This is a genomic window from Nocardia sp. NPDC055002 (assembly GCF_053608825.1).
On the sequence record NZ_JBSGWE010000004.1, the window covers coordinates 114,635 to 170,501 of the forward strand.

Sequence of the window (55,867 nt, forward strand, 5' to 3'; positions counted from 1 at the left end):
CCGCGTCGGAGACGTCGACCACGGTGGTCACCCCGCTCGTCGACATGGCGGCCAGTTCCGCCTCGACCGGCAGACGCCAGCCCGCGGGCAGCGCGCCGGGCAGTTCATCGACCGTGCGGCGAGCCAGCGCGGCGGTGTGCTGGCGCAGCAGGTCGCCGTCGGTGACGGTCCAGTAGAACTTGGGGACGTCCCAGCCCTGATCGGCAGCGGCCGCGACCGCCGCGGTGGTGATCTCGTGCGCGCGGATGTGGTCGGGATGGCCGTAGCCGCCGCGCGGGTCGTAGGTGACGACGACCCGGGGCCGCAGTTCGAGGATCACCGCCACGAGCGCGTCGACGGCGGCGTCACCGGAATTCACGAAGGCCCGTGGGTTCGCCGCCGACGGCGTGCCTGCCATGCCGGAATCGCGCCACCGGCCGGGGCCGCCGAGGAACCACGGCTCGCCCGCATCGAGGGCCGACAGCGCGGCGGTGAGTTCGCCGATGCGGTATCCGCCGAGCTGGTCGGCTTCGGCGGCGATCAGGCGCGACCACCGTTCACCGATGACCTCACCCTCCTCACCGAGCGTGCAGGTCACCACGGTCACCGGGACACCACGGCGGCGGTAGTGCGCGATAGTGCCGCCCGTGGTGAGGGTTTCGTCATCGGGGTGGGCGTGGACCAGGAGCAGGCCGCCGGTCTCGGTCATGGGATCCTCCGCCACTGTGCTGTATCACCGAAGATGCCGACCTGGATGGCGCCCGACAGCGACACACCGTCGACGCGCGGACCGGCCGCCGCGACGACGTTGTCCTGCACGATCGGCAACACGGTCGCCAGTTCCCACAACCGTGGCTCGGATTCGGCCAGGATCCGCGGCACCTCGAACCCCCGCAGCGCTTCGTCGATCGAGGGTTGCAGGGTCGGATCACACACACCGCCGATATTGCTGGGCGCCTTGCGATACGCCTCGGCCGCGGCCAACGCGGGACCTTCGGCGCCGGCCGGCTCGACGGGCGGGCAGCCGTAGCGTGAGGCGAGCGCGGTGGCGGGGTCGCCGCCCGCGAGCTCCCAGCCGACGATGGCGTCGATCGAGGATTCGGTGAGGTCCTTGCCGTACAGCTCATCGGCGGCCAGGCCGCGAACGGTGGCATCGATACCGGCACTGCGCAATTGGTCGGCGGCGGTGTTGGCGACGGCCAGCGCCGACGCGTCCTCGGTGACGGCGCCGATCCGCACCGACAGCCCCTTGCCGTTGCGCGCCACCGAGCGCGGGCGCGGCGCGGGCGAGGTGGGCGAACCGGTCTGCTGCGCCTCCGGTGCGCGGCCGAAGCCCGCCTCCGCCAGCAGCGCGAACGCTTCGTCGGCGGTCATCCGCGGCGGCGCGGTGGGCACATAGCCGGGACTCGACGGCGAAAGCACTTGGGCGCGTGCGGGTTCCACCCAACCGCCGGTCTGCGCGCCGACGGTCGCCAGCAGGGCGGGGTCGAGCAGCGCGAGCACCGCTTTGCGGACCCGCACATCGGCGAGATCGCCGGAACGGCCGTTGAGCGCGAGTTGCAGTTCGCGGGCCTGCGGCATGATCGTGGTCCGCACCGACGGGATCGCGGCCAGTTGCGCCTGGGTCGCCACGCCGCCGTGCACGAGCGCCATCTGCGCGTCGCCGGTGCGCAACGATTCGGCCAGCTGCGAGGGTGTGCCGCCGCGACGGAACTGGATCTGATCCGGGGAGGCCGGGGTGCCCCAGAAGCGGTCGTTGCGTTCGAGCAGGATCTCGTCGCGTCCGCGATCGACCGATTTGATGGTGAAATTGCCGCCCGAGACCGGGATCTTGTCGACCAGCCCGCTGGTGAACCCACCCGGCGAGTCCTTCACCAGGTGCGAGGGCAGCAGATTCGAGAACAGTTCACGCCAGGCCGGATAGGGCTGGGTCATGGTGACCGTCACCGTCTTGCCGCCCCCCGAGGACGCCACATCGGAGATGAGCCGGTAGCCGGCCGGGTCCACCACGCCGGGCTGGCTGATCATCTGCTGCCAGAGGAACCGGAAGTCCTCGGCGGCGATCGGAGCGCCATCGGACCAATTGGCCTGATTACGCAGGGTGTAGGTGATGGTGAACGGCTCCTGGGCCGTCACATCGGCCGACACGATCAGCGAGGTGTCGGGCACCCAGTCGACCAGACCGGGATGCACGGGGCTCGGCGCGGCGCGGAACGGGCTCGGCAGCACCATCGAACTCACCGCGCTGGTCACCGGCGACTGATCCGAGCGCAGATGCGGGTTGAACCCGATCCCGATGTCGTCGATCGCGACGACGACGGTGTTCTTGCCCGGCTTGGCCTGGGTGGTCTTGGGAGAGTCGGAGGACTCGATCGGCGGTGGCGGATTCGCCGTGCAACCGGCCACGACCGCCGTCGAGGCAATCATCGCCAGCACCATCGCACGCCACCCTGCGCGCCGCCCCAGACTCACCTTGCGCACTCTACCCAACCCCTCCATCCACTGCCGTCCGGCCGATATCAGGCCAACGAAAAGGCGTCGGCCGGGTCCGTTTCCGGTACCCGGCCGACGCCGTTCGACACTACTGCCGACTAGTTCGCGGCGGCCTTGTCGCGAGCCTTGCGACGCGACAGGTCGCGGGCCCGCTCGTTGGCGCCCAGCACCAGCTTGCGCACGCGGACCACCTCGGGGGTGACCTCCACGCACTCGTCCTCGGTGCAGAACTCCATCGCCAGCTCGAGGTCGAGCTGCAACGGCTTGGCCATGGTCTCGAAGGTGTCCGCGTTGGCGCTGCGCATGTTGGTCAGCTTCTTCTCGCGGGTCACGTTGATATCGAGATCCTCGGCACGCGGGTTGATGCCCACGACCATGCCCTCGTAGGTGTCAGCACCCGGCTCGACGAAGAACTGACCACGGTCGGCCAGCTGGATCATCGCGAACGGGGTGACGGTGCCCGCGCGGTCGGACACCAGCGAACCGGTGTGGCGAGCGCGGATCTCACCGGCCCACGGGGCGTAACCGTGGGCGACGGCGTTGGCGATGCCGGTGCCGCGGGTCTCGGTGAGGAACACGGTGCGGAAGCCGATCAGGCCACGCGAGGGGACGATGAACTCCATGCGCACCCAGCCGGCGGCGTGGTTGCTCATCTGCACCATCTTGCCCTTGCGGGCGGCCAGCAGCTGAGTGATCGCGCCCAGGTACTCGTCGGGGCAGTCGATGGTCAGCTCTTCGAACGGCTCGTGGGTCTTGCCGTCGACCTGCTTGGTGACCACCTGCGGCTTACCGACGGTGAGCTCGAAGCCCTCACGGCGCATCTGCTCGACCAGGATGGCCAGCGCCAGCTCACCACGACCCTGCACCTCCCAGGCGTCGGGACGGCCGATGTCGAGCACGCGCAGCGAGACGTTACCGATGAGCTCGGAATCCAGGCGCGACTTGAGCATGCGGGCGGTGAGCTTGTGGCCCTGCACCCGGCCGACCAGCGGCGAGGTGTTGGTGCCGATGACCACCGAGATGGCGGGCTCGTCGACGGTGATGCGCGGCAGCGCGACCGGGTTCTCCGGATCGGCGAGGGTGTCGCCGATCATGATGTCGGGGATACCGGCGATGGCGACGATGTCACCGGCCTCGGCGACCTCGCCGGGCTGACGCTCGACACCGATCGTCTGGAGCAGCTCGGTGATCTTGACCGTCTTGGCGCCGTCGGCGTTGATCCAGGTGACGTTCTGACCCTTGCGCAGCTCGCCCGCGTAGATGCGGACCAGGGCAAGACGGCCGAGGAACGCCGACGCGTCGAGGTTGGTGACGTGAGCCTGCAGCGGCGCGTCCTTGTTGCTCTTCGGCGCCGGGATGTAGTCCATCAGCACCTCGAACAGGGCGTCGAGGTTCTCGGCGTCGGGTGCGGAACCGTTTTCCGGCTCGACCTTCGACGCCTTGCCCTCACGGCCGGAGGCGTAGAGCACCGGCAGATCCAGCGCGAGCTCGGCGGCTTCGGCGGCCTCGTCGTCGAGGTCGGAGGCCAGGTCGAGCAGCAAGTCGTGCGACTCGGAGACGACCTCGGCGATGCGGGCGTCCGGGCGGTCGGTCTTGTTGACGACCAGGATCACCGGCAGCTTCGCCGCCAGCGCCTTGCGCAGCACGAAACGGGTCTGGGGCAGCGGGCCCTCGGACGCGTCGACGAGCAGCACGACGCCGTCGACCATGGACAGGCCGCGCTCGACCTCGCCACCGAAGTCGGCGTGGCCGGGGGTGTCGATCACGTTGATGACGGTGAGAGAACCGTCGGGGTTATGGCGATGGACGGCGGTGTTCTTCGCGAGAATGGTGATGCCCTTCTCGCGCTCGAGATCGCCGGAGTCCATGACTCGGTCGACCAGTTCGGCTCGCTCAGCGAACGCGCCCGACTGACGAAGCATGGCGTCCACCAGCGTCGTCTTGCCGTGGTCGACGTGGGCCACGATGGCGACGTTGCGAAAATCGCGTGAAGACGACACGCCTCAATCCTCCTGCTGTTGATGTATTTGGCGCGCATTCATCTGGCATCGCGGCCTGTTACACCCTACCGGTACCTTCGCCGCGACCTCGTGTCAGGCTTTGTACTTAGGTTACGCTAACTCCCATGGGCAAGGTGAAGGCGAAGAAGGTCTCGAGCCTGAAGCCGAAGAAAAAGTGCTGCAGGAAGAAGACGCGCTGCTTCAAATGCCCCGTCGTCATCATGCGGATGAAGAAGGCCGAGGCCGCCGGAACATGCGGTAAAGATCTCAAAAAGGCGTTGAAGCTGGCGCGCGCCAAGTAGGCGGAGGGGTACAACCGAAGTATGGGTACTCCGTTGCTCTCCGCCCCCGAACTCACCATCGCACTGGCCACTCTTCCGGAGTGGTCACGCGACGGTGACGCGATCACCCGCACCGTGCAGGCACCGAGTTTCCTCGCCGGCATCGAGACGGTCCGCAAGGTCGCCACCGCGGCCGAGGCTGCCGATCATCATCCCGATATCGATATCCGTTGGCGCACACTGCGTTTCACGCTGAGTACGCATTCGGCGGGTGGGCTCACCGCGCTCGATACGGCGATGGCGCACACCATCGACGACCTCGTCGGCTGAGCGTCAGCTCGCGGGCACCTCGGCCGTGCGACGGCCGGGGAGTTGAGCGCGCAAGGTCTCGCGACCGCGCCAGATCAGCCAGCCGAGCAGTACGAACACGCCGATCACGTCGACCGCGCCGAGCCAGGCCAGCGGCCACGGGCGCGGGATAGTCCAGATCGTCGGCTGCGCGAACGAGAGCACCCACGGCACGCCCACCAACATCGTCAGCACCCAGAACCCGGCGATGATCCGCGCCACCCGCTCGTCTCGCAGCGGCCCATAGAGCAGCCACAGCGCGGTCGGGATCAGCCAGACCCAGTGGTGCGACCAGGAGATCGGCGAGATCATCAGCCCGAACAGCTGCACCAGCACCAGGGTGCCGAGCCGGTCGTCGGGGCCGAGGGTGCGCCACGCGCAGAACGCCAGCACCGCCGTGACCGCTACCGCGGCCAGCCACCACGGCCCGGACTGCACGTCGTAACCCAGGATGCGGCTCAGCGCGCCGCGCAGCGACTGGTTCCACACCGAGCCGACGGGGCCGATCCGGTCCGCATCGCCGAGCAAGGTGCCGAAATAACGCTTCGCCTCGTGGGCATTGATGAGAAAGCTCACAGCGACGGTCAGCCCGAAGGCCCCCGCCGACCACAGCACCGTCGCCCAGCGCCGCTGCGCCACGAAGTACAGACCGGTGATGGCCGGGGTCAGCTTGATGCCGGCGATCACGCCGACGAGGGTGCCCGAGATCCACCACCGCGCACTGCGCACGGCCAGCATCGCGCCGAGCACCAGGAACACATTGACCTGGCCGTAGTCGATCGTGGTCCGCACCGGCTCCAGCCAGACGCCGAGCGCGGTCCAGCCGACGGCCGCGGTGATCCACGGCGTCTGCTTCGCCTTCGCCGCACCGAGGAGCAGTTCGAAGCTGATCCGGATCACGCCGTAGAGCGCGGCCACCGTGGCCAGCATCCAGCCGACCGCCACCAGCGTGAACGGCAGATAGTGCAGCGGGAAGAACACCAGCGCCGCGAACGGTGGATAGGTGAACGGCAGCGGGAAGTCCGGCGTCACCTCGGAGTAGGTGAAGTCGTAGAGCCGATCGGTGAGCAGCGAGGCCGAGCCGTCGACGTACACGTGCAGATCGACGACATTGAGCCCGTTCGGGGCGAAGAGCATCCAGGCCAGCCTGGCGAGCACGGACAGTCCGAGCAGCGCGAGAGCCCATCGGAGGTGTCGGTTCAAGGCCAGGCTTTCGGTCGGATGGGTGGCGTCGCGCGCCATTTCGCGGTGCTCCGCTACTTTAACCAGGCGGCCGCGAGCCACCGGCGGCCACCGGCCACCCCGACACCATGGATAACATTTGCATCAACATCCCCAGGTGTAACACCGGTCAGGGCTAGCGTCGATGAACATGGTTTCGGCCGGTGATCCGCTCAGGGCCCGGCGGCTGTACAACACGGCAGCGTTGTCCTTAGAGTGACCCCCGACATGTTGGGGTCGACAACCCTCGCCCATCGCAAAACCGAGGTAAGGACGGCTAGACAAGTGCTTCGTAGCCGAGGATCGCGGATCGCAACGACCGCTCTCGCCATCGCGGCAGGCGCCATGCTCGCCGCGCCTGCATCTATCGCCGCGCCCGCGCCAGCCCCACAGGCGGCGCCGATCAGCGTCCCGATGGTGCCGGAAGGCGTCCCTGTCGACGCGCTAGCCGCCTTCGCCCCCGCCGTGGCGGGCCTGGTCGCAGGCCCCGCCGACGTCGCCAGCCCGCAGACCGCCCTGCTCGATCAGGCGCGCGTACTGCTGGCCACGCTGAACCTGCCGCCCGCCATCAAGGCCACCCTCGAGCGGATCATCACCTTCCTCGACGGCAGCGGCGGCGGCGGTCCCGAGCTCCCGCAGGACGGCCCGGCCATCGCGCAGTTCCTGTACCCGACGATCGGCAAGGGCTGCATCGGTGACGGCGCCGATTCGGTCGGCACCGCGCTCGCGGTCGCCGGTCCGGCACAGCTGCCCCCGCCCGGCCCCGCCGCCGGACAGGCCGGTTTCGTATTCACCGCGCTCGGCACCAAGGCCCCGACCGGCGAGCAGAACCCGCCGATGACGGTGCAGTGGCTCAACCTCGACACCCGTCAGTCCGCGATCCAGACGCTGACCGACGAGGCCAAGATCAACCCCGGCGGTCCGGCCACCCTGTCGGCGATCGCGAACACCGGCCACGGCCGCGTGGTCGCGGTGATCTCGGGTTCGCTCACCACCGCCGCCGAGGGCGCCGCACCGCGCACCTGCACGTTCATGCCCACCCTCGGCTTCTTCACCGTCTAGGTGCTCCCCCGCCTCCCCGCGACTTCAGGCCAGACCTGAGCTGCGGGGAGGTTTGCGTTGGCGGCCAGACCATGGTTGTGGCTCGGTGAGCCCGTACCCGGTGATTTACCCATGTGCTTACGTTGCTCTGTGCTCGCGCAGGGTTCCCGCTGGATGAGCGGTGTGGTAGACCGAGACGATGGCGACCACGCATGGTTCTTCCCGGAATGTTCGGTCGAGCCGGAGCAGCCGCTCGATTCTCTCGTATCGATCCGAGGGGTCGATCCTGTCGATCGGATCGGCCTATTCGGTGTTGTCGATCGGCAGTGTCGGATCGGTGCTGTCCATCGGCTCGATCGGGTCGTTCGGGTCCGCGATCTCCTCGCTGTCGTTCGCCAGCGTCGGGTCGGCGCTGTCGGGTCTGTCGCGGTGGTCGCTGATGTCGTGGCTCGGGAACCATTCCGCACCCGACACCAGGGCGCCGCTGTGCGTGATGCCCGACGATGAGCCCGACCTGCGTCACGGGTCGACGTGCCACTGCCAGACTTAACTCACCACTGGCCGTAGTCCTCGGCCAGCACCCGGTTCAGATCGACACCGATGCCGTCGATCGCGCGCTTGTCGATCTCGAATTGGTGCAGATGCGCGGAGTCGTGCACGAATCCGCGCTCGGTGCCCCAATTGTGCTGCCAGAACCAGGAACCCAGGCCCGCGTCGAGTGCGCGGTCGATGGTCGGCGCGTTGGCGTAGATGCCGACGAGTTCTGGTCCGAGCACCGACTGCCAGCCCTCGATATAGGGCGCGATCATCTCCTCGAACTCCTCGTCGGAGGGGTTGTCGTCGATGGAGGCGTAGATCGGCGCGGTATCGGGTCCGCCCGCGGCGGTGTGGATGGCCCAGCCGCGTTCGGCGTGTTCCTTGCCCGCTTCGAGGCCACCGCGCCAGTCGGCCGTCGGGCCCTTGCCGAACTGGTAGTTCGACACGATCGACAGGCCGTGCGTCCACAGATCCTCGACCTCGGCGGCGAGCAGCGGTTTCCCTTCCATCCACTCCGCGCCGGGCCTGCGCTCGGAGACGTAGCGGATGACGCCGATATGTCCTTCGGCCGCGATCGACGCGGCGGAGGGAACCCCCGCGGCGTAGTCGACCATGGTGCCGAAGGATTGGGCGCGGGCAGGTGCGGCGGCGAGGCCGGCACCGATCGTGGCCGCGGCGGCGGCCAGCCCGAAGAACTTCCGCCGGGTCACCGGAACAGAACGCATCGCAGGACTCCTTCGCGCAACCCGACCTTCAACCGGTAAGCGAACCCGGCGCGCCTTCCCCGAATCTCGCGCGCCGGGAGTCTAGAACGTGCGACTCATTGCACCACAACCCCAGGGGAACCGCCAGAACCAATGGCAACATTCGCCCCACGAGTCACACGAGTCAGGTCGCGCCGTCGATCGCCGCGCCCACATCGATGGTGCGCGCGGTCGGATCGGCCAGTTCGGTGCTGACCACCGCGACGACCTGCGCCATGACCTGCTTCTTGATCCCGGCCAGTCGGCCGAGGGTGGCCGCCCGCAGGCCCTTCGCGGTGAATTCCATCGAGATGTCCTCGAGCGCGGGCGGCGGCACCTCGATCACGATCTGGAGCGGCTCGGCGGCCCTTGCCGTGAGCACGAGCGGAATCTCCAGGTCGGCACGGTAGTGGTTGGCCTTGAGCACGTCGACGGTGATGTCGAGCCCCACCGGCAGCGTCATATCGAAGACTCGCAGGTCACCCGGCTCACCGAGGCCACGGTCGATCACCCGTGGCTGCTCGATCGCCCCGCGCACGGTCACCGTGGCCGCGCCGCGCGGACCCTCGGACAGGGGTCCCACCTCGATCTCGCCGCCCGCCATCTGGCCGACCACGCCGTGCACGCGATCCCTGGTGACGATGGTGGTGAAGAAGCGCAGACCGAACTCGCGGTAGTCGATCCAGTCGAAGACGGTGTCGTTGCGATGCGGTGAGCGGTAGCCGTCCAGGATCGCCTCGATGTCGAACACGCGCTCCGAACGGACCTTCGGATCGCCCACGATGGCGTTGACCCGGTTGGCGACCTCGCGCTGCACCAGGCCCGCGATCGGGTCGAGCAGCATCTCCCACGCACCGTCGATGGCCTCGGCGCGCAACGTGAAGCTGACATCCTTGGCCGTCACCGGGGCGACATCGATCAAGACCAGCAGCGGAGCGGCGGTGCGGGCGTGCAGCGTGAGCCCGATCTCCACCACGGCGGCCAAGCGCAGTTTGCGTCCGCCGAGAACCAGGTTCACGGCCAGGGTCAGCGGGATCCGCACGCCGAAGCTCAGCGCGTCACCGGGCGTGCGGGTGACCACGGGGGTGCCCAGCGTGCCCTCGGCGACGAAACCGGCCAATCCCGCGGGCCCGAGCGAGAACGGTCCGATCTTCACGCCACGCCCGGTCATTCCCGACACAGCGGCGGCGATGCGCTCCTCGGTCACCGCGTAGGTGACGAACCGTTCGCCGAAATCGGCGTACTCGATCCACATCGGGTCACGACGTGGCTCTCCGTCCACCTTCACACGCACATCGAACACGGTACGTGACGTCGGCGAACCCGCTGCTGGTGGCACAACTCCCCCGTCCTGCCGATGAGGGGGAAGCAGGACGGAGGAGCCGGCAACGGCGCTGCCGGGCGCCGCGAGTTCCATGGTACGGGCATCAGCGTGGTACCGCCGTCCAGGATCATCGCAGTTGTCTTGAGCGCCAATCGATTTCAGAATCGCCCGTAACCGACCAGATCGGCGGTTTCGGCCGGGGTGATGGTGCGTACCCGAACCCCGCCCAGCTCGTTGCCACCGATGGTGGTGATCGTGTCCCCCTCCGCCTTCAGCACGATGTTGGTGTGCTGACCGAGCGGGCTGTCGGGACCGTAGAGCACCACGTCGCCGGTGCGCGGGCGATAGCCGACGTCGGGGCGGGTGAATCGGCCGACCTGCTGGTAGTACTCCTGCAGCGTGTACACGCCGGGGATGCGCCAGGAACCGGAGTTCGGGTTCGCCAGCGGCCTGCCCGCCTCGCGCATCGTCCAGCTCACGAAGTCGGCGCACCAGGCCTCCTGGACGCCCTCGGCGTACTTCGGGCCGTCGCCGGGCTGCTCGTATTCACGGCGCAACACATCCACGAGCACGATCTGCTGCTCGTCGAGACGTTCGCTGTCGAGCGCGGGGAACTGATCACCCCAATCGTGCTGCCACCACACCAGTCCGACAGCGACGACCGTCGCCGCCGCCAGCATCCCGGAGATGCCGACGATCCAGGACGTGCGCCGTCCAGGTCGTTCGGTTCGAATCTGCGTCATCGCCCCCCGCTCTCGTTCATCCTTCTGACCTATTGGACGAATCACGAGCGCTTTCGGTTCCCGCTCACGTGTGTTTTCCGAAGCGGACGGGCGACCACCGGATGGACCCCTGCGCCACCCGGGTATCAGCCCGGCAATCGCTCTCGGCGCGCACCAGGAGCGCGCGCCGTCCCCTCCGGCGACAATCGTCCGCGCAGGGGTGGTGTCGAACACTTCCGCTCCGGAACACACTGGCCCGACCAGCACAAAGGCCGAAAATCGTCTTGGGCGCGGCGACCGGGCAGCCAGGCGGTCTCCCACTCGGCTGACATGAGTTTTTCGAAACCTTTACCCTCGGTCAAGCTAGACGACTGTCCCAATTTGTACCGGCGACCGAAACAGGAGTGCATTGTGGAAGACCCGAACGCGTCGATATCGCGGTACCTGCGCGAACGCCGCGAATCGTCGGGCCTGACCAGGGCGGCGCTCGGCGAGGCGGCGGGCATCTCGCCCGCTCTCATCCAGAAGATCGAACAGAGTACCCGCACACCGACATTGGAGGCGCTCACCGCGCTGTTCGACGCACTCGACGTGCCCGAGGTGTTTCGCGACCATCTGGTCTCGCTGTCGGTGGCACATCGCTACGACTCGCCGCCGTCGCTGGTCCGCCCGGCCGACCAGGTGCTGATCGACGGGATCACCCACCCGGCCAGCCTGCAACTGCATCCGGTCTACGAGGTCCTGGCCACCAATGCCGCGTGGCGGCTCGTCTTCCCCGGCCTGGAAACGGGCGCGTCGATGCTCGAATGGATGCTCCTCGATCCGCGCGCCAGAACGGCCATGGTCGACTGGGAGCAGCAAGTACACATGTGCGTCTACGGGTTTCGCGTGATGGGGCCGGGACTGGCGGCGCGGGCACGGATCGCCGAGATCGTCGACACGTGCGCGCAGGCTCCCGAATGGGAGAAGTTCTGGACCACCGAGCCCCCGGTCGCGCTCGGGCCCGACGGCCCGGTGGTGCAGCTGCGCGATCCGCGCACCGGCGCGCCGATGTCGATGGCGGTGCACTCCCTCGGCGCGGCCCTGGTGCCGCGCCGGGACTGGTCGCTGGTGGTGTACTCGCCGATCGCGGTCTGACTCAGTCGGCCTTCTTCTTGCCCATCGGGATGCACGTGGTCAGGGCGATCGCCGCGACCGCACCCGCCATCGCGATGAAGAACGCGGTGTGGAACGCCGACCGGGTCGGCACCATGTGCGGGCCCAGCTGCATGGTCATGTGGGCGAGCACGACACCCATCACCGCCGCCGAGGTCGAGGTGCCGATGGAACGCATCAGCGAGTTGAGGCCGTTGGCGGCGCCGGTCTCGTTCAGCGGCACCGCACCCATGATCAGCGCGGGCATGGCCGCGTAGGCCAGGCCGACGCCGCCCGCGACGATGACCGCCGACAGCATGATCTGCCACACGGCGTCCATCATCACGACCGCGCACAGGTAGCCGATACCGATCACCGCCGAGCCGAGTGCCAGCGTGAACTTCGGGCCCTTCTTCGCCGACAGCCGCGCCGAGACCGGCGAGAGCAGCATCATCACCAGACCGGTCGGCGCCATCGCCAGGCCCGCGACCACCATCGACAGACCGAAACCGTAGCCGGTCTGCTCGGGAGCCATCAGCAGCTGCGGGAACGTCAGTGACATGCCGTAGAGCGAGAAGCCGACCGCGATCGAGGCCATATTGGTGAACAGCACCCGTGGGCGGGCCGATACCCGCAGGTCGACGAGCGGCGCGGTGCGGCGCAGTTCATAGGCGCCCCAGCCCAGGAAACTCACCAGCGACAGACCGAACAGCGCGAGGATCGAGCCGCTGGCCCAGCCCCAGTCGGCGCCCTTGGTGATGCCGATCAGCAACGTGAGCAGGGCGATCGACAGCCCGATCGCGCCGCCGAAGTCGAAGCGTGAGGGCGTGCGTACCGGCGATTCCGGCACGAACACGAAAACCAGCACCGCGCACACCACACCGAGTCCGGCCGCGGTCCAGAACAGCATGTGCCAGTTCGCGTTCTGCGCGATCAGCGCCGAGAACGGCATGCCGACGGCACCGCCCACACCGAGGGTCGCACTCATCACGGCCATCGCGCCGCCGACCTTCTCGGGCGCGAGTTCGTCGCGCATGATGCTGATCCCCAGCGGGATCGCGCCCACCGCGATGCCCTGCAGGGACCGGCCGATCACCTCGGGCAGCAGCGAGCTCGCGGTCGCGCAGACCACCGAGCCGACGATCATGAACCCGAGATTGGTGACGAGAATGCGGCGCTTACCGAACATGTCGCCGAGTCGCCCGGCGATCGGCGTCGACACCGCGCCGGCCAGCAGGGTGGCGGTGACCACCCAGGAGGCATTGGACGCCGACGTGTTCAGCAGGGTCGGCAGCGACGGAATGATCGGGATGACCAGCGTCTGCATGAGCGAGACGACGATGCCGACCGTACTGAGCACCGCGATCAGCACGGCCGGGGCCGGACGTCGGGTTTCGGGGACGGCCGGTGCGGCCTCGGCGGTTACAGACACAAAATTGCACAGTACACAGCATGTGCATAGTACACAATTTGGTGCCGCGGTGACCCACACGACATAGTTGGCACATGTCCGATTCCGGCCCCGCCGACGACACCCCGTTCACCCGCCTGGTGTTCGAGCTGAACCTGATCTCGCGGCACTTCCCCACCACCACCCGCAGACGCCCCGGTTTCCTGCTGGACCGATCGGCGTTCCTCATCCTGACCCGGCTCGATCTCGGCGAGCCGCTGAGCCTGCGCGAGTTGTCGGAGGCCTTCCAGCTCGACATCTCCACCATCAACCGCCAGGTCGGCGCGATGCTGAAGCAGGAGCTGGTGCAACGGGTTCCCGATCCCGACGGCGGTGTCGCCCGCAAGATCAAGATGACGGCCGACGGCAAGGCCGCGCTCGAAGCCGACCGACGGCACCGCAGCAGCGATATCGGCAAGGTCGTCGCCGGCTGGGACGCCGACGATGTCACCGAGCTCAGCAGGCTGATGCGCAAGTTCAACCGGTCGGTCGAACAGCTGGAGGAAAACCCGTGGCCCAGACCGCCGCACAGCGACAGCTGAGCGCGCTAGGCTGCGCGGCGTGGTCACTCACCGGTCTACCCGCCCGAGCTGGCTTTCCTGGGACAACTACTTCGTCGGCGTCGGCGGCCTGGTCCTCGGCCTGTGCTTCGGCATCTGCGCCGCGCTGATCGCCGGGCCGGGACACAATCTCGCGGCGATCGTCCTCGTCGCGCTCGCCGTGCTCTGCGTCCTGCCCGCGCTGCTGCGCGCCCTCGGCGAACTCAGCGTGTGGGTGCGCCTGGCGATCCTGCTGATCGGCTTCGCGCTGCTGCTGCCCGCGATTCTGCTCAGCGGCGAGGTACGCGACTGGGCAGCGGAGCGCTGGGAAAGGACCTGGAACTAGCTGTTGCGCAGCGGGACCGAGAGCAGCATGCGCAGGGTGTTGTGGATGAACTGCGTCGACTGCCAGGTGAGATAGGAAGCGACCGCCGGATCGACCGCACCCGACCCGGACGCCGAACCCGAGGCCAAGTCCGCGGAACCGCTGGCCGAACCGGATGCCGAGCCCGAAACCGGAAGCGCCGCGGCGGTTCCCGCCGAACCGAGCAGTCCGATCAGCACCGCCGCTCCCACCACTGCGACTCGAACGGCATACGGCTTGGACGTTTCACGACCGGACAACATCAGATGGATCCCACTCTGTCGAAAAGCATTGCGAATGCCCAGTATTCACACCAGAACTCACCGCCAAACCTAATTCGCCGGGATTGCCCCGATGTCAGGTTCGCGCGGTGAGTTCGTCGGTATGCCCGACCCCGGATTTATGGTGCGCCACAGCAGGTAGGAGCGCCAGACCACGATTATCGGGGCATCACGGACAGACCGGTCGGATCGGCCACGTCATCGTGGGCCCGGCCTGCCTCCGAGATTCGGGGGCTATCGCCTCGACCACCGGCGGGTGGGAGCAGCGATCTCCTCACGCTCCCGCGCCGCCGCGGCCAATTCCGAACCGCGTTCGCGGGCCGTATCGACCAGATACGTGCCGCGTTCGCGCGCGGCTTCGGCCAGCTCGGGGCCCTTCTCCTTGGCGACGTCGGCAATCTGGGCACCGCGGGTGCGCGCGGCCTCGGCCACCTCGGGACCGCGGTCCTTGGCCACCTCGACCAGGTGCGCGCCACGGCTGCGCACCGCCTCGGCCACCTCGGGGCCACGATCCTTGGCCACCTCGACCAGATGGGCACTGCGGCTGCGCACCGCGTCGGCCAGCTGCGGCCCACGTTCGCGGGCGATCTCGGCCAGCGCGGTGCCCCGCTCGTTCGCGACCTCCGCCAGATGCGCGCCCTGCTCATGGGCGACATCGGCGAGGTGCGCGCCACGAGCCTTGGCCGCGGCGGCGATGGCGGCGCCTTCGGCCGCGATGCGGGGCTCCTCACGCGAGAACGCGCGCCGGGCCCGCCAGCCCAGCGACGGCTTGCCCTCGGTGTCGGCCGCCGCGATCATCAGCCCGCCGAGCAACCCGAGGTCCTTCAAGAACCCCACCCGCTTGACCGCCCTGCGGTCCGGGTCGTTCTCGGCCCAGAAGTCCTGCTCGGTGACGGTTCCCGGCACCACGGTCGCGGCGAGTACAAGAGCCGCGGGCCGCGGCGCGCGTCCGCTGGCCAGCAACAACCCACCGACCACCTGCACCGCGGAGTTCACGCGCACGAATTGACTCGGATCGTCGGGCACCCGTGCCGCCAGTGCGTCGGGCAGGCCGGTCCTGCCCTTCTCGGCCAGCGCGTTGGCGGCGGCGGCGCGGGGCTTCTGATTCATCAACCCGTTCACTCCGGCGGCCACGAATGTGGTCCCCAGCAGTGCGCGAGCAATGCGTCGAACAGGCTTGATCGGCATCGTCGATCCCTTCGTGTCTACGACTGGGAAAACGGCTCCCTACATTCGACTACCCGGGTCTTCCCATCACAAACGGTGGACGGAACCGGGCATGCCCTGTTCAGTGACTACCGTCGACCGAGTGCCCGACAACACCGTCCAAGCCGCCTATACCGCCATCCACACCCTCTACATCGATCTCTTCGGCTCCCCTTCCGACCTCGCCCCCGACGACGCGGCCTTCGCCCTCACCCACCTGACCCCTGGCCCCGTCCTCGACCTCGGCTGCGGCCCCGGCCACTTCACGAAATTCCTCACCGACGCGGGTGTCCCCGCCACCGGCATAGACCTGGTCCCCGAATTCATCGCCTACGCGCGGGCGGCCTACCCGGACATCCCGTTCGAGCTCGGCTCGATCCGCGCCCTCGCCGCCCCCACCGCGTCCGTCCCGGGCATCCTCGCCTGGTTCTCGCTCATCCACATGACCCCCGCGGAACTTCCCACCGTGCTGGCGGAATTCCACCGGGTGCTCACCCCGGACGGCCGCCTGGTGATCGGCTTCTTCGAGTCCACCGACACCATCGAACCCTTCCCCCACAAAGTCACCACCGCCTACCGCTACCCCACCGACCAGCTCTCCGAAATCCTGCGCGAAGCCGGATTCACCGAGGTCGATCGCCTCCACCACCCCGCAGCGGGGGACGTCCGGCCCCACTCCGCGCTGGCGGTCGTCAAGTCGTGAACCCACGACACCGGCGCCTGGGTGACACGGATCGCCATTCTTGACTAAATTTTCAGTCAGTCGCTAGGGTTCTCGGCAGCGGAAAGGAGAACCCGATGCGACGACGCACGTTCGTCCAGGCCACGATGGCCGCGTTCAGCGTGCTGCTGGCCGGCTGCGACGACAGCGACGACCGGACCTGGCTCATGCCGGAGGAGGGACAGCCGCACCAGCGCACCTGGATGGCGTTCACCGCCGACGAACAGATCTGGGGCGCGAAGCTGGTGCCGGAGGTCCAGCGCAACCTGGCCACCATCGCCACCACGATCGCCCGCTTCGAACCGGTCTCGATGCTGGTGCGCCCCGGCGATCTGGCACGGGCCAAGAGCCTGATCGGTGACGCGAACGTGGAGCTGATCGCCACCGACCTCGACGACCTGTGGATGCGCGACACCGGCCCGGTGTTCGTGCGAAGCGGAAATACCAGGGCCGGTGTGGATTTCAACTTCAACGGCTGGGGTGAGAAGCAGGACTACCACGCCGATGCGAAGGTGGCACAGTTCGTCACCGGGCGCGCGGGCGTCGAGACTCTGCACACCGATCTGGTCCTCGAAGGCGGCGCGCTCGAGGTCGACGGGGAGGGCACGGCGATCATCACCGAGAGCTGTGTACTCAACAACAATCGCAACCCCGGCTGGAAGAAGGTCGACGTCGAAGAGGAACTCGACTACCTGCTCGGTATCAAGAAGGTGATCTGGCTTCCCGGCATCGCGGGCGAGGACATCACCGACGGGCACACAGATTTCTACGCCCGCTTCGCCGGGCCCGGCGTGGTAGTCGCCGGCCTCGACAACGACCCGGATTCCTTCGACTACGACGTCACCCGTCGCCACCTCGACATCCTGCGCTCGGCGACCGACGCGCACGGTCGCCCGCTGCGAGTCGAGGTGCTCGAAGGTCCGGCCACGGTGCGCGAGCAGTTCGCGGACGACGATTTCGCCGCGGGCTACATCAACTTCTACGTCTGCAACGGTGCCGTCATCGGCCCCGAATTCGGTGATCCGGCGACCGATGCCGCCACGAAATCCACCCTGGAGCGGCTGTTTCCCGGCCGGGAGGTGGTGCAGATCAACATCGACGGCATCGCCGCCGGTGGCGGCGGTATCCACTGCACCACCCAGCAGGAACCCGTCGGCTGAGCCCGGCAGCGGCCCCACCGCCGCGATCACGTGCGCCTACTGTGAGGAATCGTGTCGGACCGTCGTACCCAGATCATGGAAGCCGCCGTCCGCGTCATCGCCGAGGACGGCGTACGCGGCCTGCGAGTCGAGAAGCTCGCCGCGGCGGCCGAAGTGTCCACCGCGTTGATCTACTACCACTTCAAGGATCGCGCGGGCATCCTGCGGGCCGCGCTCGAGCACATCAACCACCGCGCCCAGACCTACACGGACGCCGCCGACACGACCGATCCGCGCGCGCAGGTCGAGCACATGCTGCTGCTCGAGCTCCAAGACACCGACCGAGTCCGCGAAACCAGCGTCGCCTGGGGCGAACTGCGCGCCAGCGCGGTCTTCCACCCCGACCTACGCGCGCCCCTGTGCACCACCACCGAAGCCTGGAACGCCGACGTGGAAACCCTCATCCGCCGGGCCCAGCAATCCGGCACGGTCGCCCCCACCGTCGACGCCACCATCACCGCGGAACGCCTCACCACACTGGTGGAAGGCCTCAGCGAACGCTGGCACAGCGGCTCGCTGCCCCTTCCGCGAGCTCGCCAAATCCTCACCAGCGCAATAGCACTCGAACTCGGCAGGGCCTAGCCGACTGACGATCAGTCTTCGCTCGACCGGCCGAGGACCCGTCACTGGTTCACGGCGTCCGCGATCCGCTGGGCAGCCTCACCAGGGGTGAGAAGCGTGGTGTCCACGACCTCGGCCTCGCTGTGCAGCCACGTACGGGCAGCCTCCGCGTACGGCTCGAGATACGCGAGACGGAATGCCGAAGGGCCGAGGACTGTGTCACCCTCGATGCGCCCGCGCAGGGTCTGCTGGTCCGCGTGGAGGACGAAGTGCCGGACCGGGATCGCGTGCCGCGCGAGCCCGGTGCTGATCTCGCGCCAGTACTGCTCGACCAGCACGGTCATCGGCATCACCAGCGTGCCGCCGGTGTAGTCGAGAATGTGCCGGGCGGTCTCGACCACCAGGGGTCGCCACGGTGGCCAATGCTGGAAGTTGTTCGTCGCGGGCAGCCCCGGCGTGACGTCCATGAGCGTCTCACCGACCTTCTCGGCATCGAACACCCGCGAATCCGGAATCAGCTGTTGCACGAGCCCACTGGTCGTCGTCTTGCCCGCGCCATGGGTCCCGTTGAGCCAAACGATCACAGAATCGGACCGTAGCAGCTATTTCGCCGACGGCACCGGCCGATCCGTCCAGCGGTGGCCGGCCGGCTCAGGCCGCGAGGGCCAGCTGGGCGCGTGTCGGCCGACCGGCGCGGTCCGCGCGGGCGACCAGGCGGGCGATGGCCTGGGCGACCTGGGCGGGCTGTTCGAGGATGACCGAGTGACCGGCGCCGTCGATCTGAACGAAGTCGGCGTAGTCGACGGCGGCGGCCATGGCGACCGAATGCGACGGCGGCGTCATCAGGTCGGCGGAACCGCACAGGATCATGGTGGGGATGGTCGAGAGGGTGGCCAGGGCGGCGGTGCGGTCGAAGGTCTTGAAGGCGCTCAGGAAGGTGGCCATGGTCACGATCGACGTCGCGTTGTGCATCGCCTCGGCCAGTGCCAGCACGCGCCGGCTGACCTTGCGATCACCGAACTCGGCGGCGCGCACGACCGGAGCGAAGACCTTGCAGGCCAGCACTTTCGCGTGCTGCATCAGCCGCGGTGCGCGCCGCACCGCGGCCTGGAAGACAGGAACGATCGGGTTGTGCAGCAGTCGGCCGAAACCCGCGTCGGCGAGCCCGCTCGCGGCGGTGGCGACGAGCCCGGCACCGACGATGCGCGTCCCGACCTCGTGCCGGTACTGGTCGACGTAGGTCAGCACGGTCATGCCACCCATCGAATGCCCGACCAGCACGACCGGGCCGGTCGGCGCGACAACGTCGAGCACGTCGTGCAGATCATGACCGAGCTGTTCGATGTTGTAGGTCTTCCTCGACGCGGTCGCGGAGTCGCCGTGCCCGCGATGGTCGTAGCAGACGACCTTGGCACCGGAGTGCTCGCGCAGCAGCGCGTCCCGCACATCCGTCCAGGACTCGGTCCGCAGGCAATGCCCGTGAATGAGAACAACCGTCATGTCCGCGTTCCGCGCCCCGTATTCCCGAACCGCGAGCTCCACCCCGTCACCGGTCGACACCGAGACACGACGCTCCGCCGAGTGGGCGATTGTGCTGATGATCGACATCGGAGCCTCCGGTTTCGCGTGTGGTGACAGGTTCAACTCTCCACCGAAACGGGATTCACCAGCAGGTCCCCGAGTGCTTGGACCGCTCCTCCGAGGGTGCGCAGAACACCACCTAGGTGTCGCTCGTTCGAGCTCGCCCGGCGGAGGGTGTGCTGAGCGGGTCAGCCGATGGGGACCTGGCTGCGGACGCGTGGACCGGTGTGGGCGGGCAGGTGCTGATAACCGTGCAGGGTGAACAGCGGCCGACGGGTGGGCGGATGGGTCAATCGCAGATCCGGATACGTCTCGAACAGCGCGCGCAGGGCATGCGCCGCTTCCATCCGGGCCAGACCGGCGCCGAGGCACACATGGCTACCGCTGCTGAAGGACAGATGATTCTTGGCGTTGCCCCTGGTCACGTCGAACCGGGCCGGGTCGGTGAACACGGCGGGGTCGCGGTTCGCGCCGGCCAGCGACAGCACCACCGTCGACCCTTCGCGCAACCGGACACCACCGATCTCCAGCGCTGTCCTGGTGGTGCGAGCGGTGGACTGCACCGGCGGATCGATCCGGAGGATCTCCTCCACCGCGTTGGGCCAGAGATCCGGCTCGGCACGCAACCGGTCCAGCTGTTCGGGGTGCTGGAGCAACCAGACGATGCCCTTGCCGATCAGGTTGACCGTGGTCTCGAAACCCGCGGCCATCAGCAGGGTCGCCGACGCGCACAGGTCGTAGGTGGACAGATCCCCCGAGGTGACCAGGCTGCTGAGGATGTCGTCGCCGGGCTCGGCGCGGAGCCGCTCGAGGTGCTCGACGAGATACCGGTGCAGTCGCTCCGAGGATTCCATCGCCCGCTGGTGCGTCTGCCAAGAGATTCCGAGATCGAGCAACGGACTGATCTCGTCGCCCCAGTGCAGGAACATCTCGCGGTCGGCGTCCGGGAAGCCGAGCATCTCGGAGATGATGGCGATGGGCACCTGCGCCGCGTACCGCGTCACCAGGTCGGTGGGCCCGTCGTCGGGGAGTGCCGCCAGCAGTTCGGCGGTGACCGTCTCGATCCGGTCGCGCAGCCGGGCGATGGCACGCGGGGTGAACGCCGCGGAGACCGGTTTGCGCATCCGGTTGTGCTCGGGCTCGTCGACCACCAGCATCGACGGCGGATCCATCAGATTCGGCGGGAGGGGCCGACGCTCCAGCGCGCGCATCACCGGCCCCGGAATCCCGAACACAGTCGGTATACCGACACCGAAACGGTTGTCGCGCAATATTTCCCGGACCATATCGTGATCGAAGGTGATCCATACCGGAAGGGCCCGGATCAACCCACCCTCCCCGCGCATCTCCTCGATCAGCGCGTACGGATTCTCGATGCCCTCCGCACCGCCGATCAAGCGAGCGAACGGATTGCCACGCCGGATCAGAATCTTCTTGAACAGCAGTACCAACCCGTGATTGTTGACCCACCGATACATGTAATGCGGTTTCATCCAGCCCTCCGTCGTTCGAACCGGCGCATCCTGTGGTTGCAACGAATAGCACACGGCTATAACTAACATCACAGGGCGCGCGGGGCCGCGGGAAGGGGATCTCGAGAGCATGGGAGGCAGATTGTGCGCCTGAGGCTTCGCCGATCGCCCCAGGCGCAAGGGATTACACGTTGAAGCGGAAGTCGCAGACGTCGCCGTCGTGCATGACGTATTCCTTGCCCTCCATGCGGACCTTGCCCGCGGCCTTGGCGGCGGCCATCGATCCCGCTTCGACCAGGTCGTCGAAGGCGACGAGTTCGACCTTGATGAAGCCGCGTTCGAAGTCGGTGTGGATGACGCCGGCGGCCTTGGGGGCGGTGTCGCCCTGGTGGATGGTCCAGGCTCGGGATTCCTTGGGGCCTGCGGTGAGGTAGGTCTGCAGACCGAGGGTGTGGAAACCGGCGCGGGCGAGGGCGTGCAGGCCGGGTTCGGTCTGGCCGATGGATTCCAGGAGTTCGAGGGCGGATTCGTCGTCGAGTTCGAGAAGTTCGGCTTCGACCTTGGCGTCGAGGAAGACAGCGTCGGCGGGGGCGACGGCGGCCTTCAGCTCGGCGACCTTGGCCTCGTCGGTGAGGACGGACTCGTCGGCGTTGAAGACGTAGAGGAACGGCTTGATGGTGAGCAGGGAGAGCTCACGCAGCAGGTCGGCGTCGATCTTCTTGCCCGCGGCGAACAGCGTGGTGCCCTCGTTGAGGAAACCCTCGGCGACCTTGGCGGCGTCGAGCAGGGGCTTGCGGTCCTTCTTGACCCTGGCTTCCTTCTCGAGGCGCGGGATGGCCTTCTCGAGGGTTTGCAGGTCGGCGAGGATGAGCTCGGTTTCGATGACCTCGATGTCGGCGGCGGCGTCGACCCGGCCGTCGACGTGGATCACGTCGTCGTCGGCGAACACGCGCACGACCTGGCAGATCGCGTCGGCCTCACGGATATTGGCGAGGAACTTGTTGCCCAGGCCGGCACCTTCGGAGGCGCCCTTCACGATGCCGGCGATGTCGACGAACGACACCACGGCGGGGACGATCTTCTCGGAACCGAAGATCTCGGCGAGCTTGTTCAGGCGCGGGTCGGGCAGCGGGACCACGCCGACGTTGGGCTCGATGGTCGCGAACGGGTAGTTCGCGGCCAGCACGTCGTTCTTGGTCAGCGCGTTGAACAGCGTCGACTTTCCGACATTGGGCAGGCCGACGATTCCGAGGGTGAGGCTCACTGGGTTTATCTTGCCGCACCTGCGGCGCGGCGGGTTCGCGGCCCCCTTGTGGCCCGCTGGTCGGGTAGCTGACCAGCGAGCCGGACCGCGAACGGCCTCCCGGCGGATCGGTCAGGGAACGAGGACGACCTTGCCCAGGTTGGCGCGCTGCTCGATGACCGCGTGGGCGGCAGCGGCGTCGTCGAGGGCGAACTCGGCGTGCACGACCGGATGCAGCAGGCCGGAGGCGTAGTACTGCCACACCTCCTGGCGCAGGTCCTCGTACCGAGCCGGATCGCGCTGGGCGAGACGGCCGATCCGGAAACCGGTGAGGGATTTGCCGCCCGCGAGGAGGTCTTCGGTGTCGATGAGACCGCCGCCGGTGCCGTAGGTGACCGCGCGACCGCCTTCGGCGAGACCGGCCAGGGTGCCACCGAGGCCGGTGCCACCGACACCGTCGAGGGCGTAATCGGCCTGCTTGCCGCAGTGCAGCTGGTCGTAGGTGAACACCTCGTCGGCGCCGAGTTCACGCACGAAGTCGACCTTCGACTCGTCGGAGACCGCGCCGACCACCCAGCTCGCGCCACGCACGCGGGCCAGCTGCACCGCGAGGTGGCCGACACCGCCCGCGGCGGCGGTGACCAGCGCGGTTTCTCCTTCGCGCGGTACGGCGGTGTCCAGTGCGCCGAGAGCGACGAGACCGCTGCGCATCAGGGCGACGGCGTCGACGGCGGACGCGCCGTCCGGGATAGCCGAGACCTGGTCGATCGCGAGGACGACGTACTCGGCGTACGCGTCAGCGGTGCACAGGCCGACCACGCGGTATCCGGCGCTGTAGCCGTCGACGCCGTCACCGACCGCGACGACCTCACCGGCCACCTCGGCGCGGACCTGCTCCGCGTCGCCGCTGATCCGCCGAATCGCCGACAGGGTGGCCCCGATCGCCTCGACCCGCACCAGCAGCTCACCGGCACCGGGCACCGGCACCTCGGCCGCGACGACTTCGAGCGCCTCCGAACCACTGCCGCGCTCGTATTGAACCCGCCGCATGACACCTCCTACGTAAATTGAGCGAAGGCGCAAGATTAACCGGCTGACCTCGGGTTTCCACAGACCATGAGCCCGTGAGTGCGAAATCTCACCGCCTCCGCCGCGCTGCGGAGAGCACCTTCACGGTCCGGTTACCCCGCGGCGATGCTCGAGACGCGTGGGCAATCCCACACGCCCGGCGTAGCGTTGCCGTATGGAGGCGACCACGGAGGTGGTGACCGCGGCCCCCGCGCCGGTGCTGGCAGCGTTCATCGACCGGTACGTGGGCTATCGACTCGCGGGTTTCGAGCCGGGCTTGCATCGCGGCCTGCCCTCACAACACATGACGTTCATCGTCGCCGTCGGCCCGACCATCGACGTCGTCGAGCAGACCGACCCGCACCAGGCCCCCGGCAGCTACCGCTGTGTCTTGAGCGGCCTGCAGGCGAGCCCGGCGTTGATCGCGCACACCGGTTTTCAAGAAGGTGTCGCGATCGAGCTGACCCCGCTGGGTTGCCGGGTGCTGTTCGGCATGCCCGCGAGCGAACTGTGGGACATGTCGATCGAATGTTCCCAAGCGCAAAGAATTCTGGGCGATCAACTCGCCGATGCCGTGCAGTCGCACCAGGATTGGCCGGGCCGGTTCGCCGCGTGCGATCGAGCCTTGACCACCGCGGCACGCACCGACGCGCTGGCCGGGCCCGAATTGACCTGGGCCTGGCGCGCTCTCGTGAGAACCGGCGGCACCTGCTCGATCAACCCGCTCGCCGATCGGATCGGGTGGACCCGTCAGCACCTGACCCGCAAGTTCACCGCCGAATTCGGCGCGAGCCCCAAGCTGGCCGCGCGGATCATCCGATTCGAGCGAGCCAGGCGCATGCTGGCGGGCACCCCGTCCTATGTCTCCATCGCCCAGATCGCGACCACCTGCGGCTACTACGACCAGGCGCACCTGAACCGCGACTTCGCCGAGCTGGCGGGCGTGGCTCCCACCGCCTGGCTCGCCGAGGAGATTCCATCCGTCCAAGACCCGAGCGCGCGGGAAGCGCGAGGCTGAACACATGGATACTTCAACGAACACCACCACCATCTGGCCCTGCCTGGCCTTCGACGACGCCCGCGCCATGATCGAGTTCCTCACCACCGCCTTCGGTTTCGAAGCGACCGCGGTCTACGCCAGGGAGAACGACGACTCGGTCGTCGAGCACGGCGAACTGCGCCTACCGGGCGGCGGCGGCATTATGTTCGGCTCCACCGGCCGCGACGACTCCCCCTTCGGCACCCGGCCGCCGGGCGTCGCCAACCTCTACCTGGTCACCGACAACCCCGACGCGCTCTACGACAGGGCGAAGGCCGCGGGCGCGACGATCATCCGCGAGCTGCGCGACGAGGACTACGGCTCGCGCGGCTTCAGCGCCGCCGACCCGGAAGGCAACCTCTGGAGCTTCGGAACGTACCGGGGCGAATGACCAGCTGAACAAAATTTCATTCTGCGCACGATCGTGTGCGAACCTCTCCGTCGCAGTTCGGCGATCGGCTACGTTGTCGATTGCTTCACCCGAGGCTCTGCGCGTTATACAGGAGAGTTGAGTCAATGGCGACCATCGAACATCTGCGGACCGACCCGGACTTGCCTCCGGTCGGTGTCGTCGATCGCACGCCGATCACGCCCGCCAAGAAGGCCGTGTTCGCGGGGATCGCCGTTCTCGGCGCCATCGCGTGGGCGATCATCGCGTTCGTGCGCGGCGAGTCCGTGAACGCGGTGTGGATCGTGATCGCGGCGGTCTGTACCTACATCATCGCCTACCGCTTCTACGCGCGGTTCATCGAGTGGAAGATCACCAAGCCGCGCGACGACGTGGCCACGCCCGCCGAAATCTATGACAACGGCAAGGATTTCATGCCGATGGACCGGCGGGTGCTCTACGGGCACCACTTCGCCGCCATCGCGGGCGCCGGTCCGCTGGTCGGTCCGGTGCTGGCCGCGCAGATGGGTTATCTGCCCGGCACCATCTGGATCATCGTCGGTGTGGTCTTCGCCGGTGCGGTGCAGGACTACCTGGTGCTGTGGGCCTCCACCCGTCGGCGCGGCCGCAGCCTCGGTCAGATGGCGCGCGACGAGCTCGGTCTCGTCGGTGGCGTCGCGGCGATCGTGGCGATTCTGGTGATCATGACGATCCTGCTCGCGGTGCTCGCGCTGGTCGTGGTGAACGCGCTCGGCGAGAGCCCGTGGGGCGTGTTCTCCATCGCGATGACCGTCCCGATCGCGCTGTTCATGGGCGTGTACCTGCGGTATCTGCGGCCGGGTGCGGTCGGCGAGGTGTCGGCCATCGGCATCGTGTTGCTGCTGGCCGCGATCATCGGCGGCGGCTGGGTCTCCGAAACCGAGTGGGGCGCGGACTGGTTCACCCTCTCGCGCACCACCATCGCGTGGTGCCTGATCGCCTACGGCTTCATCGCCTCGGTCTTGCCGGTGTGGCTGCTGCTCGCGCCGCGTGACTACCTGTCGACGTTCATGAAGGTCGGCACGATCGTGCTGCTCGCGGTCGGCATCCTGATCACGATGCCGGTGCTGAAGGCGCCCGCCGTCTCCGAATTCGCCCACACCGGTGCGGGTCCCGCGTTCGCGGGCAGCCTGTTCCCGTTCCTGTTCATCACCATCGCGTGCGGTGCGCTCTCGGGTTTCCACGCGCTGGTCTCCTCGGGCACGACGCCGAAACTGCTGGCCAAGGAATCCAACGCCAGGATGATCGGCTACGGCGGCATGCTGATGGAGTCGTTCGTCGCGGTGATGGCGATCATCACCGCCTCGATCATCGACCAGCACCTCTACTTCGGCATGAACGCCTCGGCCGGACTCACCGGTGGCACGGCCGAAGGCGCTGCCAAGTTCACGAATTCGCTCGGGCTGTCGGGTCCGCCCGCGACGCCGGAACTGTTCAGCGACGCGGCCGCCGATGTGGGCGAGAAGTCGATCGTCTCGCGCACCGGTGGCGCCCCGACCCTGGCGGTCGGCATCTCCGAGGTCTTCTCCCAATTCCTCGGCGGCTCGACGATGAAGGCGTTCTGGTACCACTTCGCGATCATGTTCGAGGCGTTGTTCATCCTCACCACCATCGACGCCGGCACCCGCGTCGCGCGGTTCCTGGTGTCGGACGCGCTCGGCAACTTCGGCGGCGGATTCAAGAAGTTCCGTGATCCGTCGTGGCGGATCGGCGCCTGGCTGTGCTCGCTGATCGTGGTCGCGGGCTGGGGCGGGGTGCTGCTGATGGGCGTCAACGACCCGTTCGGTGGCATCAACGCGCTGTATCCGCTGTTCGGCATCGCCAACCAGCTGCTCGCCGCGATCGCGCTCACCGTGGTGCTCACGATCATCGTCAAGCGTGGGCAGTGGAAGTGGGCGTGGATTCCCGGTGTGCCGCTGGCCTGGGATCTGCTGGTCACGATGACCGCGTCCTGGCAGAAGATCTTCTCCGACGATCCCAAGCTCGGTTACTGGAAGCAGCACAGCCTGTGTCAGGCGGCCAAGGACGCGGGCAAGGCCTGCCTGACGGCCAAGACGCCCGAGCAGGTCGACATCGCGATCCGCAACACCTTCATCCAGGGCACGTTGTCGATCGTGTTCGCGGTGCTGGTGCTGATCGTCACCGTCGTCGGTGTGCTGGTGTGCGCGAAGGCGATTCGCACGGGCACGGTGACCAGCACCGAGTCCGAGGAACAGCCGTCGAAGATCTTCGCCCCGAGCGGTTTCGTCGCCACCTCCGCCGAGAAGGACGTGCAGAAGGAGTGGGATGTGCTGATCGCCGAGGGCAAGGTGAGCGCGCCCGGATCGGCGCACGTCTCTTGAGTGTGACCAGGGATGCGGACGGCCGGTTCAGTGGATCGGCCGTCCGCGCCCCTGCCGTCACCGCTGCCATCGGACCTCGCGAGATCGTCCGGCGAGTCTGGGCGGCGATGCGCGGTGTCGCGCGCTGGTACAGCGCGATCAACGGCGGCCAGGACTACCAGCGCTATGTCGACCACATGCGTCGCACGCACCCGGGTGCCCCGGTGCCGTCCGTGCGCGACTACTGGCGCGAACGCTATGCCGAAGCCGACCGGAATCCCACCAATCGCTGCTGCTGATCGCGGTTCGAGGCACGCGGGATCGGTGGCCGATTTCCGCTAGCACCGTGTCCCGGCGGGTGCCATTGTGGAACTCGTGACCATCACTGCTTTGGACTTCGAGGGCTGCTACCGGGCGGTCTCCACCCGCGACTCCCGCTTCGACGGGCAGTTCTTCACCGCGGTACGCACGACCGGCATCTATTGCAGGCCCTCGTGCCCGGCGATCACACCCAAGCGCGCCAATGTGTCGTTCCTGCCCACCGCGGCGGCGGCGCAGCAAGCCGGTTATCGCGCCTGCCGCCGGTGCCTGCCCGATGCCGCGCCGGGGTCACCCCTGTGGAATGTGCGGGCCGACCTGGCCGCGCGCGCCATGCGGCTGATCGGCGACGGGGTGATCGAGCGTGGCGGGGTGCCCGGGCTGGCCGCCACCCTCGGCTATTCCCAGCGCCAGCTCACCCGGGTGCTCACCACCGAACTCGGGGCCGGGCCGCTCGCGCTGGCCAGGGCGCATCGTGCGCACACCGCGCGGCTGCTGATCCAGACCACCGAGATGCCGATGTCGGACATCGCGTTCGCGGCGGGGTTCGCCAGCATTCGGCAGTTCAACGACACCGTGCGCGAGGTCTTCGCGGTGAGCCCGACGACGATGCGGACCGAATTGCGCCGGTCGCCGCGCGCCGATGTGGTCGCGCCCGGCACCCCCGGATTGCTGACCTTGCGGCTGCCGTACCGCGAGCCGCTCGATACCGGGTGGCTGACCTGGTTCCTCTCGGCGCACGCGGTGGCCGGGACGGAACAGTGGGAGGACGGGGTCTACACGCGCGGCCTGCGTACTCCGCACGGGCACGCGACTGTTCGGCTGTCTTTTCAGCCCGGTCATGTGCGGGCGGAGTTGGCATTGCGGGATATGCGTGATCTCGCTCCGACTGTCGCCCGGGTGCGGCGCCTGCTCGATCTGGACGCGGATCCGCTGGGGATCGACGCGGCACTCGGCATCGACGCAACGGCCGGAGCCGACTTCACGCCGGGGATTCGAGTGCCCGGGTGCCTCGATGGATCAGAGTTGTTGCTGTGCACGATGATCGGGCAACAGATCTCGGTGCGGGCAGCGGGGACACATGTCGCGCGGCTGGTGGACGCACTCGGCGAGCCGATCGAAGGACCGGTGCCGCGACTGTTCCCGACGGCCGAGGCGGTCGCCGAACACGGTGCCGAGGTGCTGACCGGGCCCGCGCGCAGGGTGGCCGCGATCGTGTCCGCGGCGCGGGCGCTCGCCGACGGCGAACTGGTCCTGCACTCCGGCCGTACCGCCGATGATCTGCGGCGCGACCTGCTCGCACTCGATGGGGTCGGGCCGTGGACCGCCGACTACGTCACCATGCGATCGCTGGCCGATCCCGACATCCTGCTCGACACCGACCTCGTCGTGCGCCAAGGAGCCGCGCGAGCCGGGATCGACCTCGGCGACACCACCCGCTGGGCGCCGTGGCGCTCCTATCTGTCGATGCACTTGTGGAAGACCGCGCTCGAACATCGTGGCGCGCTTGTCCGTGAACCCTCTCCCCAGGAAGCGAAAACCCATGACTGACACTGCTCTTCGTCTCGCCGATGTCGCGACCGTCAGCACGCCGATCGGCCCGTTCACCACCATCGTCGATGCCGACGGCGCCGTGCTGGCCTCGGGCTGGACCGGCGACCCGGCCACGCTGACCGGCCTGATCCACACCACACTGCGCCCGGCCGAACTGCGGCAACGGGATTCGCTCGGCGCGGTGACCAAGGCCGTCATCGACTATCACGCCGGTGATCTCACCGCCATCGACGCGATCGCGGTGCGTCAACAGTCCGGTGAGTTCCTCGTCCATGCCTGGGAAGTCCTGCGCAAGGTACCGGCCGGTGAACCGGTCACCTACACGGAGTTCGCCGGACTCTCCGGGCGTCCGGCCGCCACGCGGGCCGCGGCCAACGCCTGCGCGCGCAACTCCGCCGCGCTGTTCGTGCCGTGCCATCGTGTGCTGCGGATCGGCGGAGCGCTCGGCGGGTTCCGGTGGGGGCTGCAAGCCAAGGCCTGGTTGCTCGCGCACGAAAGCTGAGCATCGGCACACGATCAGGCCAGTGATCGCCGATTGGCTCTTTTTTCCAGGTCCAGTAGGCCGGATTCTGTTACCTATGCTCACTCGTCGATTGGTCGCGCTGTACGTCGGTTTGTGGTTGTACGGCACCTCGATGGCAGTGATGATCCGAGCAGGACTCGGGCTCGACCCGTGGGACGTGTTCCACCAAGGGGTCGCCGCGCACGTGCCGTTGAGTTTCGGTGTGGTGACCGCGCTGACCGGGATCGCTGTGCTGCTCGCGTGGATTCCGCTGCGGCAGCGGCCGGGGCTGGGGACCGTCAGCAACGTGGTGGTGATCGCGATCGCGGTCGACGCCGGATTGTGGATGATCCCCGCCGTGGACGGCGTGTGGCTGCGGGTGCTGGCCATGGTCGCCGCGGTGGTGGTGAACGCGGCGGCGACAGTGCTCTACATCGGTGCGGGGATGGGTCCAGGTCCGCGCGATGGACTGATGACTGGACTGGTCGCGCGGACCGGCTGGCCGGTGTGGTCGGTTCGCACCGGGATCGAGGTCTCGGTGCTGACCACCGGGTGGTTCCTCGGCGGCAGCGTGGGAATCGGCACGCTGGTCTATGCCTTCGGAATCGGCCCGCTGGTCCAGCTGATGATCCCGTTCGTCGACGGCAAGCTTCCCGGATTCACGCCGCTCGCCCGTCAGGAAGCGGCGCCATCGGTGGAGCGTCCGCAGGCTCCCGCCGCGCCGTGCTGACAGCGGACGCGGGTGACGGCATCGCCGGGCGGACTAGGCGACGGTGGCTTCCAGTCGCGATCCTGCCCGGCCGCGCACCACGTGGAGGCGACTGGGGATGCGCTGGCGCATTTCGTCTACGTGGCTGACGACGCCGACCACGCGGCCGTTCGCCCGCAGTTCGTCGAGGACACCCATGACGGCGTCGAGGGTGTCGGCGTCGAGGCTGCCGAAGCCTTCGTCGATGAACAGGGTGTCCAGGACCAGCCCGCCGGTTTCGGCGGCGACCACATCGGCCAGACCGAGCGCCAATGCCAGTGAGGCCATGAAGGTTTCGCCGCCGGAGAGCGTTTTCGCCGAACGGATCGCGCCGGTGTAGTCGTCGCGGACATCGAGCCCGAGGCCGCCGCGCCTGCCCCGTGGGCCCGCCTTGTCCGAGTGGACGAATTCGTAACGGCCACCCGACATCCGCCGCAGACGCAGTGATCCAGCGACCGCGACCTCTTCGAGCCGCGCCGCGAGAACGTAGGAGCGCAACGACATTCGCCGGTTGTTCTCGCCCCGGCCCGCGACCACTTCCGCCAGGGCCGCCAGCTCGTCGAAGACACGCTGCTCGGGCGCGATCCGCTCGACCTCACCCCACAGCTGCGCCCCCAGCTGCTCGAGCTGGGCGACCCGCTCGGTGGCCGCCGACCGGTCCGCCACCGCCGCGGTGAGCGCACTCTGCGCTTCGGTGAAACGCTGCTCGAGCGCGTTCAGGTCGCCCGGCGTCTGCTCGGCGACCGCCTGGATCCCAGGCTCGGCGAGCACCGTCTCGGCATGGGCGCGGGCCCGGTCCGCGGCGGTGAGTTCGGCTTCGATCGCGGCCTGCTGCTGCGCCGTCCGCGCGACGGCAGTGACGACCTGGGCGTAGGCAGTCAGCAGGGCGATGTCGTCGCGAGGCGGTGCTGGTTCGACCACCGGGACATCATGGACCGGCTCGTGGTCGACTTGCTCCTCGTCGAGGGGCTCGTCATCGAAAAGATCGAACAGGCTGGGCATTTCGGGCTCGTCACGGATCGCTCGCGCGCGGCCCGCGCTCGCCTTCTCCTCAGCGCCGAGCTCGGCGGCAGGGGCCGTCTCAGCGTCGGCATCGGCATCTTCGTCCGCAGTTCGGCCTGCGGTACGGCTCGTCGATTCGAGTGCCTCTCGCTGCGCACTCTCCTCGTATCCCTCCGGGACGAGACCTGCTGTACGGGCGAGGTTTTCCACGCGGGTGGCGATGGTGCGGACAGCGTCGCGGGCGGTGGCTTCCTCGGTACGGGCGGTGCGGAGGGTGGTGGCGGCGCTGATGAGGGATTCGAGGCGGGTGGTGCGGGCGTCGACGGTGGTGTCGGCGCCCGCGGCGGCACGCAAGCGGGTGGTGAGTTCTTCGAGGCGCGTGCGGGTGGCCGCGATGTTGGCCGTGCTGGTGCCGAGGCGGGCGTCCAAGTCGCGGGACTGCTCGTGCAGGGCAGCTTCCTCGGTGCGCAGGGCCTCGAGGCGACCGGTCAGAGCGGGGGCGCGTTCGGCGGCTTCGGCCGTGTCGTCGAAGCGGTGGGTGGCGGTGCGGACCGCGTCGGCGAGGGCGACGGGGTCGGCGTCGCCACCACGCGCGGTCAGCGCCTCGATCTCGCGTTCGATGGCGCTGATGCGTTCGGCGAGGCGATCCCGCGCGGCCTCCGCGGCCTGTTCGGCCGCCTGCGCGGCGTCCTCGGCGTCCTTGGACACCGCGCCGTCGGTGGGCTGCGCGGGCTCCGGGTGATCGGCGGACCCGCAGACCGTGCACGGCGCGCCCTCGGTGAGCGCGCCCGCGAGTTCGGCGGCCATGCCGGCCAGGCGGCGGGTGCGCAGGTCGAGGACACGCTCCCTGGCGTCGAGGTGGGCGCGCCAGGCCGTGTCGTGTTCACCGCGCGCTGCGTCCAAGGCCGGTCGGCGGCGGGCGATCTCGACAGCGGCGGCCGCCGAGTCCTGCCACTTGGCCAGCTCGTTGCGAATTCCGGGCAGCGCGGCGGCCGCGTCGGTGGCCTCGCGGAGCTGTTCCTGAGCAGAATCGATCAGTGTCGGCAGTTCGACCCGCCGCTGCGCCAACTCCGCCGCACGCCGCGTGAGCTGGGCGGATTCGCTCTCGTGAGCGGCGAGATCGTCGGTGAGCCTGCGTGCGATCACCGCATCCGCGCGCACCTCACCGAGCACACCGAGCAGCGCGTTCCACTGGCTGATCGCCGCATCGAGATCACCATGGACGTCCAGGACGCCGCCATCGGTGTTCGGCTCGGCCGCCACGACGGTCAGCAGCCCCACACCCGCGATATCGGCCGCCGCCGGTGCATTCAGACGGTCGGCCAGATCAGCTGCGGCGCCGCGGGTGGCGGCTTCCGAGCGACGCAGGCCACGGACCCCGGAGCGAGCCTCGTCGATGGCCTGGACGACGGGTTCAGCCCGGCGAGCTCGGTCGAGTTCGCGTTCGAGTTCGGCGCGGCGAGGAGCGGAGGCGGTGTAGGCATCCAGTTCGGTGCGGGCCGCGGCCATCCGGGTGCGCAGCTCGGTGACGCGGCGTTGCTCTTCGGCTTCGGTGCGGGCCTCAGCCGATTCCTTCTGGCGCAGTTCGGCATTCGTGGTCGCCTCGGCGAGGGCGGTACGCGCGGTGGCCAGCAGTTCCTGAGACCACGTCACCGAATCCTTGATGCCGATCGATTCCGCGCCGCCGTAACCCGCCGCCATGCCGACCTTGGTGATCAGGCGGTCGATGCCCTGTTGGCGTGAGGTGAGATCGCTTTCGGCCGCGCGTCGCCGATCCGACAACCATTTCTCGGCGGTGCCGAAACGTTGGGTGTCGAAGAGCTTTTCGAGCAGTTTCTCGCGGTCCTCGTTCTCCGCTCGCAGGAATTTGGCGAAGTCGCCCTGCGGGAGCAGCACCACCTGGAAGAACTGGTCGGCGCTCATACCGAGCAGACGCAGCACCTCGTCGCCGATATCGGTGATGCGCGAGAGGTTCTCACCGCTGCCGTCGAGCCAGGTGAGCGTGGCCTGGGGTTGCAGCAGCCGGGTTCCGGTGCCGTTCTTCTTCGGGCGCTCGAATTCGGGCGAGCGGGTCAGGCGCAGCAGGCGGCCGCCGAGCGTGGCCTCTAGCACGACACTCGGCGGTGTCTGCGGATCGGCGTGGTCGGAGTGCAGACGCTTGCTCTCGCCGCGCGCCCCCGGCACCTTGCCGTAGAGGGCGAAGGCGATGGCGTCGAGGATGGTCGTCTTGCCCGCACCCGTATGTCCGTGGAGCAGGAACAGCCCGTCGGCGCCGAGTGCGTCGAAATCGACGACGGTGGTCTCGGCGAACGGTCCGAACGCGGTGAGTTCGAGCCGGTGCAGCCTCACGCGACGACCCCGGCGACGAGCGCCGCCGCGAACCCGGCGTGGGGGCTCACGCAGTCAGCTCCGATGCCACGGACTCCTGTGCGGATTCGCCTCGGCCCGAATCGGTTTCGCGAACCGCCGCGGCCAGCGCCCGCTCCACCCATGCCATCTCCCCCTTGCTCGGTGTGCCACGCACGTCGGTCAGGAAGCTCGCCGCGACCTCCGTGTCGCGACGGCCGTGCACCCGCTCGCGGTAGTGCAACTCCGGATTGCCTTCCGGTCGTGCCCATTCCACGTGCACCGCGTGCGGGAACCGCTCGCGCAGCTTACGCATCGGGTCCACCGGACGGGTGGTGTCGGTGATCGTGGCGGACACGTAATGCTCTTCGGCCGCAGCGTATTCGGCGCCGGTGAGCAGGGAATCGATGGTGCCGGTGAGCCTGCTGAGCCCGCGCACCAGCGGCAGCTCGTGGCGGTGCACCGCCGCCAGACCCTTCGCGTCGAGGTCGACGATCCACACCGCCTTGCGATGGGAGCTCTCACCGAACGAATACGGCAGCGGGGATCCGCTGTAGCGCACCGATTCCGAGAGCGTCTGCGGCGAATGCAGGTGCCCGAGCGCCACATAGTCGATGCCGTCGAAGGCCGACATCGACACCGTCTCCACGCCACCCACCGAAATGGACCGTTCCGAACCCGTCGCCTCGCCGCCGATCACGAACGCGTGCGCCAGCACCACCGTCCGGGTGCCGGACCTGGCGGCGATGTCGTCACGAATCCGGCTCATCGCGGCATCGAGGATCTCCGCGTGCGAGTGCGCCTGGGGCACACCGAGTTCGGTCCGGGTGATCTCCGGTTCCAGATACGGGATGCCGTAGAAGGCCACGTCGCCGTCGTCATCGGACAGCACGATCGGCCGGTGCGCGTCGGCGACCCGCGTGCACAGATGCAAGCCACCGGCCGCGGCGAAGCTCGCGCCCGCACCGAGCCTGGCGGGCGAGTCGTGATTGCCCGAGGTGGCGACGATCGTCGCGCCCGCCGCCCGGATCGCCTCGAATCCACGATTGCAGACCCCGATGGCATCGGCGTTGGGGATGGAGCGGTCGTAGATGTCGCCGGGCACCACCACCACATCGACCGATTCGGCCGCGACCAGCTCCGCGACGGCCGACAGCACCCGTGCCTGATCGGCCAGCAGATCGACACCGTGAAAGGTGCGCCCGATGTGCCAGTCGGAGGTGTGCAGGATCCGCATGTCGCGAACCGTAGGGCACACCCCCGACAGAATTCAATCGACGCACCACACGCGTGTAATTCATCGGCGTGGCGCGCGCAGCGGCGCACACCGCCGGGATGTCCCGAGCGATCCGCCGCCGCCATGCCCGGTTTGCCCGGGAATTGCGAACTTGTCGGTGGCCTCGGGCAGTATCGCCTCCCATGACCGCTTCGATGCTCGTCGCGCTCGTCTTCGTCTTCGCCGCAGGCTTCGGTCTCGGCTGGCTGGGGCATTCCGCCCGGGGTGGCCAACGCGCCGCCGCCGCGGAGGCCCGGCTCGCCGCGGCCGGCGACAATCAACGGTTGCTGCAGCAGTCGCTGCACTCGGCCAACGAGGATGCGGCGCGCAGGCATTCGGCCGCGATCGGCGCGATGGTCGATCCGCTGCGCGACGCGGTCGGCGCGTTGGAACAGCAGATCCGGCAGGTCGAACACCATCGGATCGACGCGTACTCGGGATTGCGCGAGCAGGTCGCGGGCATGCAACGCACCTCGCATCGGCTCTCCGATCAGACCGGCCAGCTGGTCGCCGCGCTGCGGGCGCCGCAGGTGCGCGGTCGGTGGGGTGAGATCCAGCTGGAACGCGTGGTCGAACTGGCCGGCATGACCCGGCACTGCGACTTCGATACCCAGGTATCCCGGCCCGGCGGCGACGATCGGGGCGTGGTCCGGCCCGACATGGTGGTGCGGCTGGCCGGCGGCAGGCACATCGTCGTCGACGCGAAGGTGCCGTTCTCGGCGTATCTCGACGCGGCGACCACCGACGACCCCGGCGCACGCACCCAATTGCTGGCTCGCCACGCCAAACATCTGCGCGCCCACGTCGACCAACTGGCCGACAAGGCGTACTGGGCGGCCTTCGATCCGGCACCCGAGTTCGTCGTGCTGTTCGTGCCCGGCGACCCGTTCCTCGATGCCGCGCTCACCACCGACGCCGACCTCCTGGAGTACGCGTTCGGCCGGAACGTGATCCTGGCAACCCCCACTACACTGATCGCGCTGCTGCGGACGGTGGCGTTCAGCTGGCGGCAGGAAGCGCTCTCGCGCGATATGGCAACGGTGCAGCAACTGGGCAAGGAGCTCTACACCCGGTTGGGCAAGGTCGCCGAGCATCTGGACAATCTGGGCGTGAATCTCGGTAAGGCCGTAGCGGCTTTCAACGCGACCGTGGGTTCGGTGGAGTCGCGGGTCATGGTCACCGCGCGCCGGATGCACGATCTCGGCATCGCCGATCAGGAGCTCCCGGCAATCCGGCTCACCGAGACCCGACCACGCGTCGTCGCGTTCGCCGACGTCGAGGATCGCGTCTGAGATCCCCGTGCCGTGGCGCCCACAGGGCCGATGTGCAGTTAGTGTCATAGTGTGGCTGCTTCCCAACGTGCGCGACCCCGGGTGCCCGCGCCGCAACGTTCGATCGTGCCCTCGGTACCCGGCATCCCCGCCTGGGCCGCGATTCTGCTCGCCGCGGGTGCGACAGGTCTCGGGTTCCTGATCGACGGACTCGGCGGCGAGACCTATCCGACCGGCACGTTCTCGGCGCTGTATGTGCTCGGCTGCGTGCTCGCTGTCTGCGCGGTGCGCTTCCGCGGCCTGTTCTCCACCATGGTGATGCCGCCGCTGCTGCTGTTCGTCGCGGTGCCCCTGGCCTGCCAGATGCTGGGTGGACGCGCCACCACGTCGATCAAAGACGTGCTGATGAACCTGATCATCCCGCTGGTGGAGCGCTTCCCGACGATGGCGCTGGCCACCGTGCTGGTGCTGGCGATCGGCGGAGCCAGGATCGCGATCGCCAAGCGCACACCCCAGACCGCTCGCCCCACCCCGGAGCGCCGGACCGAACGCAAGCCGGTCAAGCGCCGTCGCCCGGAGCCGACGCCCGACCTCGCCACCGCCGCCCGCAAGCGGCCGCGCCGCGGCACCGCGGTACTGGACGAAGCCGATACCGAGGTCGACATGGCGAGCCCGGCTCGCCGGCCCGCCAGGCCCGCCGAACCGAAACGGGCGCCCGCCGCGGCCCGGCCCCGCGAGCCTCGCGCCGCCCGCGGTGAACCCCGCGCCGCCCGCGCGGCCGCCGCACCGCGCGAACCCGAACCGGCCAGGGTCCCCCGCCGCCGTGGCGACGCACCCCCGCATCCACAGCCGAACGTGCGCTATCGAGACCGCGCCGACTCCGCCCGCACGGAGCGACGTCGCCCCGACAACGTCTGAGAACGAAGAATCCCCGCCGAGCTCAGCCGGCGGGGATTTTCTTTGTTCAGCTCGGGCGGGTCAGCTCTGCGAAGGTGCGTCCCGGCGGGCGGGGCGAAGCTCACGAGGCAGGGAGAACACCAGCGTCTCGTTGGCCGTGGTCACCGGCTGGACCTCACCGAAACCGTGTTCGGCCAGCAGGTCGAGGACCCCGGTCACCAGGATCTCCGGCACCGACGCGCCCGAGGTGATGCCGATGGTCCGCACCCCGTCGAGCCAGGCCAGATCCACCTCACGCGCGTAGTCGACCAGATACGCCGCCTTCGCGCCGGCGCCGAGCGCCACCTCGACCAGTCGCACCGAGTTCGACGAATTGCGCGAACCGACCACGATCACCAGATCGCATTCGGGCGCCATCGCCTTGACCGCGGTCTGCCGGTTGGACGTGGCGTAGCAGATGTCGTCGCTGGGCGGGTCCTGCAGCGTCGGGAAACGTTCGCGCAGCCGCTCGACGGTCTCCATGGTCTCGTCGACCGAGAGCGTGGTCTGCGACAGCCAGATCACCTTCGACGGGTCGCGCACGGTCACCTTGTCCACCGAGTCGGGCCCGTCGACCAGCTGCACGTGCTCGGGCGCCTCACCCGCGGTGCCCTCGACTTCCTCATGGCCTTCGTGGCCGATCAGCAGGATGTCGAAGTCGTCGCGGGCGAACCGCTTGGCTTCCTGGTGCACCTTGGTGACCAGCGGACAGGTGGCGTCGATGGTGCGCAGGTTCCGTTCGGCGGCGGTCTCGTGCACGGTCGGCGCGACACCGTGCGCGGAGAACACCACCAGCGCGCCCTCGGGCACCTCGTCGGTCTCGTCGACGAAGATCACGCCCTGCTCACGTAGCGTTTCCACGACGTGGCGGTTGTGCACGATCTCCTTGCGCACATAGATCGGGGCGCCGTGTTTCTCGAGAGCCTTCTCCACGGTCTCGACGGCGCGGTCGACGCCTGCGCAGTAGCCGCGCGGCTCGGCCAGCAGCACGCGCTTGCCACCGGCAGCATTCGCGCCCGCGGAGCGCGTGATACCGACGTTCAAGGGGATTGCCGAGGTCATATCCCACAGCTTACGTGCGCGCGACAGGCCCGATCAGGTCGGATCAAGGGGCGAAAGTCACACAACAGGGGTGTGGACCTTTGCATCACACCCGGTTTGCGGCAGGCTGGAGTCATGTTTCGACCTCCGTTCCTGGCCAGGGTGGCCGCCGGCGCCGCCGTCTACGCCTTAGAAGAGACCCGGCGACTGCCCGTCGCCGCGGTCAATTTCCCGATCACCGCGCTCAGTCGCGTGCTGCAGACCACGATGCATCTGCAGCAGTTCGTCACCAGCCTCGCGCTCAAGGGTGACGGTGTGTTCGAGCGGCTGGGCTCGGCTCCGGCCGAGCAGCCCGCGTGGGCCACCTTCGACGAGGACCTCGAACCCGCGCCCGCCACCAACGGCCACACCAGCCGCTTCGACCTGTTCGAAGCGGCGGAGGCCCCGCAGACCAACGGCAAGGTCGTGCCCGCGTCCCTGCTGCTGCTCGAGACCGAGGACGAGGTCATCGAGCCCGCCGAGGAGCCCGCCGCGGAGGAGGTCGTCGCCCCCGAGGTCGCGATCCGCTACGACTACCCCGCGATGACGCTGGCCCAGCTGCGCGCCCGGCTGCGGATGCTCACCGTCGAGGAGCTGGCGCAGCTGCTGGCCTTCGAACAGCAGACCCGCGCCCGCGCCCCCTTCGTCACGATGCTCACCAACCGCATCGCCACGGTCCAGGCGCAGTGATATCGGCGGCTGGCGCCGCGTGGATTGCGGCCCTGTGGGCCTCGATTCTTCGCTCCTGCGTTCAGTCGCTTCGCTCCTTCTCTCCGTCAGTCCAGAATTGAGGCGGCCGCAATCCGCGCCTTCGGCGCACCGGGGTTGCGGCCGCTTTTTGGTTGTGTCGGTGGCCGCGCGTAGAACTGACCTATGACTCAGGACGGCGTCGCGCAGGCCGGCGCTCCGGCGAATTCGGCGGAGCAGCCGTATCCGGTGCGCTCGGTCGCGGTGAAGGTCGCCCAGTGGATCGAACGGCTCGGCAGTATCTGGGTGGAGGGGCAGGTCACCCAGATCAATCTGCGCCCCGGCACCCGCACCGCGTTCCTGGTGCTGCGCGATGCCTCGGTGGACATGTCGCTGTCGCTGACCTGCGACCCCGACCTGTTGCGCAGGCTGCCGGTGCCGCTCACCGAGGGCAGCCGCGTGGTCGTCTACGGCAAGCTGCACTTCTTCACCGGCCGGGGCACGGTCTCGTTGCGGGTCACCGAGATTCGCGCGGTCGGCATCGGTGAGCTCCTGGCGCGGATCGAGCGGTTGAAAGCCCTCTTGACGGCCGAGGGCCTGTTCGATGCCAGGCTCAAGCGGCCGCTACCGTTCCTGCCCGCGACGATCGGGCTGATCACCGGACGGGCGAGCGCGGCCGAACGCGATGTCCTGTCCGTGGCCCAGAACCGCTGGCCCGCAGTCCGATTCGTTATCCGCAATACTGCGGTGCAGGGTCCGACCGCAGTGCCGCAGATGCTCGAAGCGCTGACCGAACTCGACCGTGACCCCGAGGTCGAGGTGATCGTGCTGGCGCGCGGCGGTGGCAGCGTCGAAGATCTGCTCGCGTTCTCCGACGAAGCACTGTGCCGGGCGGTCGCCGCCGCGCGCACCCCGATCGTGAGCGCCATCGGCCACGAACCCGATAATCCCCTGCTCGACCTGGTCGCCGACCTGCGCGCGGCCACCCCCACCGACGCCGCCAAACGCATCGTCCCCGATGCCGCCGCCGAACTGGCCGGGGTCCGTGAGATGCGGGCGCGCTCGGCGGCCGCGTTGCGCGGCTGGGTCCAGCGCGAGGAACACACCATCACGCAGTTGCGATCGCGCCCGGTCCTCGCCGATCCCCTGCGCGAACTGAACCACCGTCACGACGAGCTGGAACGCTTGCGCACGGCCGCCAGACGCACTGTCGACCAGCTGCTGCGCAGCGAGTCGACGACCACCCTGCATCTGCGCGAGAAGCTGACCGCGGTGGGTCCGGCCGCCACCCTGGCCCGTGGTTACGCTGTCGTGCAGCGCGTCGCCGGTCCCGAACGGCATGTCGTGCGTTCGATCGATGACTCCCCCGCGGGCAGCCAGCTCCGCATCAGGGTCGCCGACGGAGCCGTCACCGCCGCGGCACTGGGCACCCAGCGACTGACGCCAGAGACCACCGACGAGAAGAGGACGTGACCGTGGCCGACGCCGGTTCCGAGAACACCGCTGCCGACACCTTGGCCGAGATCGCGGCCTTCGGCTACGAACGCGCCCGCGACGAGCTCATCAACGTGGTGAAGATGCTCGAACAGGGCGGCCTCGACCTGGACGACTCGCTGGTGCTGTGGGAGCGCGGCGAAGCCCTGGCCACCCGCTGCGAACAGCATCTCGCCGGTGCGCGCCGCCGGGTGGAAGACGCGCTGTCCCGGGCCGACCTCGACACCGCCGACTGAGTACGCGCACCGACATCGCGCCTTTACCGCCGCGAAACACCGGCCGGGCACGCTGATGCTCGGCCGATCCGCCGAAGGATCGCCCTCCGCGCGACGCACGGAGAGTTCGAACGACGGAGTACGGCCGATGTCACCCACCGATTCGCTGACGAGCCTGCGCGCCGACCTGGGTCCCATCACCTTCTCCACCGACACACGCAAGCTGCGCACCAAGAGCCGCGACCGGTTCGCGCAGAGTCCGGTCCTGCGAGACCTGTTGCGCGGGCGCAATGCCGAGATCTTCATCGCACCGCGCAGCAAGGACGAGCTGCGCACCGCGGTGGCCGCCTGCGCGCGTCATCGCATCCCGATCACCGTGCGCGGGGCCGGTTCCGGGCAGTTCGGTCAGGGTGTGCCGCTGCGCGGTGGCGCGGTGATCGATGTCACCGCCCTCGCCGGCGTCATCGGCTGGCACGGCGAACCGGGCAGGCGCCCGCCGACCACGGTGCGCGCGCTCGCGGGCACCGTCGTGGCCGATATCGACGCCGCGATCCGCCCGTCCGGGTGGGAGCTGCGGATGCATCCCTCGACGGCGCACCAGGCCACTGTCGGCGGCTACATCGCGGGTGGGCACGCGGGTATCGGCAGCTGTCGCTGGGGCATCCTGCGCGATACCGGCAACATCACCGCGCTGGAAGTGATGACGGTCGAGGAACACCCCCGGCTGATCGAGTTACGCGGGCGCGATGTGAACACCGTGCACCACGCGTACGGCGCCAACGGCATCATCACCGAGGTCGAACTGCCGCTCGCCCCGGCCTGGGAGTGGCACGAACTGGTCGTCTCGTTCCCCGATTTCGCGCAGGCGGCCCGCTTCTCGGTCGACATCTGCCGCAGCGACGGTGTGCTCACGAAAGTGGTTTCGCCCCATGCGCATCCGCTCCCGCAGTACTTTCCCGAACTCGCCGGCTTGATTCCCGACGGCGAGTCGATGGTGCTGCTGATGGCCGCCGTCCAGTCGGTGCCGAATGTGGAGGATCTGGTGCAGGACAACGGCGGCCGGATCCGGTACCGGTGCCTCGAGGGCAAGGGCAGCTACGGTTCGCCCCTCTACGAGTTCACCTGGGGCCATTCGATGCTGCGCTACCAGCGGCACAACAGCGAGCTCACCGGGCTGATGGCCCTGTTCCCGCAGCGGGATCTGTACGAGTCGATCGTCGGCATCCACCGTGAATTCGCGGAGTTGGGGCCGCTGCATGTGGAGATGAAGCGGATCGACGGCGGTCTGTCGTGTCAGGGCTCACCGGTCTTCGCCTACGAGAGCCAGGAGCACTTGGCGGCGACCACCGAGCGGTTGCAGCGGGCGGGGTTGTTCATCGCGAACTCGCACACACCCGTCCTCGGCGCGGGCGGCATGAAGCCGTGGGGCCCGAAAGAGGCTGCCGCCAAACGCGCATTCGATCCCTACGGCCTCCTGGCCCAGGGCAAGTCCGACGACGCCGAGGACTCCATCGCCACCTCGACCGCGCTGCCCAACAGCGGCTGGTCCTACCGGCTCAGCTGAGGCTACTTCTTCGCCAGCGGTTGGGCTGCCGTGATCGCCGTCGCGAGGGTGGTGAAGGCGGCCTCGTTGCCCGCACCGGTGATCAGGATCCGTACGCCGCCGAGGTCGGCGATCCAGCCGGTTTCCTCGGTCGGTTCGGAGTAGACGACCCATTTCTGCCCGGCCACTTCCTGCGTTCCGGTCGGATAGCGGGAGCCGAGCTCCTGGCGCGACAACGCCTCCTCGGAGGCATCGGTCTGCGAATACCGCATGTAGGTGCCCTGTGGAGTGATGTAGCCGACCGTGCTCACGGCACCGCCACCCGTGGTGGCGATGGTGTCGCGGCTGCCCGAGTTCGACACCCAGCCCTGCGGCAACGCCGGCTTGCGGATCGGGAACGACAGGGTCTTCGCGTCGGAGCTCAGCGCGGCGTCGGCATCGAAATGCGGGATCTGACCCTGCGTCGGGCCGTTCGTCGCCACCGTGCACTGGCTCGCCACCCCGGCCAATACCACCGCGGCCAGCACCAACGGGATCAACGACCAGAACAGATCGCGGTAGTCGTTGAAGATGCGGTGCTTGGTCTGTGCCACGGCTACCAGTATCCACTCGACCCCTGACCAGGCCGCCCAGGGGTCATCGCAGGAGGTCGTGCACGAGCGTGCCGTTTCGAAATGCGACAATGCCCCCGTATCACCAACGCCAAGGAGGCACTCCGCAATGACGCCCACCTCGCCCGTCCCCAGCCGCCGCGAGGCACCCGATCGCAACCTCGCACTGGAGCTGGTCCGCGTCACCGAGGCAGGCGCGATGGCGAGTGGCCGTTGGGTCGGCCGTGGCGACAAGGAAGGTGGCGACGGCGCGGCCGTCGACGCCATGCGTCAGCTCGTCAGCTCGGTGTCCATGAAGGGCATCGTCGTCATCGGCGAGGGCGAGAAGGACGAAGCGCCGATGCTCTACAACGGTGAGCTCGTCGGCGACGGCACCGGCCCCGAGGTCGACTTCGCCGTCGACCCGGTCGACGGCACCACCCTGATGTCGAAGGGTTCCCCCGGCGCCATCTCGGTGCTCGCGGTCGCCGAGCGCGGCGCCATGTTCGACCCGTCCGCGGTGTTCTACATGCACAAGATCGCCGTCGGCCCCGATGCCGCCGGCTCGATCGACATCACCGCCCCGATCGGCGAGAACATCCGCCGCGTGGCCAAGGCCAAGCGGCTGTCGGTGTCCGACCTGACCGTCTGCATCCTGGACCGTCCCCGCCACGAGGACACCATCCAGCAGGCACGCGACGCGGGCGCCCGCATCCGCCTCATCTCCGACGGTGACGTCGCCGGCGCCATCGCCGCCGCGCGTCCCGAGTCCGGCGTCGACATCCTGGTCGGTATCGGTGGCACCCCCGAGGGCATCATCGCCGCCGCCGCGCTGCGCTGTCTCGGCGGCGAGCTGCAGGGCATGCTCGCGCCGAAGGACGACGAAGAGCGTCAGAAGGCGATCGACGCGGGCCACGATCTGGACCGGGTGCTCTCGACCACCGACCTGGTCTCCGGCGACAACGTGTTCTTCTGCGCCACCGGCGTCACCGACGGCGACCTGCTGCGCGGTGTGCGCTACTACGGCGGCGGCGCGTCGACCCAGTCGATCGTGATGCGGTCCAAGTCGGGCACCGTCCGCATGATCGACGCCTACCACCGCCTGACGAAGCTGCGCGAGTACTCCTCGGTCGACTTCGACGGCGACGACAGCGCGAACCCGCCGCTACCGTGATCCGGGGCTGGGCGTCCCTATAGTCGAACTATGGCAGCGCCCAGCACCGCCCTGGTCCTCGGCAACGGCGGAATCGCCGGTATCGGCTGGCAGATCGGCATGATCGCCGGGCTGGCCGAGGCCGGGGTGGACCTGCGGTCGGCCGATCTGGTGATCGGCACCTCCGCGGGCGCGGTCGTCGGGGCGCAAATTCGCAGCACGCTGTCGACCGACGAGCTCTACAAGCGGCAGCTGGGGCGGCTCAACGCCGAGATCCCGAACCGGCTCTCGGTCAAGCAGCTGGCCAAGTGGGCGTTCGTCGCGGGCACCGCGCCCAGCGAGACCAGCGCGGCACGCCGGGTCGCGAACGCTTCCCGCGGCAGGTCGACGATCGACCCCGTGCTGCGGCTGGCGGCGGTGTCCTCGCGCCTGCCCGAGAAGGCGTGGCCGACACAGCCGCTGTGGATCACCGCGGTCGACGCCGATACCGGCGTGTTGAAGGTCTTCGACCGCGACAGCGACGTCTCACTCGCCGAGGCGGTCAACGCCAGTTGCGCGATCCCGTTCGCCTGGCCGGAGGCGTCGTGTCACGGGCACCACTACCTCGACGGCGGGGTCCGCTCCCCGCTGAATCTGGATCTGGCGAAGGGCTACGACCGGATCGTCGGCCTCGCGTCCAATATTCTCACCCCGCGCCGCAGCGGGAAGATCTCCGCCCAGCTCGCCTACCTCGGCTCGGCCAGGGTCACGGTGATCCATCCGGATCAAGCAGCGCGCAAGGCCATCGGCCCCAACGAGCTCGACCCGCAGCGCGTACACGGCGCCGCACTGGCCGGTCACACCCAAGCCAGGGACTTCGCCGACGAGGTGTGCGCGGTCTGGCCCACCGACTGAGTCCGGCGAGTATTCCTGCCGCGGATGTGGGATTTCGCGCTGGTGTGTGGCCACCATTCGCGGTGTTCTCGTCCTAGGGTCGAACTATGGCTGACGACGACGCGCAGTACCGGATCGAGCACGACACCATGGGAGAGGTTCGCGTCCCTGTCGACGCGCTGTGGCGGGCGCAGACACAGCGGGCCGTCGAGAACTTCCCGATCAGCGGGCGGGGACTCGAGCGCGCCCAGATCCGGGCGCTCGGCCTGCTGAAAGCCGCGTGCGCGCAGGTCAACAAGGATCTGGGCCTGCTCGATCCGGTGAAGGCCGATGCGATCATCGCCGCGGCGGGCGAGATCGCGAACGGTGAGCACGACGACCAGTTCCCGATCGACGTGTTCCAGACCGGTTCGGGCACCAGCTCGAACATGAACGCCAACGAGGTGATCGCCTCGATCGCCGCCCGTAACGGGGTGAGCGTGCACCCCAACGACGACGTGAACATGTCGCAGTCCTCCAACGACACCTTCCCCACCGCGACACACCTGGCCGCCACCGAGGCCGTGATCACCGAACTCGTTCCCGCGCTGGACCATCTGCGCCTGGCTCTGCTCGACAAGTCGCAGCAGTGGCGCACCGTGGTGAAGTCGGGCCGCACCCATCTGATGGACGCGGTGCCGGTGACGCTCGGCCAGGAATTCGGCGGCTACACCCGGCAGATCGCCGCGGGTATCGAACGCGCGATGTCCGTGCTTCCCCGCCTCGGCGAGTTGCCGATCGGCGGCACCGCGGTGGGCACCGGTCTCAACGCGCCCGCAGGATTCGGCGCGAAGGTCGTCGCGGAACTGGTACGTACCACGGGAATCGACGCGCTGCGCGAAGCGCATGATCATTTCGAGGCCCAGGCCGCGCGGGACGGACTCGTCGAGGCCTCCGGTGCGCTGCGCACCATCGCGGTCAGCCTGACCAAGATCGCCAACGACATCCGCTGGATGGGTTCGGGCCCGCTGACCGGGCTCGGCGAATTGCAGCTGCCGGACCTGCAGCCGGGTAGCTCGATCATGCCAGGAAAGGTGAATCCCGTTCTGCCCGAGGCGGTGACGCAGGTGGCGGTGCAGGTGGTCGGCAACGACGCGGCGATCGCGTTCGGCGGGGCGAGCGGAGCGTTCGAGCTCAATGTCTACATTCCCGTGATGGCTCGCAACCTGCTCGAGTCGATTCGCCTGCTGGCCAACGTTTCTCGCTTGTTCGCCGACAAGTGTGTGAGCGGGCTCGTCGCCGACGAGGAGCACCTGCGGACCCTCGCCGAATCGTCACCGTCGATCGTCACCCCGCTCAACTCGGCCATCGGCTACGAGGAAGCGGCCGCGGTCGCCAAACAGGCACTGCGCGAGAAGAAGACGATCCGCCAGACCGTCATCGACCGCGGGCTCGTCCCGGACAAGCTCTCGCTCGAAGAGCTCGATCGCAAGCTCGACGTGCTGGCGATGGCCGACGTCGACCGCTGAAACGCCGAACGGCCGTCACCTCGCAGGAGGTGACGGCCGTTCGCTGTGCACGATCAGGCCAGGTGCGCGAGTTCCGCGCGAGTCTTTTCGCCTTCGTCGCTGAAGTCTGTGCGGGAGAAGATGTTCCAGCGCTGCAGCAGCGGCTTGAACACCAGCTCGCCCTCCTTCGCGGGGTCGTAGATGCCCGCCTCTGCGAGCGCCTCGTCACTGGATCCGCCACCGGGCAGATCCACGTGCGGCACCCGGAAGTCGGCGACCCGATCGGCGATCGCGCGCACTGCCTGATCGGGAACCAGGTCGAGGGCGGCGGCGACGAGCACGGCGAAGAACTCGGCCTGCAGTTCGTCGTCGGCGGCCAGCTTCTCGGCCATCGCGGTGACGATCGGGTTCTCGCCGATCGCGGCGGTGTTGCGATGACGGATCGCGGCGGCGGCCTCTTCGAACGCGCAGGTGGCCAGCACGTCGATCAGGTGCATCGGGGGGCGGTTGAAACCGTCGGTCATGTGCTGCATGCGGGCCCGCTCGAGCGCGACCGGGTCCACCGCACGCGTGAGCATGAGGTAGTTGCGGATCATGATCTCGTGGCGGTTCTCCTCCGCCGTCCACCGGCCGACCCAGCGCCACCAGGGGCCGGTGCGCAGGTGCTTGCCGAGCTCACGGTGGTAGGAGGGCAGATTGTCGGCGACCAGGACGCTCACGGTCAGCGCGAGCCGGGCGGTATCGCTGAGCTCGGACTGTTCCGGGGTCCAGTCCTCGCCACCGAGGAAGGCGAAGTTGCGCCCGTCCGACCACGGCACCTGCTCGTGCGGCTGCCAGCCCTCGGCCACCTCGATATGGCGACGCAGGTTGATTTCCACCTCGTCCGCGAGCGAATCCAGCAGCTCGCGGTCGGTCAAAGTTTTCTGCACCCCGACAACTTAGTACCTCGTGCGCAAGCGCGGGGACCTACGGGGTGAACCGGGTCCCCGCGCCGGGCGGAGCGCGACGCTGACGTGGGGCCCGACTACTTCGGGGTCACCGTGGTCTCGCCGTTGACCCAGGTGATGGTGCCACCGGTGAAGTCGCTCTGCTTGCCTCCGGGGATGTCCTTCTCGTCGCTGGTCGGGTAGCCCAACGTGCCGTTGGCGCCGCCGTTCTCCTCCCAGGCCTCGCGGATGTCACCCCACACGATGTGGGCGCCGGTATTCTTGCTCCAGTAGATGGTGCCGCCGGTGAAGTCCTGGTACTCGCCGCCGTCGGGGCCGGATTCCTGGGCTTCTTCCGGTGCGCCGAGCGGGCTGCTCGCGCCGCCGGCCGCCATGTACTTCTTGTACACCTCGCCGGCGATGACGATGTCACCGTTCGGGGTGGAGACGGTGGTCGATTCGCCTGCCGCTCCACTGGTGGTGGCCGCGCCGGACGTTGTCTCGGAACCGGAGGTGGTTTCCGAACCGGGGGTGGTGGTCATCCCGCCCATCCCGGGCTCGGTGGTGGCGCTGCCACCAGGGGCTCCGATCGCGGAGGTCACCGAGGCGACGGCGTCGTTCGCCTTGTCCTTGTCGTCATCGCTGCAGCCGGCAGCGAGCAGCAGACCCGCCGCGGCCAGGACCGCGGCGCTCCCGGCAGCAGTACGTCGAGCGAAGTGGTTCATATCCATCCTCTCGCGAGTGGCCCCCCGGGGGTGCCCCCGGAATGGAGCCTGGCCGACATCCGCAACGGCCCGGCGGAACAGTGTTCGCCGAGCCGTTGCTGGATTGGTGTCGGAGCGGATATTACCCACTGTTTGCGGTAATCAAACGGATTCCGGCCGCGACGCGGCCCGATTGCCGACGATTACGCGTTCGGTCCGTACTCCTCGAGCATCTCGGTGACCAGCGCCGCGATCGGCGAGCGCTCGCTGCGGGTGAGCGTGATGTGCGCGAAAAGCGGGTGCCCCTTGAGCTTTTCGATCACCGCGGCCACACCGTCGTGCCTGCCGACCCGCAGATTGTCGCGCTGGGCGACATCGTGGGTGAGCACCACCCGAGAACCCGTGCCGAGGCGGCTCAGCACCGTCAGCAGCACATTGCGCTCGAGCGACTGCGCCTCGTCGACGATCACGAACGAATCGTGCAGCGACCGCCCTCGAATGTGGGTCAGCGGCAGCACTTCGAGCATGTCGCGACTGAGCACCTCCTCGAGCACCTCGCGGCTGGCCAGCCCGTCGAGCGTGTCGAAGACGGCCTGTGCCCACGGGCCCATCTTCTCGCTCTCCGAACCTGGCAGATAGCCCAGTTCCTGCCCGCCCACCGCGTACAGCGGCCGGAACACGACCACCTTGCGCTGGGTGCGCCGCTCGAGCACCGCCTCGAGTCCGGCGGTCAGCGCCAAGGCCGACTTGCCGGTACCGGCGCGCCCACCCATCGACACGATCCCGATGCTCTCGTCGAGCAGCAGATCCAGGGCGATGCGCTGTTCGGCCGAACGCCCGTGCAGCCCGAAGGCCTCCCGCTCTTTGACCAGCTGGATCCGCTTGTCGGCGGTAACCCGGCCCAGTGCGCTCGAGCTGCTGCCCAGCAACCGAACACCGGTGTGGCACGGCAACTCTCGCGCATCGTCGAGGTCGATCACCGAATCGGTGTAGAGCTGGTCGATCTGCGCGCCCACGACGTCGAGTTCCACCATCCCGCTCCAGCCGGAGGTCACCACGTCCTGCGCGTGGTATTCGTCGGCCGACAAGCCGACCGCGCTCGCCTTGACGCGCAGCGGGATGTCCTTCGACACCAGCACCACGTCCTCGCCCTCGGCCGAGAAGTTCAGCGCGCAGGCCAGGATGCGGGAATCGTTGGTGTCGGAACGGAATCCGGCGGGTAGCACCGACGAATCGGTGTGGTTGAGCTCTACCTGCAGGGTGCCGCCGTCGGTGCCGATGGGCAGTGCCTGGTCGAGCCTGCCGTGCTGCACACGCAGGTCGTCGAGCATGCGCAGCGCTTCGCGGGCGAACCAGCCGAGCTCGTGGTGGTGCCGTTTCGCCTCCAACTCACTGATCACGACCAGGGGCAGGACCACACTGTGTTCCCCGAACCGGGTGACGGCCCAGGGATCCGACAGGAGTACAGAGGTGTCTACGACGAAAGTCTTGCGACCGGAACGTGAGGGGCGAGCCCCTTTCTTCGAGGCCGAATTGCTCGAGGCCGAGGCCGAGGCCGTGTGCTTCGCGGAAGCGGAAACGGAGCGTGCAGCAGTCACGGTGGGCTCCTTATGTGTTCGCACGGCACCCGTGCGAACGATCTCGCTGGACCGGTCCGTCCTTGTGGGCGTTGACGCTGAGTCAACCGCCCCGAGGGCCAGGTGCCGGCCCTCTCGCACTGAATAGCTCAGTCACGGTCAGGACCTCCCGTACGAATCACACCGACGCGACTCGCATCACCGACGCTACCGCCGAATTCGTAGCCGCGCTGCTGGACCGGCACACGTGTCCGTGAATTTGTCGTTAACCGGCACTGTCGCGACGGATCCGGCACGTGTGCGCCACCGAGGGCTAGAGTCGATGACATGGCCGAAGACCAGGATCTGGAGAAGCTGTCGTCGAAGGAACTGCACGATCGCGCGGTGAAGACGGCCGTGCGCCACGGCGACGTGAAGTTCCTGTGGGAACTGCTGAAGTCGATTCCGGCGGCCCAGGCCGAGGCGGGCGACCTCGGCGAGAGCTCGGCCGACATCAAGTACGTGCTGCCGATGCTCGACGACTACTTCCACGCGGGCGACGGCAAACTGGCCGATGTGCTGCGCCCCACCTACCTGGAGTACCTGCGCAAGCACGGATAGCTCAGCGGCCGGTGATCGCCTTCACCACGCCGACAACGGCGCCGCGCAGGACGTTGCCCTTGCTGAAGTGGTCGTCCCACAGCACGATTCGGCCGTCGCGCAGTTCGAAGGTGCCGCTCACCCAGAAGCCGATGCGCACCGGGCCCACGTGCAGGTAGTCGGTGCGGTCGGTGAGCACGATGTCGCCGTCGGCGGCGATGTGGTGGATCTCCGCGGAGAACCCGAGCTTCGGTCGATCCAAGCCGCGCAACAACGCGGCGACCCGGTTCTTGCCGCGCACGGTCGGCAGCGAGGCGTTCTTCCAGACGATCGCGGGATCGAGCAGATCCAGCGCCTCGTCGACCGCGCTGAGCTCGAGTGCGTTGAAGAACTCGCGAACGATGGTGACAGCGGGCTCCGGCAGTTCCGGCTGGTCGGTCATGCGATGAGCCTAGGGTGCCGATCGCGCTCGGGCCAGGGGTCAGCTCAGTTTCGCTGATCGATCAGGACGGCGAGACCGTCGAGGATGCGTTCGACACCGAAACGCAGGGCGTCGTTGGCTCCGCCCTTGCCCGCCGGCGCGGCGGCTTCCTCGGCGAAGGCGGCCCGCACCTCGGGGTAGCGACCAGAGGCCGCGGTCATCATCTCGGCGAACTGCTCGGTGAACTGCACTTCGCCGTCCCCGCTCATCGACGAGACCTGCTGGGCCAGGCTGCGGGCGTGGCCGTTGAGCAGGACGATCGTGTCCAGCCGCTCCGAGCCGGAGAGCCCGGTGCCCGCCAGTGCGGTGAGGGCGGCCTCGGTCCAGCCCATCTCGTTCGGGCCGAGGGGCCGCACGCCGAGGGTGAGCTCGATCGACCACGGGTGCGCGCGGTAGCGAGCGAAGAGCGCTTCGACCCAATCGCGGAGGCCGGTTCGCCAGTTCTGCTGCGCGCCCGCGGCCTTCGGCGGTTCACCTATCGCCGCGTCGAGCATCAGCGCGGTGAGCTGCTCCTTGCCCGGCACATATCGGTACAGCGACATCTTGGTGAAGCCGAGGCGTTGCGCCAGTCGCTGCATCGACAGCGCGGACAGCCCTTCGGCATCGACGAGCGCGATGGCCTCGGCGACGATCCCGTCGAGAGTGAGGGCGGGTTTGGGCCCGCGCTTGGGGCGCTGCGTGGTCCCCCACAACAGCTCGACCGTGGTCGGCGGCGGCATCTGCCCATCCTCTCGAGAATCGTCTTGACGTGAAACTGTGTCTACCATACTCTTATCTGCATCCACCGGATACAGATTCCATCGGACACAGATTTTCAGGAGTTGCGTCATGCGTACTGTCCTCATCTCCGGCGCCAGCGTCGCCGGCCCCGCCCTCGCCTACTGGCTGCACCGCTACGGCTTCGCCGTCACCGTCGTCGAACGTGCCCCCGCGCTGCGGGCGGGCGGTCAGGCGGTGGATTTCAAGGGCAAGACCCACCTGACCGTGCTCGAGCGGATGGGCATCCTCGACGAGGTCCGGGCCCGGCGTACCGGTACCACCGACCTGGTCTTCGTCGACGACAACGGGCGCGAGCTCGGCGTGATGTCGGGCGAGTTCACCGGCGGCGACCTGGAGATCCTGCGCGGCGACCTGGCCGAGGTCATGTACGACAAGACCGCCGACACCGTCGAGTACCTCTTCGGCGACACCGTCACCGACCTGCGCGACACCGGCGACGGTGTGGCCGTGCGGTTCGAGCACAACCCGCCCCGCACCTTCGACCTCGTCCTCGGCGCCGACGGCATCCATTCGCGGGTGCGGAGATTGGCGTTCGGCCCCGAAGCCGACTACGTGGCCCACCTCGGCTACTACTACTGCGTCGCCGGTGCGAGCCGCTGGAGCGACGCGGCCACGCCCCGTGACAAAGCGGCAGGCGCCGCCCACAACACCCCGGGCAAACTCGCCATCGACGGCGGCCCGAAGGCCCAGCAGATGTACATGTTCGCCGCCGGTGAACTCGACTACCCTCGCAACGATGTCGACGCCCAGCGCCGCATCATCACCGAAACCTTCGCCGACATGGCGTGGCAGGCCCCCCGCATGCTCACCGACCTGGCCGAATTCGACGACATCTACCTCGACTCGATCAGCCAGGTCCGGATGAACGGCACCTACACCCGCGGCCGCGTCGCCCTCATCGGCGACGCCGCCTACGGAAACACCCTGGCGGGCTTCGGCACCGGCCTTGCCGTCGTCGGCGCCTACGTCCTCGCGGGCGAACTGGCCTCCGCCGCAGGTGATCACGTCACCGCCTTCGCCAACTACGACCGGATCATGAAGCGCTACGCCAAAATCGCGGGCAACAGCAACGCGGGCCCCTTCCTCGCGCCCAAGACCGCCCTGGGCATCAAGGCCCGTAACTGGTTCCTCGGCTCCCGCTTCTTCACCCTCATGATGAAATACGGCGACAAGGCCGCCAACGACATCGATCTGATCGACTACCCGCAGCTGGTCGGGTGTAGCGCTTGACTTGGAGTGCACTCCAAGTCATAGGGTCGGCGACATGAGCATTCGACTCGGCTATCAGATGCCCAACTTCAGCAACACGTCCTCGGTGCGTGAGCTGTTTCCCGCGGTGATCGCGCAGGCCAGGGAGGCGGAGGGCGCGGGGTTCGACGCCGCTTTCGTGATGGATCACTTCTATCAGCTGCCGTTGATCGGCGAGCCCGAGGAGCCGATGCTGGAGGCCTACTCGGCGCTGTCGGGTCTGGCTACCGCGACCGAGCGAATTCAGTTGTCGGCCTTGGTCACCGGCAATACCTATCGCAATCCCGCCCTGCTGGCCAAGACCGTCACCACGCTCGACGTGGTGAGCGGTGGCCGCGCGGTGCTCGGCATCGGGGCGGGGTGGTTCGAGCTGGAGCATCAGCAGTACGGGTTCGAATTCGGCACCTTCACCGAGCGGTTCGAGCGGCTCGACGAGGCATTGCGGATCATCACGCCGATGCTGCGCGGGCAGCGCTCCACTTTCGACGGAAAGTGGTACCACACCGAGAACGCGATGAACGAGCCACGTATCCGCGACGACCTGCCGATTCTGCTCGGCGGTGGCGGCGAGAAGAAGACCTTCGGCATGGCAGCCCGCTTCGCCGATCACCTCAACATCATCTGCAATGCCTCCGAGCTGCCCCGCAAACTCGACGCCCTGCACCAGCGGTGTGAGGAGGCGGGCCGCGACCCCGCCACCCTCGAAACCAGCTTCCTCGCGCTGACCATCGTCGACGAAGACGGTGACCGTGCCCGAAAGACCCAGGCCGACATGATGTCGCGCCTCGGCGTCGACCTGTCCACCCTGACCGAGGCCGAACGCCGGGCCACCGTCGCCGACCGCCAATTCGCCGGCACCCCGGACGAAGTCGCCGAACAGATCCAGGCCCGCGTCCTCGACCACGGCATCGACGGCGTCATCATCAACCTGATCGCCAACGGCCACGAACCCGGCGTCATCGACCGGATCGGCCGCACCCTGAGCCCGCTGGTGCACTGAGCGAGCTCACCACGACGCGAAGTGGTCTTCTCCTCGCTGACGGTTCTGCTGGCGGCGACGGAAGAAGACTTCTTCCGGGGTGACGGTGGTGAGGGCGTCGGTGATCCGGCTCAGGCGGGTGTCGTAGCGGTTTTCGTGGATGTGGCGTTCGATGCCCGCTTGCCATTCGGGGGAAAGGCGCGACCAGATCGCGGCGACTCGGGACTGGGCGGCGGGTTCGGATTCGGCGAGTAGTTGCAGCAGAGCGGGCCAGTAGGTGGCGTCGGTGGCGTGCGCGGGCAGGGCGGCTACCGAGGTTTCGTCGAGTTCGGCGAGGGTGGCGGCGATGTGGCGGCGGGCCGGTTCGCTCAGGCGGGCGGACAGGGCGAACAGCCCGCGCCACGGGTCGGCTTCGTCCTTGCCGTCCAGCGAGCGGACCAGCGCGCCGAGTACGTCGGTGTTCGCGAATTGCGGGTTCGTCGACAAGGCCCACAGGGCAACAGGATCGAGTCTGCCGATCACGGTGAGCAGCGCGGGCGAGGCGTTCCGGTTGACCGCGGTGAGCAGGAATCGGCCGACCTCGTGTGCGGTGCCGCGGCCGAAGAAGATGTCGCCGAGGGTGCCCGCGATATCGGGGTCGACCTTGCAGAACAGGGCGAGCATCGCGTGATGCAGGGTGGGTGGGCCTGCCAGGACGGTGTGGAGCATGCCCGGCACCCGCTGGCGTGGGCCCGCCAGCAACTGCCGAACGATCCGGCTCAGCGTGTGCGCCGGGTACGCGTAGGCGGCGGTGAAGACCAAGCCCGCGTCATCGAGGACGGTCTGCTCCAATGCCGCGATCAGCGGCTCGTTCACCACCGAAAGGAACCGCGCGGCGGTCACGTAGTCGCGACGCCGCAACAGCTCGTTGATGATGAGGGTGATCGGCTCCGGCCTGCCGTATCGCATCAGCTGTTCGAAGACATTCGGGTCCAGGTACGGCGCTCCGTCGGCCGCGTAGACGGCATCGACCGCGCACAGCGCCTGCGCGCACTTGCGCGGATGTTTGACGCCGACCGCGCCGAGGAATCGGGCGGCGAGCACCGGCGGCACCACCCGCTCGAAGAGCGCGACGCCCACACCCACCGGAAAGATCGGCACGAGCGGGCTGACCCGGCGGAAGGTGTCCGCGTGCTCGGCGTGTAGTGCGCGCAGGATCTGCTGCTGAATCGCCGACAGGTGCACCGCGCCGAGACGGGCCAGCGGTGCGAGGCGCTGCGGCGGCACTTTCAGCGTGCGCGCGAGTACCACGAGCTGTGTCTGAGCTTCGAGTTCGGTTTCGATCATCAGCTGCCGAAGAGGATCTTGCGCGAGACCTTACGCAGCGGAGCGGGCATCGCGGTGAGCGCGGCGTCGATCGCCCGGCGCAGCGCCCGCACCTCGTTGGCCCGCGCGGCGCGGAACAGTTCGATCAGCTCCCTGGCCTCGGCCTCGGAGAGCAACTCGAACGCGTGCACCTCCCCGCCGACCTCACGCGCCAGCGCACGTCGATATTCCATACGGACTGACCATGCCCTATTCCATTAGGCCCGTATGCGATTCACCGGAACTTTGTGTGTTCCGACAACACGATGGCCCCTGTCTGCATGGAGCTGACAGGGGCCATCGGGCGAAAGTTTCCGGCTCAGCCGAGCAGGCGCCAGTCCTCGAGACCCTGGTAGAGCGGGACGCTCTGGGCCAGGCGCGACACCCGGCCGCGCAGGGTGTCGACGTCGGAGGTGCCCGCCAGGGCGGCGGCGATGATGTCGGCTACCTCGGTGAACTCGGTGTCGCCGAAACCGCGGGTGGCCAGGGCCGCCGTGCCGATGCGCAAGCCCGAGGTGACCATCGGGGGGCGAGGGTCGAACGGGACGGCGTTGCGGTTGACGGTGATGCCGACCTCGTGGAGGACGTCTTCGGCCTGCTGACCGTCGAGTTCGGAGTTGCGCAGGTCGACCAGGACCAGGTGCACGTCGGTGCCGCCGGTCAGGACCGAAACACCCTTGTCCTTCACGTCGGCGCCGGTCAGACGCTCGGCGAGGATGCGCGCGCCGGACAGGGTGCGGACCTGACGGTCGGCGAACTCCTCGGTGGCGGCGATCTTGAACGCGGCGGCCTTGGCGGCGATCACGTGCATGAGCGGGCCGCCCTGCTGACCGGGGAACACCGCGGAGTTGAGCTTCTTGGCGAATTCCTGCTTGGCCA

56 protein-coding genes (2 of these 56 cut by a window edge) are annotated in these 55,867 nt (G+C 68.3%); 29 read left to right on the forward strand and 27 right to left on the reverse strand.

From position 1 onward, the window contains the following. The 3 genes from mshB to typA form a co-directional block, all read right to left on the reverse strand. On the reverse strand, positions 1–688 hold the 5' portion of the coding sequence (mshB, locus tag ACWF99_RS17315; protein WP_452536742.1) for an N-acetyl-1-D-myo-inositol-2-amino-2-deoxy-alpha-D-glucopyranoside deacetylase. 194 nt of this gene lie to the left of the window's left edge; only the first 688 of its 882 coding nucleotides appear in the window; it begins with the start codon at positions 686–688; its stop codon lies beyond the left edge, outside the window. Next, positions 685–2,418 (reverse strand): ABC transporter family substrate-binding protein, encoded by a 1,734-nt coding sequence (locus ACWF99_RS17320; RefSeq protein ID WP_378638427.1) that lies wholly within the window; start codon positions 2,416–2,418, stop codon positions 685–687. The genes mshB and ACWF99_RS17320 overlap by 4 nt, the downstream gene beginning before the upstream one ends. A gap of 152 nt (positions 2,419–2,570) precedes the next feature. Further along, on the reverse strand, positions 2,571–4,472 hold the full coding sequence (gene typA / locus ACWF99_RS17325; protein ID WP_358064503.1) for a translational GTPase TypA: 1,902 nt from the start codon (positions 4,470–4,472) through the stop codon (positions 2,571–2,573). Between the two features lie 125 nt (positions 4,473–4,597). Here typA and ACWF99_RS17330 point away from each other — a divergent pair, with 125 nt between their 5' ends. Both ACWF99_RS17330 and ACWF99_RS17335 read left to right on the forward strand, forming a co-directional pair. Beyond that, a complete protein-coding gene (locus ACWF99_RS17330; RefSeq protein ID WP_194826542.1) occupies positions 4,598–4,774 on the forward strand; it encodes a hypothetical protein in 177 nt (58 codons plus the stop codon). A gap of 21 nt (positions 4,775–4,795) precedes the next feature. After that, positions 4,796–5,083 (forward strand): 4a-hydroxytetrahydrobiopterin dehydratase, encoded by a 288-nt coding sequence (locus ACWF99_RS17335; protein WP_452536744.1) that lies wholly within the window; start codon positions 4,796–4,798, stop codon positions 5,081–5,083. Between the two features lie 3 nt (positions 5,084–5,086). Here ACWF99_RS17335 and ACWF99_RS17340 read toward each other — a convergent pair whose 3' ends face one another. After that, positions 5,087–6,343 (reverse strand): mannosyltransferase, encoded by a 1,257-nt coding sequence (locus tag ACWF99_RS17340; protein ID WP_452536746.1) that lies wholly within the window; start codon positions 6,341–6,343, stop codon positions 5,087–5,089. 264 nt (positions 6,344–6,607) lie between these two features. Between ACWF99_RS17340 and ACWF99_RS17345 the strand changes: the two genes are divergently transcribed. Continuing rightward, on the forward strand, positions 6,608–7,384 hold the full coding sequence (locus ACWF99_RS17345) for an Rv1157c family protein (RefSeq protein ID WP_378638191.1): 777 nt from the start codon (positions 6,608–6,610) through the stop codon (positions 7,382–7,384). Positions 7,385–7,562: 178 nt separating this feature from the next. Continuing rightward, positions 7,563–7,913, forward strand: a complete 351-nt coding sequence (locus ACWF99_RS17350) for a hypothetical protein (RefSeq protein WP_378638190.1) — start codon at positions 7,563–7,565, stop codon at positions 7,911–7,913. Between the two features lies 1 nt (position 7,914). On the opposite strand, the gene ACWF99_RS17355 is transcribed toward ACWF99_RS17350, so the two are convergent. The 3 genes from ACWF99_RS17355 to ACWF99_RS17365 form a co-directional block, all read right to left on the reverse strand. Further along, complete coding sequence (locus ACWF99_RS17355; RefSeq protein WP_378652344.1) at positions 7,915–8,625, reverse strand: DUF1906 domain-containing protein; 711 nt, start codon at positions 8,623–8,625, stop codon at positions 7,915–7,917. A gap of 163 nt (positions 8,626–8,788) precedes the next feature. Beyond that, complete coding sequence (locus ACWF99_RS17360; protein ID WP_452536749.1) at positions 8,789–9,937, reverse strand: hypothetical protein; 1,149 nt, start codon at positions 9,935–9,937, stop codon at positions 8,789–8,791. Positions 9,938–10,125: 188 nt separating this feature from the next. After that, positions 10,126–10,710 (reverse strand): CHAP domain-containing protein, encoded by a 585-nt coding sequence (locus ACWF99_RS17365; protein ID WP_378638183.1) that lies wholly within the window; start codon positions 10,708–10,710, stop codon positions 10,126–10,128. 390 nt (positions 10,711–11,100) lie between these two features. Here ACWF99_RS17365 and ACWF99_RS17370 point away from each other — a divergent pair, with 390 nt between their 5' ends. Next, positions 11,101–11,826 carry a helix-turn-helix domain-containing protein gene (locus tag ACWF99_RS17370; RefSeq protein ID WP_452536751.1) on the forward strand — a complete coding sequence of 242 codons (726 nt, stop codon included), beginning with the start codon at positions 11,101–11,103 and terminating at the stop codon, positions 11,824–11,826. 1 nt (position 11,827) lies between these two features. On the opposite strand, the gene ACWF99_RS17375 is transcribed toward ACWF99_RS17370, so the two are convergent. Beyond that, the gene (locus ACWF99_RS17375; protein ID WP_378638178.1) at positions 11,828–13,255 is read right to left on the reverse strand and encodes an MFS transporter; all 1,428 of its coding nucleotides are present in this window, start codon (positions 13,253–13,255) and stop codon (positions 11,828–11,830) included. A gap of 74 nt (positions 13,256–13,329) precedes the next feature. Between ACWF99_RS17375 and ACWF99_RS17380 the strand changes: the two genes are divergently transcribed. Beyond that, on the forward strand, positions 13,330–13,815 hold the full coding sequence (locus tag ACWF99_RS17380; RefSeq protein ID WP_378638176.1) for a MarR family winged helix-turn-helix transcriptional regulator: 486 nt from the start codon (positions 13,330–13,332) through the stop codon (positions 13,813–13,815). A 19-nt stretch (positions 13,816–13,834) separates the two neighbouring features. Then, positions 13,835–14,158: a hypothetical protein gene (locus ACWF99_RS17385; RefSeq protein WP_452536754.1), complete on the forward strand. Its 324-nt coding sequence runs from the start codon at positions 13,835–13,837 to the stop codon at positions 14,156–14,158. On the opposite strand, the gene ACWF99_RS17390 is transcribed toward ACWF99_RS17385, so the two are convergent. Both ACWF99_RS17390 and ACWF99_RS17395 read right to left on the reverse strand, forming a co-directional pair. After that, entirely contained in the window at positions 14,155–14,439 is a 285-nt protein-coding gene (locus tag ACWF99_RS17390) for a hypothetical protein (protein ID WP_452536756.1), read from the reverse strand. The genes ACWF99_RS17385 and ACWF99_RS17390 overlap by 4 nt on opposite strands. Before the next feature lie 252 nt (positions 14,440–14,691). Continuing rightward, positions 14,692–15,645: a DoxX family protein gene (locus ACWF99_RS17395; RefSeq protein ID WP_452536758.1), complete on the reverse strand. Its 954-nt coding sequence runs from the start codon at positions 15,643–15,645 to the stop codon at positions 14,692–14,694. A 121-nt stretch (positions 15,646–15,766) separates the two neighbouring features. Between ACWF99_RS17395 and ACWF99_RS17400 the strand changes: the two genes are divergently transcribed. The 3 genes from ACWF99_RS17400 (at position 15,767) to ACWF99_RS17410 (ending at position 18,165) form a co-directional block, all read left to right on the forward strand. Next, complete coding sequence (locus ACWF99_RS17400; RefSeq protein ID WP_452536760.1) at positions 15,767–16,366, forward strand: class I SAM-dependent methyltransferase; 600 nt, start codon at positions 15,767–15,769, stop codon at positions 16,364–16,366. 95 nt (positions 16,367–16,461) lie between these two features. Continuing rightward, positions 16,462–17,544: an agmatine deiminase family protein gene (locus ACWF99_RS17405; RefSeq protein WP_378638163.1), complete on the forward strand. Its 1,083-nt coding sequence runs from the start codon at positions 16,462–16,464 to the stop codon at positions 17,542–17,544. 51 nt (positions 17,545–17,595) lie between these two features. Next, entirely contained in the window at positions 17,596–18,165 is a 570-nt protein-coding gene (locus ACWF99_RS17410; protein WP_378638161.1) for a TetR/AcrR family transcriptional regulator, read from the forward strand. A 41-nt stretch (positions 18,166–18,206) separates the two neighbouring features. Here ACWF99_RS17410 and ACWF99_RS17415 read toward each other — a convergent pair whose 3' ends face one another. The 5 genes from ACWF99_RS17415 to ACWF99_RS17435 all read right to left on the reverse strand — a co-directional run bounded on the left by ACWF99_RS17415 (position 18,207) and on the right by ACWF99_RS17435 (position 23,490). Next, positions 18,207–18,728: an ATP-binding protein gene (locus ACWF99_RS17415; RefSeq protein WP_378638158.1), complete on the reverse strand. Its 522-nt coding sequence runs from the start codon at positions 18,726–18,728 to the stop codon at positions 18,207–18,209. Between the two features lie 67 nt (positions 18,729–18,795). After that, positions 18,796–19,752: an alpha/beta fold hydrolase gene (locus tag ACWF99_RS17420; RefSeq protein WP_378652360.1), complete on the reverse strand. Its 957-nt coding sequence runs from the start codon at positions 19,750–19,752 to the stop codon at positions 18,796–18,798. Between the two features lie 161 nt (positions 19,753–19,913). Next, positions 19,914–21,218 (reverse strand): cytochrome P450, encoded by a 1,305-nt coding sequence (locus tag ACWF99_RS17425; protein WP_378638153.1) that lies wholly within the window; start codon positions 21,216–21,218, stop codon positions 19,914–19,916. 163 nt (positions 21,219–21,381) lie between these two features. Then, positions 21,382–22,461, reverse strand: a complete 1,080-nt coding sequence (gene ychF / locus ACWF99_RS17430) for a redox-regulated ATPase YchF (RefSeq protein WP_452536764.1) — start codon at positions 22,459–22,461, stop codon at positions 21,382–21,384. Positions 22,462–22,572: 111 nt separating this feature from the next. Next, a complete protein-coding gene (locus tag ACWF99_RS17435; protein WP_452536766.1) occupies positions 22,573–23,490 on the reverse strand; it encodes a quinone oxidoreductase family protein in 918 nt (305 codons plus the stop codon). 193 nt (positions 23,491–23,683) lie between these two features. Here ACWF99_RS17435 and ACWF99_RS17440 point away from each other — a divergent pair, with 193 nt between their 5' ends. From ACWF99_RS17440 to yczE, 7 genes are all read left to right on the forward strand, one after another. Continuing rightward, positions 23,684–24,526, forward strand: a complete 843-nt coding sequence (locus tag ACWF99_RS17440) for a helix-turn-helix domain-containing protein (RefSeq protein WP_452536768.1) — start codon at positions 23,684–23,686, stop codon at positions 24,524–24,526. 4 nt (positions 24,527–24,530) lie between these two features. Then, complete coding sequence (locus tag ACWF99_RS17445; protein WP_378638144.1) at positions 24,531–24,938, forward strand: VOC family protein; 408 nt, start codon at positions 24,531–24,533, stop codon at positions 24,936–24,938. A gap of 125 nt (positions 24,939–25,063) precedes the next feature. Then, the gene (locus ACWF99_RS17450; RefSeq protein WP_378638141.1) at positions 25,064–27,316 is read left to right on the forward strand and encodes a carbon starvation CstA family protein; all 2,253 of its coding nucleotides are present in this window, start codon (positions 25,064–25,066) and stop codon (positions 27,314–27,316) included. 107 nt (positions 27,317–27,423) lie between these two features. Next, complete coding sequence (locus ACWF99_RS17455) at positions 27,424–27,594, forward strand: YbdD/YjiX family protein (RefSeq protein WP_378638424.1); 171 nt, start codon at positions 27,424–27,426, stop codon at positions 27,592–27,594. A gap of 67 nt (positions 27,595–27,661) precedes the next feature. Further along, entirely contained in the window at positions 27,662–29,164 is a 1,503-nt protein-coding gene (locus tag ACWF99_RS17460; protein WP_452536771.1) for an AlkA N-terminal domain-containing protein, read from the forward strand. Further along, positions 29,157–29,669, forward strand: a complete 513-nt coding sequence (locus tag ACWF99_RS17465; RefSeq protein WP_378638136.1) for a methylated-DNA--[protein]-cysteine S-methyltransferase — start codon at positions 29,157–29,159, stop codon at positions 29,667–29,669. Before ACWF99_RS17460 ends, ACWF99_RS17465 begins: the two co-directional genes overlap by 8 nt. A 76-nt stretch (positions 29,670–29,745) precedes the next feature. Further along, positions 29,746–30,399, forward strand: coding sequence for a membrane protein YczE (gene yczE, locus ACWF99_RS17470; protein ID WP_378638134.1), 654 nt, complete (start codon positions 29,746–29,748; stop codon positions 30,397–30,399). 33 nt (positions 30,400–30,432) lie between these two features. Here the strand turns inward: yczE and ACWF99_RS17475 are convergent, their stop codons facing one another. Beyond that, positions 30,433–33,768 (reverse strand): AAA family ATPase, encoded by a 3,336-nt coding sequence (locus tag ACWF99_RS17475; protein WP_452536774.1) that lies wholly within the window; start codon positions 33,766–33,768, stop codon positions 30,433–30,435. Between the two features lie 46 nt (positions 33,769–33,814). After that, the gene (locus ACWF99_RS17480) at positions 33,815–35,002 is read right to left on the reverse strand and encodes an exonuclease SbcCD subunit D (protein ID WP_452536776.1); all 1,188 of its coding nucleotides are present in this window, start codon (positions 35,000–35,002) and stop codon (positions 33,815–33,817) included. A gap of 182 nt (positions 35,003–35,184) precedes the next feature. Between ACWF99_RS17480 and ACWF99_RS17485 the strand changes: the two genes are divergently transcribed. Further along, positions 35,185–36,333 carry a DNA recombination protein RmuC gene (locus tag ACWF99_RS17485; protein WP_378638126.1) on the forward strand — a complete coding sequence of 383 codons (1,149 nt, stop codon included), beginning with the start codon at positions 35,185–35,187 and terminating at the stop codon, positions 36,331–36,333. 51 nt (positions 36,334–36,384) lie between these two features. Continuing rightward, positions 36,385–37,230 carry a DUF6542 domain-containing protein gene (locus tag ACWF99_RS17490; protein ID WP_452536778.1) on the forward strand — a complete coding sequence of 282 codons (846 nt, stop codon included), beginning with the start codon at positions 36,385–36,387 and terminating at the stop codon, positions 37,228–37,230. Positions 37,231–37,290: 60 nt separating this feature from the next. Here ACWF99_RS17490 and ACWF99_RS17495 read toward each other — a convergent pair whose 3' ends face one another. Beyond that, positions 37,291–38,310, reverse strand: coding sequence for a 4-hydroxy-3-methylbut-2-enyl diphosphate reductase (locus tag ACWF99_RS17495; RefSeq protein WP_452536780.1), 1,020 nt, complete (start codon positions 38,308–38,310; stop codon positions 37,291–37,293). Positions 38,311–38,424: 114 nt separating this feature from the next. Here ACWF99_RS17495 and ACWF99_RS17500 point away from each other — a divergent pair, with 114 nt between their 5' ends. The 4 genes from ACWF99_RS17500 to ACWF99_RS17515 all read left to right on the forward strand — a co-directional run bounded on the left by ACWF99_RS17500 (position 38,425) and on the right by ACWF99_RS17515 (position 42,288). Beyond that, the gene (locus ACWF99_RS17500; protein WP_378638119.1) at positions 38,425–39,018 is read left to right on the forward strand and encodes a lipid droplet-associated protein; all 594 of its coding nucleotides are present in this window, start codon (positions 38,425–38,427) and stop codon (positions 39,016–39,018) included. 183 nt (positions 39,019–39,201) lie between these two features. Continuing rightward, positions 39,202–40,488, forward strand: coding sequence for an exodeoxyribonuclease VII large subunit (gene xseA, locus ACWF99_RS17505; RefSeq protein WP_378638117.1), 1,287 nt, complete (start codon positions 39,202–39,204; stop codon positions 40,486–40,488). Next, a complete protein-coding gene (locus tag ACWF99_RS17510) occupies positions 40,485–40,745 on the forward strand; it encodes an exodeoxyribonuclease VII small subunit (protein WP_378638114.1) in 261 nt (86 codons plus the stop codon). The genes xseA and ACWF99_RS17510 overlap by 4 nt, the downstream gene beginning before the upstream one ends. A gap of 127 nt (positions 40,746–40,872) precedes the next feature. Further along, complete coding sequence (locus tag ACWF99_RS17515) at positions 40,873–42,288, forward strand: FAD-binding oxidoreductase (RefSeq protein ID WP_452536783.1); 1,416 nt, start codon at positions 40,873–40,875, stop codon at positions 42,286–42,288. Positions 42,289–42,290: 2 nt separating this feature from the next. On the opposite strand, the gene ACWF99_RS17520 is transcribed toward ACWF99_RS17515, so the two are convergent. Further along, positions 42,291–42,860 (reverse strand): DUF4245 domain-containing protein, encoded by a 570-nt coding sequence (locus ACWF99_RS17520; RefSeq protein ID WP_378636336.1) that lies wholly within the window; start codon positions 42,858–42,860, stop codon positions 42,291–42,293. Positions 42,861–42,987: 127 nt separating this feature from the next. On the opposite strand from ACWF99_RS17520, the gene glpX reads away from it, so the two are divergent. The 3 genes from glpX to ACWF99_RS17535 all read left to right on the forward strand — a co-directional run bounded on the left by glpX (position 42,988) and on the right by ACWF99_RS17535 (position 46,391). Continuing rightward, positions 42,988–44,031 carry a class II fructose-bisphosphatase gene (gene glpX / locus ACWF99_RS17525; RefSeq protein ID WP_378636334.1) on the forward strand — a complete coding sequence of 348 codons (1,044 nt, stop codon included), beginning with the start codon at positions 42,988–42,990 and terminating at the stop codon, positions 44,029–44,031. Positions 44,032–44,061: 30 nt separating this feature from the next. Beyond that, positions 44,062–44,904: a patatin-like phospholipase family protein gene (locus ACWF99_RS17530; RefSeq protein WP_452536785.1), complete on the forward strand. Its 843-nt coding sequence runs from the start codon at positions 44,062–44,064 to the stop codon at positions 44,902–44,904. A gap of 86 nt (positions 44,905–44,990) precedes the next feature. Next, positions 44,991–46,391, forward strand: coding sequence for a class II fumarate hydratase (locus tag ACWF99_RS17535; protein WP_378636329.1), 1,401 nt, complete (start codon positions 44,991–44,993; stop codon positions 46,389–46,391). A gap of 53 nt (positions 46,392–46,444) precedes the next feature. Here the strand turns inward: ACWF99_RS17535 and ACWF99_RS17540 are convergent, their stop codons facing one another. From ACWF99_RS17540 to ACWF99_RS17550, 3 genes are all read right to left on the reverse strand, one after another. Then, positions 46,445–47,299, reverse strand: a complete 855-nt coding sequence (locus ACWF99_RS17540) for an acyl-ACP desaturase (RefSeq protein WP_452536787.1) — start codon at positions 47,297–47,299, stop codon at positions 46,445–46,447. Between the two features lie 95 nt (positions 47,300–47,394). Beyond that, a complete protein-coding gene (locus ACWF99_RS17545) occupies positions 47,395–48,021 on the reverse strand; it encodes an LGFP repeat-containing protein (RefSeq protein WP_378660774.1) in 627 nt (208 codons plus the stop codon). A gap of 182 nt (positions 48,022–48,203) precedes the next feature. Then, the gene (locus ACWF99_RS17550) at positions 48,204–49,598 is read right to left on the reverse strand and encodes a PhoH family protein (protein WP_378636321.1); all 1,395 of its coding nucleotides are present in this window, start codon (positions 49,596–49,598) and stop codon (positions 48,204–48,206) included. A gap of 306 nt (positions 49,599–49,904) precedes the next feature. Here ACWF99_RS17550 and ACWF99_RS17555 point away from each other — a divergent pair, with 306 nt between their 5' ends. Further along, on the forward strand, positions 49,905–50,177 hold the full coding sequence (locus ACWF99_RS17555) for a hypothetical protein (protein WP_378636318.1): 273 nt from the start codon (positions 49,905–49,907) through the stop codon (positions 50,175–50,177). Between the two features lies 1 nt (position 50,178). Here the strand turns inward: ACWF99_RS17555 and ACWF99_RS17560 are convergent, their stop codons facing one another. Beyond that, positions 50,179–50,598: a limonene-1,2-epoxide hydrolase family protein gene (locus ACWF99_RS17560; RefSeq protein ID WP_378636316.1), complete on the reverse strand. Its 420-nt coding sequence runs from the start codon at positions 50,596–50,598 to the stop codon at positions 50,179–50,181. 44 nt (positions 50,599–50,642) lie between these two features. Continuing rightward, entirely contained in the window at positions 50,643–51,356 is a 714-nt protein-coding gene (locus tag ACWF99_RS17565) for a TetR/AcrR family transcriptional regulator (protein ID WP_452536790.1), read from the reverse strand. Between the two features lie 109 nt (positions 51,357–51,465). On the opposite strand from ACWF99_RS17565, the gene ACWF99_RS17570 reads away from it, so the two are divergent. After that, positions 51,466–52,647 (forward strand): FAD-dependent monooxygenase, encoded by a 1,182-nt coding sequence (locus tag ACWF99_RS17570; RefSeq protein ID WP_452536792.1) that lies wholly within the window; start codon positions 51,466–51,468, stop codon positions 52,645–52,647. 34 nt (positions 52,648–52,681) lie between these two features. After that, positions 52,682–53,665 (forward strand): LLM class F420-dependent oxidoreductase, encoded by a 984-nt coding sequence (locus ACWF99_RS17575; RefSeq protein WP_452536794.1) that lies wholly within the window; start codon positions 52,682–52,684, stop codon positions 53,663–53,665. Positions 53,666–53,671: 6 nt separating this feature from the next. Here ACWF99_RS17575 and ACWF99_RS17580 read toward each other — a convergent pair whose 3' ends face one another. The 3 genes from ACWF99_RS17580 to glyA all read right to left on the reverse strand — a co-directional run. After that, entirely contained in the window at positions 53,672–54,970 is a 1,299-nt protein-coding gene (locus tag ACWF99_RS17580; RefSeq protein WP_378636306.1) for a hypothetical protein, read from the reverse strand. Next, complete coding sequence (locus ACWF99_RS17585; RefSeq protein WP_378636305.1) at positions 54,970–55,182, reverse strand: hypothetical protein; 213 nt, start codon at positions 55,180–55,182, stop codon at positions 54,970–54,972. The genes ACWF99_RS17580 and ACWF99_RS17585 overlap by 1 nt, the downstream gene beginning before the upstream one ends. 125 nt (positions 55,183–55,307) lie before the next feature. Next, a protein-coding gene (gene glyA, locus ACWF99_RS17590) for a serine hydroxymethyltransferase (RefSeq protein WP_101468461.1) crosses the window boundary here: on the reverse strand, positions 55,308–55,867 show its final stretch. The gene runs 736 nt beyond the window's last position; the window shows 560 of its 1,296 coding nt (coding positions 737–1,296); its start codon lies beyond the right edge, outside the window — the gene reads right to left on this strand; the stop codon is at positions 55,308–55,310.

What these genes read in the sequence shown, in the direction of transcription:
- ACWF99_RS17365 (WP_378638183.1), bottom strand. Translation starts at nt 10,710, where the DNA reads ATGACGCAGATTCGAACCGAACGACCTGGACGGCGCACGTCCTGGATC.
- ACWF99_RS17450 (WP_378638141.1), top strand. Translation starts at nt 25,064, where the DNA reads ATGGCGACCATCGAACATCTGCGGACCGACCCGGACTTGCCTCCGGTC.
- ACWF99_RS17420 (WP_378652360.1), bottom strand. Translation starts at nt 19,752, where the DNA reads ATGTCGATCATCAGCACAATCGCCCACTCGGCGGAGCGTCGTGTCTCG.
- ACWF99_RS17405 (WP_378638163.1), top strand. Translation starts at nt 16,462, where the DNA reads ATGCGACGACGCACGTTCGTCCAGGCCACGATGGCCGCGTTCAGCGTG.
- ACWF99_RS17580 (WP_378636306.1), bottom strand. Translation starts at nt 54,970, where the DNA reads ATGATCGAAACCGAACTCGAAGCTCAGACACAGCTCGTGGTACTCGCG.
- ACWF99_RS17575 (WP_452536794.1), top strand. Translation starts at nt 52,682, where the DNA reads ATGAGCATTCGACTCGGCTATCAGATGCCCAACTTCAGCAACACGTCC.
- ACWF99_RS17445 (WP_378638144.1), top strand. Translation starts at nt 24,531, where the DNA reads ATGGATACTTCAACGAACACCACCACCATCTGGCCCTGCCTGGCCTTC.
- ACWF99_RS17530 (WP_452536785.1), top strand. Translation starts at nt 44,062, where the DNA reads ATGGCAGCGCCCAGCACCGCCCTGGTCCTCGGCAACGGCGGAATCGCC.
- ACWF99_RS17320 (WP_378638427.1), bottom strand. Translation starts at nt 2,418, where the DNA reads ATGGTGCTGGCGATGATTGCCTCGACGGCGGTCGTGGCCGGTTGCACG.
- ACWF99_RS17480 (WP_452536776.1), bottom strand. Translation starts at nt 35,002, where the DNA reads ATGCGGATCCTGCACACCTCCGACTGGCACATCGGGCGCACCTTTCAC.
- ACWF99_RS17570 (WP_452536792.1), top strand. Translation starts at nt 51,466, where the DNA reads ATGCGTACTGTCCTCATCTCCGGCGCCAGCGTCGCCGGCCCCGCCCTC.
- ACWF99_RS17455 (WP_378638424.1), top strand. Translation starts at nt 27,424, where the DNA reads ATGCGCGGTGTCGCGCGCTGGTACAGCGCGATCAACGGCGGCCAGGAC.
- ACWF99_RS17545 (WP_378660774.1), bottom strand. Translation starts at nt 48,021, where the DNA reads ATGAACCACTTCGCTCGACGTACTGCTGCCGGGAGCGCCGCGGTCCTG.
- ACWF99_RS17500 (WP_378638119.1), top strand. Translation starts at nt 38,425, where the DNA reads ATGTTTCGACCTCCGTTCCTGGCCAGGGTGGCCGCCGGCGCCGCCGTC.
- ACWF99_RS17425 (WP_378638153.1), bottom strand. Translation starts at nt 21,218, where the DNA reads ATGAAACCGCATTACATGTATCGGTGGGTCAACAATCACGGGTTGGTA.
- yczE (WP_378638134.1), top strand. Translation starts at nt 29,746, where the DNA reads ATGCTCACTCGTCGATTGGTCGCGCTGTACGTCGGTTTGTGGTTGTAC.
- ACWF99_RS17560 (WP_378636316.1), bottom strand. Translation starts at nt 50,598, where the DNA reads ATGACCGACCAGCCGGAACTGCCGGAGCCCGCTGTCACCATCGTTCGC.
- ACWF99_RS17585 (WP_378636305.1), bottom strand. Translation starts at nt 55,182, where the DNA reads ATGGAATATCGACGTGCGCTGGCGCGTGAGGTCGGCGGGGAGGTGCAC.
- ACWF99_RS17330 (WP_194826542.1), top strand. Translation starts at nt 4,598, where the DNA reads ATGGGCAAGGTGAAGGCGAAGAAGGTCTCGAGCCTGAAGCCGAAGAAA.
- ACWF99_RS17435 (WP_452536766.1), bottom strand. Translation starts at nt 23,490, where the DNA reads ATGCGGCGGGTTCAATACGAGCGCGGCAGTGGTTCGGAGGCGCTCGAA.
- ACWF99_RS17395 (WP_452536758.1), bottom strand. Translation starts at nt 15,645, where the DNA reads ATGCCGATCAAGCCTGTTCGACGCATTGCTCGCGCACTGCTGGGGACC.
- ACWF99_RS17495 (WP_452536780.1), bottom strand. Translation starts at nt 38,310, where the DNA reads ATGACCTCGGCAATCCCCTTGAACGTCGGTATCACGCGCTCCGCGGGC.
- ACWF99_RS17355 (WP_378652344.1), bottom strand. Translation starts at nt 8,625, where the DNA reads ATGCGTTCTGTTCCGGTGACCCGGCGGAAGTTCTTCGGGCTGGCCGCC.
- ACWF99_RS17340 (WP_452536746.1), bottom strand. Translation starts at nt 6,343, where the DNA reads ATGGCGCGCGACGCCACCCATCCGACCGAAAGCCTGGCCTTGAACCGA.
- ACWF99_RS17485 (WP_378638126.1), top strand. Translation starts at nt 35,185, where the DNA reads ATGACCGCTTCGATGCTCGTCGCGCTCGTCTTCGTCTTCGCCGCAGGC.
- ACWF99_RS17440 (WP_452536768.1), top strand. Translation starts at nt 23,684, where the DNA reads ATGGAGGCGACCACGGAGGTGGTGACCGCGGCCCCCGCGCCGGTGCTG.
- ACWF99_RS17335 (WP_452536744.1), top strand. Translation starts at nt 4,796, where the DNA reads ATGGGTACTCCGTTGCTCTCCGCCCCCGAACTCACCATCGCACTGGCC.
- xseA (WP_378638117.1), top strand. Translation starts at nt 39,202, where the DNA reads ATGACTCAGGACGGCGTCGCGCAGGCCGGCGCTCCGGCGAATTCGGCG.
- ACWF99_RS17390 (WP_452536756.1), bottom strand. Translation starts at nt 14,439, where the DNA reads ATGTTGTCCGGTCGTGAAACGTCCAAGCCGTATGCCGTTCGAGTCGCA.
- glpX (WP_378636334.1), top strand. Translation starts at nt 42,988, where the DNA reads ATGACGCCCACCTCGCCCGTCCCCAGCCGCCGCGAGGCACCCGATCGC.
- ACWF99_RS17565 (WP_452536790.1), bottom strand. Translation starts at nt 51,356, where the DNA reads ATGCCGCCGCCGACCACGGTCGAGCTGTTGTGGGGGACCACGCAGCGC.
- ACWF99_RS17535 (WP_378636329.1), top strand. Translation starts at nt 44,991, where the DNA reads ATGGCTGACGACGACGCGCAGTACCGGATCGAGCACGACACCATGGGA.
- ACWF99_RS17380 (WP_378638176.1), top strand. Translation starts at nt 13,330, where the DNA reads ATGTCCGATTCCGGCCCCGCCGACGACACCCCGTTCACCCGCCTGGTG.
- ACWF99_RS17350 (WP_378638190.1), top strand. Translation starts at nt 7,563, where the DNA reads ATGGCGACCACGCATGGTTCTTCCCGGAATGTTCGGTCGAGCCGGAGC.
- ACWF99_RS17465 (WP_378638136.1), top strand. Translation starts at nt 29,157, where the DNA reads ATGACTGACACTGCTCTTCGTCTCGCCGATGTCGCGACCGTCAGCACG.
- ACWF99_RS17515 (WP_452536783.1), top strand. Translation starts at nt 40,873, where the DNA reads ATGTCACCCACCGATTCGCTGACGAGCCTGCGCGCCGACCTGGGTCCC.
- ACWF99_RS17555 (WP_378636318.1), top strand. Translation starts at nt 49,905, where the DNA reads ATGGCCGAAGACCAGGATCTGGAGAAGCTGTCGTCGAAGGAACTGCAC.